The following is a 57,671-nucleotide window of genomic DNA, read 5'->3' on the forward strand; positions in this document are numbered from 1 at the left end:
CCTAAAGTACCAACTGCTTGACCTGGCTGAACGATAACTGGAACATTCTCCAATTTAACTCCATCAACAGTGATAGTAGCATAACTACCATTTAAACCACCGTTTGCAACAATTTCATTTGTTAAACCAAGTTTTTTAGCATCAGCATTAGACACTGTAACATAGTTATCCCAAGAAACTCTTGTAATTGGATCTGGAAACTCTTGCAACCATGGGTTGTTAGCGTGCTGTCCATCTCCTAATCCTGTTTTAGTATATAATACTAATTCAAAATCACCAGCAGATTTTGATTTTGCAACAGCATTTGCAGCAGTAGCAGCATCAATAGCACCTCCAGATAATGCCGCAGCTCCTAGAACAGCAACACCATCATGTAATACTTTATTCCAAGAAGCACCTGCAGTATAAGCTCCAGAATTTGCTTTTAAGTAGTCATAGTAAGTACCAGGAGTACCGTTTACTGACAATAAAACATCTTGAAATTGTTTTGTATTGAAAATAGGACGGATTGTAGGCTGAGTTAAGCTATATGTTCCGCTTGTAAGTTCTAGATCTCCCCAAGATTCTAAGTAGTGAGGAGCTGGTGCAGCAATTGAAACAATAGATGCAGTTTCATCTTCTTTTAATGAAAAAGCAACTGATGTTTTAACTTTTTTTAATCCAGACACAAAAGAAGCTGAATCAGCTAAAGTGTAAACAGGATTAACTCCACTCATAATTAAAGTATGAACACTTCCAGCATTCAAATCTTTAATCAACTGTGCAACTGCAACATTAGAACCTTTTCTAATTTGTCTAGCTCCAGCAGTACTAAAAGCTTCACTAGCCAATACTTGATTGATAGCTAAAACTAATAATTGAGCATTTTTATCTTCAATTCCAGATACTAGAACTCCTTTTGAACCAGCAGCTTTAAGCTGTTGTGCAGCTTTTACTACTTCAGTTTTAAAGTTTCCTTCTAAAGCTACAGGAACAGAAGCACCTACAACAATATTATAAATTTGAACTAAAGCCTGCTTTTGAGCAGCTACAGTCATTGGAACACGCTTATCAGCAGCAGCTCCAGATAATGTCATATTTGATTCAAACTGAAAGTGACGAGACATTTTTCCGTTTTGAGGAATACGTCCTTGTGCATATCCAGTATCATATCCTCCACCTTGCCAATCTCCTAAGAAATCAGCTCCAACAGAAACGATTAAAGAAGCTTTTGAAAAATCGTAATCAACTAAAGCTCTTTGCCCGTAAACAGATTCAAAAGCATCCAAAGCCTCAGATGATGAAACTGCATCATATACAACGTGCTTAGCATTTGGATTTTTTGCAATAAACTCACCAATCAATTTTTCCGTAGATGGACTTGCCAAAGTATTGGTCAACAATACTACTTGACCACCTTTAGCTTTTGCATCTGCTAAACTAGATTTGATTTTCAAATCTACAGCCGACCAAGAAGAATCTTTACCATCTACTTTTGGCTCTTTTAAACGAGTACTATCGTACAAACCTAAGATAGATGCATGAATTCTAGCATTTGCAGAAAATTTAGCTCCTGCAATTGTATTGTTTTCAATTTTAATTGGACGACCCTCACGAGTTTTTACCAAAAGATTAGCAAAATCAAATCCATCAAAAACTGTAGTTGCATAATAATCTGCAACACCAGGAATGATTTGCTCTGGTTGTAATACATAAGGGATAGACTTGTGAACCGGACCTTCGCAAGCAGCTAATGTTACAGCCGCCGTACTAAACCCTACGTACTTTAAAAAGTCACGACGTGAAGTTCCTGATGTAGCTAAAGCTTCCGCATTACCTAAAAACTCATCAGTAGGAATTTCTTCAACAAATTCGTTATTTCTAAGCGCCTCAACAATAGAGCTATTTTCTAGCTCCTCAACACTTTTCCAGTATTTTTTGTTTGATGACATTGTATATATATATTAAAATCTTAATAAATCGATTAATAGTGGCATTTACCACACTCTAAACCTCCCATTTGCGCTGCAGTTAATTTCTCTACACCGTATTTTTTAGAAAGCTCAGCATGAATTTTGTCGTAGTAAGCATTACCTTCCATCTTAACATCAGTTTTTCTATGGCAATCAACACACCATCCCATTGTTAATTTAGAGTATTGCTTCATGATTTCAAATTCTTGCACCGGTCCGTGACAAGTTTGACATTCAATACCAGCAACAGTAACGTGTTGTGAGTGGTTGAAGTAAACAAAGTCAGGCAAGTTATGAATACGAACCCATTTTACAGGCATTGTTTTTCCAGTATAAGCTTGTTTAGTCTTATCCCATCCAACAGCATCATATAATTTTTGAATCTGAGCATCGTAGAAAGCTTTGCTGTACTCTGGAGTAGCAGTAGTCTCAGCAACCTCTGAAATGTTTTTATGACAGTTCATACAAACATTTAAAGAAGGAATACCAGCTGTTTTACTTACACGAGCAGCAGAGTGGCAATATTTACAATTGATTTCGTTATCCCCAGCGTGAATTTTGTGAGAGTAGTGAATTGGCTGAATTGGCTCATAATTCTGATCTACACCTACTTGCATCAAGTATCCATAAACAAAATAACCACTAGCTAAAAGCAAGAAGATTGCAGTTACTAAAACCAAAAATTGGTTTCTAGCGAAAGCTTTCCAGATTGGAAGCCTTTCCTCTTTAGCAGCAACCTCGATACCATTTTTATTTGCAACTTTAGTTAAAACCTTGTTTACCATAAACAACATCACAACTAAAATAGCCATTACAAGAGCCAGTGCCCCTAAAATAATATTATTTGAAATAGCTCCACTTTCCACGTTAGTCCCTGGAGGTGTAGCAGCAGTATTAACTCCAGGACCTGGTTCAGGTTTTTTCTCAGAAGTATAAGCTAAAATATTATCAATATCTCCTTCAGACAATTGAGGAAACGAAGTCATAACAGCTTTGTTATTTTCCTCAAAAAGTTTAACAGCAACAGCATCACCTGACTTAATCATATCAGAACTGTTATGCACCCACTTGTAAATCCAAGCTTTGTCATGCTTATCAGCAACTCCCCTTAAAGCAGGACCAGTTGATTTAGCATCTAATTTGTGACATGCAGCGCAATTTGCATTAAAAAGTTCTTTCCCTTTTACTGGATCACCGCCTCCCGCAGCTGGAGCAGCCTCAGGCGCCGCCGGAGCAGCAGCATCTTGAGCAAATGAAGTTAGGGAGAAAATCAACGTTAGCGATAAGCTAAGCAGCAATTTTCTTGAGATCGAATTATGGTTACCCACCTTTTTCATATAGTATAAATAATTGTCTACTAATTTTTGGTATGATTTTTTCTGTATAAATTCAGCAAAACACATACCGTTTTTTAAAACCTGCACAAAAATACAATTTAAGTACTATTCTCAAAACCTTAAAATAGTCTTAAATATCAATTTATATCAATTCTAAATAGTAAAAACGTTTCACATATAAACCTTAAATACTACTTTTGTATAAAAACCATCACATTATGAGAATTTTAACCCCTTCAAAAAAAATATTACTACCATTAGCAGCGTTTGCCATATCCTATAATATTCATGCCCAAGATCAGAATATTACTCTTTCCCAAGACCCTAAATTTGAGCAATTATTGAGTAACAAGCGAAAAATTAACACGTCTATTAGTACCAATGACACTTACAAAATTCAAATTTTCAGCGGTAAAAGCGAAGATGCAAAAAAGACATTATCAAATTTTAAACGTGAATTCAACACAATTGACGGCACTATTATTTTCAACACACCAAATTATAAGGTCGTTGTTGGCAACTTTAAAACCAGAATTGAAGCCGAAAGAAATCTTGAAGAGATTAAAAAACACTATAAAAATGTTTTTCTCGTTAAACCTAGCAAATAATATTCGCAAAGAATACTTTTAAAACTGCGAACATTAAAAACAAAACAGGCTGTTTCCACATTAAGAAACAGCCTGTTTTTGTTGGTTTAAATAACATCCTGAATATTACTCTAATTCCATCTCAAAAAAAAATCAAAACATTTGATCTAAATAATTATTTATGAAAAATCCTTTAAAATATTTTAATCATTTTCATATCTCTACAGTTGCTTTTTCATGTTACAAAATCAAAAAAATGATTCAAAAAAAAGTCCCAATTTTCATTGGGACATTAAATATAATCAAATTTATTTCAGTTTCTTTTTGATTGCAACTTCGTGATACGCTTCAATAACATCATTTATTTCAATATCATTAAAACCTTTAATCTGAATACCGCAATCATATCCCTTTGTAACCTCTTTAACATCGTCTTTAAAGCGTTTTAAAGCCACAAGTTCACCTGTATGAACAACAACACCTTCCCTGACAACTCTTATCTTAGAAGCTCTTAGAATCTTACCATCAGTCACCATACAACCTGCAATTGAACCTACTTTAGATATCTTGAAGATTTCACGAATTTCAGCATTTCCAAGTACCTCTTCTTTCATTTCAGGAGCCAACATACCTTCCATTGCATCTTTCAAATCATCGATTGCAGCATAAATAATAGAATAGTAACGAATATCGATTTCTTCTTTTTCCGCAAGCTGTCTTGCATTTCCAGCAGGACGAACATTAAATCCTATAATAATTGCATCTGATGCTGAAGCTAAGTTAACATCTGTTTCTGTAATTGCACCAACACCTTTATGTATGATATTAATCTGTACTTCTTCTGTAGAAAGCTTAGAGAACGAGTCAGACAATGCTTCAACAGAACCATCCACATCTCCTTTAAGAATCACGTTTAATTCTTTAAACTGACCAAGAGCAATACGACGTCCAATTTCATCAAGAGTAATATGCCTTTGAGTACGGACAGACTGTTCACGCATTAATTGAGAACGTTTTGAAGCGATTTGTTTTGCTTCTTTTTCATCTTCGAAAACATTGAATTTATCCCCCGCTGTAGCAGCACCATCAAGACCTAAAACAGACACAGGAGTAGATGGGCCAGCCTCTTTAATATTATGTCCTCGTTCATCATGCATTGCTTTAACTTTTCCATGATGTTTTCCTGCCAACATATAATCTCCAATTTTCAAAGTTCCATGCTGAACCAAAATAGTAGAAACATATCCTTTTCCTTTATCTAGGAATGCTTCTACCACAGTCCCTTGAGCCGCTTTATTTGGATTTGCTTTTAAATCTAATATTTCAGCTTCTAATAAAACCTTTTCCAATAATTCTTTTACACCTGTACCTACTTTTGCAGAAATATCATGAGACTGAATTTTTCCACCCCAATCCTCAACAAGTAAATTCATCCCAGCCAAACGCTCTTTAATTTTTTCCACATTAGCATTTGGTTTATCAATTTTATTAATTGCAAATATAATTGGAACTCCAGCCGCCTGAGCGTGAGAAATTGCCTCTTTGGTTTGCGGCATGATATCATCATCAGCAGCTACTACGATAATAGCAATATCTGTAACCTGAGCTCCACGCGCACGCATCGCAGTAAACGCCTCGTGACCCGGAGTATCTAAGAATGCAATTTTTTGCCCATTATCTAAAGTAACTCCATACGCTCCAATGTGCTGTGTAATACCTCCAGACTCACCAGCGATAACATTTTCTTTACGAATATAATCCAATAAAGATGTTTTACCGTGGTCAACGTGACCCATTACCGTCACAATTGGCGCTCTTGTTACTAAATCTTCTTCTTTGTCTTCTACAACTTCTATTGCTTCTTCAATATCTACTGTAATGAATTCAACATCGTAACCAAATTCATCTGCTACAATAGTTAATGTTTCAGCGTCCAGACGCTGGTTCATTGTAACCATGATACCAAGTGACATACAAGTTCCAATTACTTTAGTAATCGGCACGTCCATCATAATTGCAATTTCACCAACTGTAACGAACTCAGTAACTTTAATCGTTTTACTTCCTTCGTCAAGAGCTCTTTGTTCATCATCAGATTTCTGGCGATGCGTCTCTCTTTTATCTCTTCTATATTTAGCCGCTTTAGATTTCCCCCCTTTGCCTTGAAGCTTTTCAAGAGTTTCTCTAATTTGGTTTTTCACTTCTTCCTCTGTAGGCTCAACTTTGGCCACAATAGCAGGACGGTTTCCTTTTACAAATCCAGGTCTCGCACTTCTGTTAGCATTAAAACCTCCACCACCAGTATTTGGCGTAATTTTATTAGGATTTGGCGTTCCCGGCGCATTACCTGTCGCTGGTTTTGGTGCACCAGGCGCACCTGGCTTAGGCCCAATCCTTTTACGCTTATTCTTGTTAGCGTTGTTTACATTATTTCCAGCTCCCGGAACACCCGGTTTATTTTGATTCGCTTTCGGATCTTCCTTCTTTTTCTTCGGCTTATTAAACTGAGACAAATCAATTGTCTGACCAGTTAGAGTAGTTCCGGATAATTTTTGATATTGAGTAGTAATTATTTCCTCTGCCGTAGTAGGATCAGTTGAAATAATTGGCTCCTGCGCAGTTCTTGAACTCTCTGCTTTTATTTCTTTTTTCTCAGTAATAATAGGTTTTTCTATCTTTTTTTCTTCAGAAGAATCTACAGCCGCTGTTTGTTCAGACTGTATTTTTTCTTTTTCAAGAGGTTTTTCAGACAGAGTCGGAGTAACCACCGCTTTAGACTCATCAGTCTTGATTACTTCTTCAGAAGGAGTAGGAACAATAGCTGGTTTTTTAGGATTTAAATCAATTTTCCCTACCTGAACAGGTCCTGACACAACAGCTCTCGCTTTTATGATTTCTTGTTGTTTTTGACGCTCTTCTTCTAACCTGCGTTTATCCTCAATTTCTTTCTCACGCTCTATACGTAATGCTTCTTTTTCTTTTCTTTTTTCTTCACCTACCTCTTTAGAAGCTTCCTTATTCCCCTTATCGCCCGCAAATTGGCTTTGTAGGATATTAAACTCGCTATCAGAAATTTTCGCATTAGGATTTGCATCAATAGCAATTCCCTTATCTTTTAGATAATCAACAGCTCTTTCTAACGAAATATTTAATTCCCTTAAAACCTTGTTTATTCTTATTACTCTCTCTTCAGACATATAACCTTTTTATTATTACCTTTTTCGTTGTGTTGTTAGAGCAGATATTCAGCTATTTTTTAGCTATCAAACTCTTCTTTTAGTATTTTCATAACATCCAGAATCGTCTCCTCTTCCAAATCTGTTCTTCTTACTAAATCTTCTACGTCGTGTTTCAAAATACTTTTAGCAGTATCCAAACCTATTTTTGCAAACTCTTCTATAACCCATTCTTCGATTTCATCTGAAAACTCTGTTAATTCAACATCATCTTCATCTGTAACTGTACCAGCCACATCTCCTTCACGGATAACATCCAATTCATAACCAGTTAATTGACCTGCTAATTTAATATTATGACCTCCTCTACCAATTGCTTTAGAAACCTCTTCTAATTTCAGAAATACTTCAGCTCTTTTATTTTCTTCATCAATTTTAATAGAAGAAACTTTCGCAGGGCTTAATGCTCTTGTAATAAACAACTGAATATTATTTGTGTAGTTGATTACATCTATATTTTCATTTCCTAATTCACGAACAATTCCATGAATACGAGAACCTTTCATACCCACACAAGCTCCAACAGGATCAATTCTATCATCATAAGAATCTACTGCTACTTTTGCTTTTTCGCCTGGAATACGAACTACATTTTTCACTGTAATTAATCCGTCGAAAACTTCTGGAATTTCCTGCTCAAATAATTTCTCTAAGAACTTTTCTGAAGTTCTGGACATAATAATCTGAGGTTTATTACCTTTTAATTCAACATTTTCAATTATCCCACGAACATTATCTCCTTTACGAAAGAAATCTGATGGTATTTGCTTTTCTTTTGGAAGTACAATTTCATTCCCTTCATCATCAACCAAGATTACAACTCTCGGCCTTACATGATGTACTTCTGCTGTATAAATATCTCCGATAATATCTTTAAATTGCTTATAAAGATTAGTATTATCGTGTTCATGAATTTTAGATATCAGATTCTGGCGAAGCGCTAAGATAGCTCTTCGTCCTAAGTCAATCAATTTTACTTCTTCAGAAACTTCTTCACCAATTTCAAAATCCGCTTCAATTTTTCTTGCTTCAGTCAATGTAATTTCTTCATTTTCAAAATCAAGATCCTCATCGGCAACAATCACTCTTCTTCTCCAGATTTCCATATCTCCTTTATCAGGATTTATAATGATATCGAAATTTTCATCAGAACCGTATTTTTTCTTCAATGCATTTCTAAACACGTCCTCTAAAATTGCCATAAGCGTTACACGATCAATAAGTTTATTATCTTTAAACTCTGAAAATGAATCGATTAATGCTAAATTTTCCATGCGAATTCTTTAATTAAAATGTTACTGTAACAACTGCCTCTTTAATTTCTGTATAAGGTATTTGTTGCTCTTTTTGAACTGTTTCCTTTCCTTTTCCTACTTTTTTCGGTTCTCTTGCCTTCCAAGACAAAATTATAAAAACATCGTTAGCTTCTAACAATTCTGCCTCTATTTTTTCATTATTTGTAGTAACAATCAGCGTTCTACCTATATTTTTCCTGTATTGCCTTACCATTTTCAGAGGTGTACCCACTCCAACTGATGCTACTTCAAGCGAGAAATCCTGTTCTTCCCGATCCAGGTTACTCTCGATTGCCCGGCTAACATCGATACAATCCTGCAACATCACTCCGTTATCACCGTCTAAACCAACATTAATTTTAAAAGAATCCGAAACAGCCAGATCAACCAAAAAGATTGATGGCTTTTCCAGAAGAGCTTCCGCAATTAATCCGTTTACTTTTTCTTTAAATGTCATAATTTTATAAAAAGAGGGGACACTTAGTCCCCTCATTATTTAGATTTTAATAAATAACGATGCAAATATAGTGTTTTTTTTATAAATCAAATAAATTGATTGCTCTAAAAATATTTCTTACCTTTATATAAGCACTAACCATGCAGATTATTCAAATAATTTAACCCAAAAAATTATGAAACGAATTTTAGTCCCTACTGACTTTTCTGAACATGCAGAAGACGCCTTAAAAGTTGCCGCCCAAATAGCGCGTAAGCACAATTCTGAAATAATCCTGCTTCACATGCTGGAATTACCCAGCCAGATGAATGATGCTATTACAGGAGGAGCAAGTATTCCTGAAACCATTTTATTCATGAAAAAAGCCAACGAAATGCTGAACAAAACCACAGAAAGACCTTACCTCAAGGACCTTTCAGTGACAGAAATTTTAAAAATAGACAAAACCATTCATGGAATTTCACAAGTCAGCAAAGAAAACGACATTGACTTGATTATAATGGGATCGCACGGTTCCTCAGGAGTTCAGGAATTATTAATTGGCTCAAACACTGAAAAAGTTGTTCGAAATTCTGACATTCCTGTTTTGGTTATTAAAAACGACATCACGGATTTTAACGCCACAAAAATTGTTTTTGCTTCAGATTTTACAGAAGAATCCAAAAAACCTTTTGAAAAACTGTTGAAATTTACCAAACTATTTCATTCAAAAATACACCTCGTTACTATTTGTACCCCAAACAGCTTCAAACCGACTCATGTCATCGAAAAAGCTATGAAGGAATTTGTAAGCGAATTTAACCTGACAAATTATTCAACACATATCTATAACGACACTAATATAGAAAAAGGAATAATCAATTTCTCCAACAGTATCAACGCAGATATCATAGGGATGTGTACACACGGCAGAACCGCTTTTGCACACTTTTTCAACGGCAGTATAAGCGAAGGACTAGTGAATCATGCCACTAAACCTGTGATAACCTTTAAAATTTAAACCTCCATAAAAAACAAATCCATCTTAAAATTTTAAGATGGATTTATTTTTATTTAGATTTTCTGGTTGACTCCCTTTCCTTTAATTTGGTTTTAATAACAATGGTTTCATAATCTGAAGTCTCACCTTCTTCTTCTTCCAGCCTTGAAATCAATCGCTTAGCAGCAACCTCACCTATTTCAATCCCGTGCTGACTTACAGTTGTCAAACTTGGAGACAAACGTCTTGATGCCAAAATTCCATCTGCAAATCCTATTATTGAAATATCTTCAGGAACTTTGTATCCTTTTTTCAAACTCACCCTCAAGGCCGCAACCGAATCATTTTCATCCAAAGCAAAAATCCCGTCAATTTCATGATCAAAAATTGAATCAATTTTACTTTTCATATCATCCTCAGAGTCTGTACGAAGAATAATTTTTTCATTCACAGGGATATTATTATCCTTCAAAGCTTTCAGATAGCCGTCAGCTCTTAGTTTCCCAACACTTAAATTATCTACAGAAGAAATTAACGCAATATTTTTACACCCTAGATCAATCAGATGCTGTGTTGAATTTAAAGCAGAGTCAAAATCATCAACTACCACTTTATCACAATCTACTTCATCAGCAATTCTATCAAACATCACAATTGGAGTCCCATCATTAATTATTTCAGAAAAATGATTATAATCCTGAAGTGTTTGCGCTTCTTTAGAAACAGACAAAATAAACCCGTCAATTGTTCCATTACTTAGCATCTCTAAAGTATGAATTTCTTTCTCAATAGATTCATTTGAAATACAGGTAATTACATTATATCCTTTTTTATCGGCTACTTTTTCTATACCGCTAAAAACCTTCGCGAAAAAGGAGTTTAATATATTAGGTATAATTACACCAATCGTTTTGGTCTTTCTATTCTTTAAATTCAGACCAATAACATTTGGCTTATAGTTTTTGAGTTTTGCATACTCTTTAATCTTCACCTTGGTTTGCTCACTAATTTCAGGACTGTCATTCAATGCCTTAGACACAGTAGAAACAGAAACACCAAGTTCCTTTGCGATTTGTTTTAGAGTTGCTTTAGCTTTCATCCATTTGAATTTTTATGTAATTAATACAAATATAGTAGAATTACCTAAAATAAAACAAAAAACACCTGTCAGTATTTAAATTCGTCAAGTCCTATCAAAATAAAATCACGCAACATTACATTTCTCTCAAATCCTGAATACAACATTTCAGCTTCCACATGTTTTTACATATAAAAAAAGAATCTTATTTCAAAAGTCTTTACCCTTTCAATGAAGCACCTTAATATTTAACCGATTTAATTCTAAAACTGACAGCCTGATTTTCAGTATTTAAAATATTCTTTAAGGTATTTGGTTTTAAAATAATTAATTGTACTTTTGCATCCCCTTTATTGGGGATGGAATGTTTAATTAAAATAATATTATGGACGCATTAAGCTACAAGACAATTTCAGCTAGCAAAGCCACTGTAACGAAAGAGTGGATTGTTGTTGACGCTGAAGGTCATAACTTAGGACGTCTTGCTTCTAAGGTTGCGATGATCTTAAGAGGTAAGTACAAACCAAGTTACACACCGCACGTTGACTGTGGAGATAACGTAATTGTTATCAACTCAGAAAAAATTAACCTTACAGGTACAAAATTGAATGACAAAATTTACATGCGTCATACAGGTTACCCAGGAGGACAAAGAACTTTAACTGCTAAAGTATTGCAAGCAAAAAACCCTGCATTATTGGTAGAAAAAGCTGTAAAAGGAATGTTACCTAAAAACAAATTAGGAGCTGAACTTTTTAGAAATCTAAATGTTGTTGTAGGATCTGAGCACAAACACGGAGCTCAAAAACCTAGAACTGTTAACCTAAATGATCTTAAGTAATGGGAGTTATTCACAAAATCGGTAGAAGAAAAACCGCTGTTGCACGTGTATACGTTTCTGAAGGAACTGGAAACATCACTGTAAACAAAAAAGAATTCGCAACTTACTTTCCAACTGCAACTTTACAATACAAAGTTTTACAACCGCTTTCTATGACAGAAAACGCTAGTAACTTTGATGTAAAAGTAAACGTTTACGGAGGTGGTACAACTGGTCAGGCAGAAGCTGTAAGAATGGCATTAGCACGCGTAATGTGTGAAGTTAACGCTGAAAACAGAGCTATCCTTAAACCAGAAGGTTTATTAACAAGAGACCCTAGAATGGTTGAACGTAAGAAATTCGGTCAGAAGAAAGCTCGTAAGAGATTCCAGTTCTCTAAACGTTAATATTACCTGTCTTGTTCAGATGGGACAAGACATTATCAATTATTTATTGAAATTAAAAAACACAGTTATTGTTGCTCTCCTATCGAGGTAGGATATAGTTTAGCATCTAAATGGGTTAAGCGATTAAAAGATTGAAAGATTGAAAAGATTAAAAGATTGAAAAATCTAAAATCTAAAAATCTAAAATCTAAAATCCAAAAAGACACATTGCTAATCAACAGAACGTAAACTAGTACAAAAATGGCAAACAAAATAGAAGTAAAAGAATTACTAGAAGCAGGTGTTCACTTCGGACACATGACTAGAAAATGGGATCCAAACATGGCTCCTTACATTTATATGGAGCGTAATGGTATTCACATTATCAATCTATATAAAACTGCAGCTAAAATTGAAGAAGCTAACGAAGCTTTGAAAAAAATCGCTGCATCAGGTAGAAAAATTTTATTCGTAGCTACCAAAAAACAAGCTAAAGACATCGTTGCTGATAAAGCAAAAGCTGCAAACATGCCTTACATCACTGAAAGATGGCCAGGTGGAATGCTAACTAACTTCGTAACTATCAGAAAGGCAGTTAAAAAAATGTCTTCTATCGATAAAATGAAGAAAGATGGTACTTTCAACACACTTTCTAAAAAAGAGCGTTTACAAGTTGATCGTCTACGTGCTAAATTAGAGAAAAACTTAGGTTCAATCGCTGACATGTCTAGACTACCAGCTGCATTGTTCGTAGTAGATATCAAAGCTGAACACATCGCAATAAAAGAAGCTCAAAAATTAAACATTCCAGTTTTCGCAATGGTTGATACGAATTCTGACCCAAGAGAGGTTGATTACGTGATTCCTGCAAATGATGACGCTTCTAAATCAATTGACAAAATTTTATCTTTAGTAACTACTGCAGTAATCGAAGGTCTTTCTGACAGAGGTGCTGAAAAAGAAGTTGAAGCTGCTGAAGAAGCTCCTGCTGTTGAGGCTGAAGCTGCTGCTCCTGCAACTGAAGAATAAATCAAATTTTAAATTCCAAATTTTAAATTCCAAAATCCAACCAGAATTAAAAACGTTATGTTGATAATTTATTAAAATTGGAGTTTGGGATTTAAAAGCTGGAATTTTTTACTTTTAAACACATTAAAACTTAAAATATTATGGCAACAATTACTGCTGCAGACGTAAATAAATTAAGACAATCTACAGGTGCCGGAATGATGGACTGTAAAAAAGCTTTAGTTGAAGCTGAAGGAGATTTCGATAAAGCTATCCAAATCCTTAGAGAAAAAGGACAAAAAGTTGCTGCTAACCGTTCTGACCGTGAATCTGCTGAAGGAGCTGCTGTTTCTTTTATCAATGCTGACAACACCAAAGGAGCTATCATCACTTTAAACTGTGAAACTGACTTCGTTGGTAAAAATGAAGCTTTCGTTGCTTTAGCTAAAGATTTAGTAGAAAGAGCTATCAACTTCTCTTCTAAAGAAGAATTATTAGCTTCTGATTTCAACGGAATTACAGTTGCTGAGAAATTAATCGAGCAAACTGGAGTTATCGGTGAGAAAATCGAAATCGGTGGTTTCGAAATTTTAGAAGGTGCTTACGTTGGATCTTATGTTCACGTTAACAAAATTGCTGCTTTAACTGCAATTTCTGCTCCAGTTGCAAACGCTGAAGCTTTAACAAAAGACATCTCTATGCAAGTTGCTTCTATGGGAGCTGATACTTTATCTTACAAAGATTTTGATCCTGCTTTCGTTGAATCTGAACTTGCTGCTCGTATTGCTGTAATCGAAAAAGACAATGAAGAAGCAAAACGTTTAGGAAAAACTTTGAAAAATGTTCCTAAATACATCTCTTTCTCTCAATTAACTGAAGAAGTTATCAAACAAGCCGAAGAAGATGCTAAAGCTGAATTAAAAGCTGAAGGTAAACCAGAGCAAATCTGGGATAAAATTCTTCCAGGAAAAGTTCAACGTTTTATCTCTGACAACACTACTTTAGATCAGGAGAAAGCTCTTTTAGATCAAAACTTCATCAAAGATGACAGTAAAAAAGTGGGTGATTACGTAAAAGGATTCAATGTTGAAATTACAGGTTTCAAAAGAGTTACTTTAGGTTAATATATTATTTTTTCAATATTAAAAAGCCCGAATATTTTTTTATTCGGGCTTTTTATTTATTACTAAATCAACGTTGTAGTTTATTTTTTCTTTTCCACAACCGGAAAGTTTCTGGCACGCATCAAAGCTTCTGACTTAGGAGCTCTTCCTCTAAAGTTTTCGTATGCTTTTTCATTATCAATAGTATTTCCAATACTAAAAACATTATCATAGAGTTTTTTAGCTATTTCTTTATCATAAGGGCCTTTCCCTTCCGTAAAAGCTTCCCAGGCATCTGCATTGATAACATCTGCCCATAAATAACTGTAATATCCTGCCGCATATCCATCACTTGAAAAAATATGCCCAAATTGAGGAATACGGTGACGCATGACAATCTCAGAAGGCATATGAAGGGCTTCTAAAGTTTCTTTTTCAAATTTCTTTGGATCAATTTTAGTTGTCGCCAAATGAAGCTTCATATCTACTAAAGAACTGGATATTGTCTCTACTGTAGCGAAGCCTTCTCCAAAATTAGCTGCCCTTTCAATTCTCTCTACCAATGACTGAGGCAACGGCTGATTTGTTTTATAATGCAAAGCAAATTTATTCAACACTTCAGGAGTTGCAAGCCAGTGTTCTAACAATTGTGAAGGAAACTCCACATAATCTCTTGCAACGGCTGTTCCTGCCAAACTTGGATAAGTAACATCTGAACATAATCCGTGAAGTGCGTGTCCAAACTCATGAAATAAAGTCGAGGCATCATCCCAGGAAATTAAAATTGGCTCGTTATCAGCTCCTTTTATAAAATTACAATTGTTAGAAACAATAGTTAGTACATCTCCGTCTAGTTTTTGCTGATCGCGATAAGCATTCATCCAGGCTCCCGAACGTTTTCCTGCTCGGGCATAAGGATCAAAATACCACAATCCAACAACTTTACCAGTCAATTTATTACTCACTTCCCACACACGTACGTCTGGATGATAAACCGGAACGTTTGTAATTTGTCTAAAACTTAAATTGAATAACTCGCCTGCTACCCAAAACATCCCCTCACGCAGTTTTTCTAACTGAAGATATGGTTTAACTTCATTTTGATCTAGGTCATATTTAGCTTTTCTAACTTTTTCAGCATAAAAACGATAATCCCAAGGCTGGATTTTAAATTTACCTCCTTCTGAATCCACTATTTTTTGCATTTCTGCTACGTCTTCATGTACTTTTTCAACTGCAGGTTCCCATACTGAAAGCATTAAATCTAAAGTTTTCTGTGGATCTTTGGCCATTTTGTTAGACAAACTCCAATCGGCAAATGTTGGGTAGTCTAGTAATTTTGCTTTTTTGGTTCGTAATTCTAAAATTGAAACTAAAGTCGTATTATTATCATTTGCGTTTCCATTATCGCCTCGTTTTACAAAAATATCAAACGCTTTTTCCCGTAAATCCCTGCAAGTTGAAAATGTCAAGAATGGCTCAATTGAAGAACGTGTATTTGCAATGGTTCCTAAAATATTTAGTTTTCGTTCTTTCGCATCAGCCATAGCTGCTTTTTTAACTTCTTCCGGCAAACCATCAAAATCACTATCTGTGGTCAAAGCGACATATTGATTATGTTCCTCTGCCAATAAATTTTGACTGAATTTAGTAAAAAGACCAGCTAATTCTTTATTAATTCTTGCTACCTTTTCTTTGTCCTGGTCATTCAGTTTAGAACCTTCACGCACGAAATTAGTATAATACAACCAAATCAGTCGTTGCTGTTCGCTCTTTAGTTTTTTGCTTTCTTTTGAATTATAAAGCGTTTCTATTCTGGTGAATAATTTTTTATTCTGATTGATTTTATCTTTAAGCTCTGAAAATTTCGGAGACATTTCAGTATCAACAGCATTAAACTCGGGGCTACTTAAATTCGATCTGTAAATTCCATAAACTGTAGAAATTCTTGAAATCGTTTCACCCGAACGTTCCAAAGAGGCAATCGTATTTTCAAAAGTAGGCGCTTCAGGGTTATTGGCAATTACATCAATTTCATTTAGTTTTTCCTGAATTGCAAACTGAATTGCCGGTTTAAAATCCGAAACCTTATATGCATCAAATGCAGGAACACCTCCATAAGGACCTGTCCATTTTTTCAGCAACGGATTTTCAGTATTAGTTTGTGCGTTTGACGCAAAAAAGGTTGTACCCATGAGAAAAATTGTGATTATTTTTTTCATTACATTATAGACTTTGTTTGAATATTAAAAAAACGATTATTGTTTCAAAAATAACTAAAACAAACTATATGGATGAAAATTTAACTTTTTAACACCTTTAAAACAAACTTTCCAATTTAAAAACAAACCATTTTAATTTATAAAGAAATAGCTTAAATTTGAAAGATTATTTACAAACATATATGTTTAAAACCAAAAAAGAAATTGTTTTTATAGTTCTTGCAGGAATTTTTATAACCAATGCTGTTGTAGCAGAACTTATTGGAGGAAAATTAATTCAGGTAGGTCCATTTGTAATGAGTATCGGAATTTTGCCCTGGCCAATTGTTTTTCTTACTACTGATTTAATCAATGAATATTTTGGAGAAAAAGGAGTAAAAAAACTCTCTATGATAACAGCTTGTTTAATTGCATATGCGTTTATAATATTATTTATGGCAATCGCCATTCCTGCTGCGAAAGGCATAAGTCCGGTAAATGACAATCAATTTCAGGCAGTTTTTGGACAAAGTATGTGGATTATTATTGGAAGTATTATAGCATTTATGGTTTCGCAACTTATTGATGTTAGCATATTTTGGTTCTTTAAAAATAGAACCGGAGACAAAAAAATATGGCTTAGAACTACAGGATCAACAATTATTTCACAATTATTTGACTCCTTTATAGTCCTTGGAATTGCTTTTTGGTTGCCGGGAAAAATAGATTTTGATACGTTTCTTTCATCAGCGTTGATTGGATATACATTTAAATTATCAATTGCCATTTTATTAACTCCTTTAATTTATGCCGGGCATCATTTGATTAAAAAATATTTAGAAGAAGAACATCCATACAAAGATTAAAAATTTCATCGCTATGAAAAGAATCTCTATAACCATATTATTTTTAATCGCCTGTCTCTTTACAAGCTGTAATACAAACGAAAAAAAACAGCCTAAAAAAGAAATACTTTCACCTGTAAACAAAATAAAACCTGTATCTCAAAAAGTATCAAAAAAAACTACCTTAGATACAGTCGCTGTATTTATGGATTTGAAAAAAAAAACCAGTAATGACCCAAAAAATATTTTTCCTGTCAAAGAGAACATTCATATCATTCCAAAGACTTATAGCCCTCAGGTTGCTTCAGAAAAAAATGCAGTTGATATACGAAAAAAAGCCAATGAAAATTTAATGACCTTTGTTAATTTACGTAAAATCCTTTCTCTTACCAAAGTAGGGCAAACTTTGACGCAAGAAGAATTAACCCAAAATTTCAAAATTCCTGAAGACGCAGTTAAACTGGTAAAAACTGTAACCAAAACAGCAGAAAACGAACTGGCTGTAAAATGGCAATCAACCTGGTTTGTCGAAAAAGTATCAGATGCCGAACTTGAAGACGGCCGGATGAAAGTAACATTTAAGGCCAACAAAATGTACACTTCGGGCAAAGCCATTGGCATTAAATACAATAAAAAAATCTACAACAATCTGGTGATAATTGGCCGTTCTGCTTATATACCCAGTGTCAAAGGATATAGCTGGCAAATTGGTAAGTAAAAAACTACTGACAACAAGTTAGTTACAAATTTTAACAAAATAAAACGTAATAAAAACTTATCGACACTTGTTTTTGTTTAAAAAACATCTAATTTTGTTAACTAATTTTAACAAACAAAATCAAACAAAAATGAAAAAAATTACAATTCTTTTTTTGTCAGTATTGACATTAGGTTTATCAGTATCATCTTGTAGTAATGATGACGACAATGGAGGTTCTGCCTCTATTGAAGGAAAGTGGGAACTTAGTGAAGAAGGAGCAATTGTCGGTGGTAAGGAAGTGTTAGTAGACGCTGAGAATGGATCTTGTTCTAACGACACATATGAATTCACAAATGATGGCAAATTCAAACTAACTGAGTATTATTCTAACGATGGAAAGTGTGAGCCTGAAGCATATAATGGTACATGGACAAAAAATGGAAACACATTGACAATTAAATTTACTGGAGAGACTCAAGGTGAGACTTATCAAACTGAATTATCTGGGAATAAAATTAAATTGAAAGAAACTTTCACAGAAGAAGGACAAACTTATACTTATGTGTATGTATATGTAAAAAAATAATAAAAAAAGCTTTTTTTGGAAACCTCAAACATTACGTTTGAGGTTTTTTTATACCTTTAAAATAAAAATTTTGGAATTAATTCGATGCAGCTGGTGCACTTCCAGCGATTTATATAAAAAATACCATGATGAAGAATGGGGCGTTCCTGTTTATGATGACCCAACTCTATTCGAATTTTTAATTTTGGAAACTTTTCAGGCCGGTCTTAGCTGGATTACTATTTTAAACAAAAGAGATAACTTCAGAAACGCTTTTGACCATTTTGATTATAAAAAAGTAGCTCAATATTCTGAAGAGAAAATCGAAGAATTAATGCAAAACACCGGAATCATCCGCAATAAACTCAAGATAAAAGCAGCTGTTTCAAACGCTCAGGCTTTTATGAAAGTTAAGGAAGATTTTGGAAGTTTCTCTGATTATATCTGGAAATTCACCAATGGAAAACCAATCATAAACCATCCAAAAACCTCAAAAGATGTTCCGTCCACTACTCCACTTTCTGACGAAATCAGTAAAGATTTAAAAAAAAGAGGGTTTAAATTTGTGGGTTCAACAGTTGTTTACGCACACATGCAAGCCACCGGAATGGTCAATGATCACGCCGAAAATTGCTGGACAAGAGCAAAATAAACAGCCTTTATTTTCAGGTTAACAAAAACCTGAAACCTGAAACTTGAAACTTTTTTTAAACTTTCAAACAAAAAAATTACTACATTTGCTTCACACTTTAGGGGTGTCTGCATCACGCAGGCTGAGATTTTACCCTCTGAACCTGATCTAGTTCATACTAGCGTAGGGAAAAGTAAGATGACTTCTTCACGCATTTTTTGTGCGTAATTGTAGCCATTCCTAATGTGTCACTATACACTAAATCAAAAGGAATGGAACTAAAAATCAACCAACAAATCAAACAATTCAATGCTGAATCGCTAAGCATTCAGTCATTGCTCGATCTGGAAATTCCAAACAAACAAAACGGAATCGCCGTTGCCATTAACAATACTGTTGTTCCAAAAATAAACTGGAGCCAGCACTTTGTATCCGAAACTGACGAAATCCTAATCATTTCTGCCACTCAGGGAGGTTAGGAATTAAATTCCAATTAAAAAAATCCAAATTCCGATTTGGGACTAAAAAAGACGCACTTGAGTGCGTCTCTACCATTAACATTTCACATTTTACAATATACAACTTACAGACTATGACAAACGAAGAACAAATATCCAGAACCCCATTTCCAAATTCTAAAAAAGTATATATCGATGGCGAAATTCATCCCATAAAAGTTGCAATGCGCGAAATTCATTTAAGCGACACCAAACTTTCAAATGGCGGAATCGAAAAGAATCCTCCCGTAACCGTTTACGATACATCAGGAGCTTATACTGATCCAAATATCGAAATCAACATCCGAAAAGGTTTGCCACGCTTAAGAGAACAATGGATTTTAGAACGAAATGATGTTGAAATCTTAAACGAAATAACTTCAGATTACGGGCAAACCCGTTTGAAAGATGAAAGTCTGGATCATCTTCGTTTTGAATATTTACATCAGCCAAAACGTGCAAAAAAAGGCGCAAACGTAACGCAATTGTATTACGCCAAGCAAGGAATCATCACTCCTGAAATGGAATATATTGCGATTCGGGAAAATCAGCGCATCGAACTTTTAAACGAACAAACTAAAGCCATGCAATGTCAGCACAGCGGACATAGTTTTGGTGCAAATACTCCAAAAAGCAAAATTACACCCGAATTTGTTCGTAGCGAAGTTGCCTGTGGAAGAGCCATCATCCCAAATAATATTAATCACCCAGAAAGTGAACCTATGATTGTGGGCCGTAACTTTTTAGTGAAAATTAATGCTAATATTGGAAACAGTGCTGTGACTTCAAGCATCGAAGAAGAAGTTGAAAAAGCAGTCTGGGCTTGTCGATGGGGAGCTGACACGATAATGGATTTGTCAACAGGGAAAAATATTCACGAAACCAGAGAGTGGATTATACGTAATTCGCCGGTTCCAATTGGTACGGTTCCCATTTATCAGGCTTTGGAAAAAGTAAAAGGAATTGCCGAAGATTTAACCTGGGAAATTTTCAGAGACACTCTGATTGAACAGGCAGAACAAGGCGTTTCATACTTTACGATTCACGCCGGAGTTTTGCTTCGTTATATCCATTTGACTGCCAATCGCGTAACGGGAATCGTTTCCCGAGGCGGATCAATTATGGCAAAATGGTGCTTATTTCATCATAAAGAAAACTTTTTATACACCCATTTTGAAGAAATCTGCGAAATCATGAAACAATATGACGTAGCTTTTTCTCTTGGAGACGGGCTTCGACCGGGTTCGATTGCAGATGCGAATGACGCTGCACAGTTTGCCGAATTAGAAACCTTGGGCGAATTGACAAAAATTGCCTGGAAACACGACGTTCAGGTATTTATTGAAGGTCCGGGACACGTTCCGATGCACATGATTAAAGAAAACATGGACAAGCAATTAGAGCATTGTCATGAAGCTCCATTTTACACTTTAGGTCCATTAACCACAGATATTGCACCGGGTTACGATCATATTACATCTGCAATAGGTGCTGCGATGATTGGCTGGTACGGTTGTGCCATGCTGTGTTATGTAACGCCAAAAGAACACCTTGGTTTACCGAATAAAAAAGACGTAAAAGACGGTGTGATCACCTATAAAATTTCAGCCCACGCTGCTGACCTGGCAAAAGGCCATCCGGGAGCACAGTATCGTGACAATGCGTTGAGTAAAGCACGTTTCGAATTTCGTTGGGAAGATCAGTTCAATTTGGCATTAGATCCTGATACAGCTAGGGAATTCCACGATGAAACACTTCCTGCGGACGGTGCAAAAGTCGCCCATTTCTGTTCGATGTGCGGACCGAAATTCTGTTCCATGAAAATATCCCAGGAAATCAGGGATGTCGCCGCTGCCGAAAAAGGGATGCAGGAGAAATCAGAAGAATTTATTGAACAGGGTAAAGAGATTTATATATAATGTGAGATGATATTTGTAAAATGTGAAAGGTCTTGATTTTCACATTTTACATCTCACAGATAACATTTTACGAAATATGATTGTAATTACAAATCCTTCGCCAATTGCAAATGAAATCAGCATAATTGATTCTTTATTTGAGGAAGGATTGTCTTTGCTTCATATTCGGAAACCGGATTTTTCAGAAGTAGAAACAGCAAAATTCATTCATCAGATAAAACATGAATATCGGGGAAATTTGGTTTTGCATAACCATCATGAAATTGCAGCTGACTTTGGAATCAACAGAATTCATTTTTCAGAAACAGCAAGAAAAATAATTGGTTCCCGTGTAATTTCAAATATGGTTTTATCAACTTCAACGCATTCAATTGAAGATTTCAATGCTTTGGAAAACATTTTTGAATATGCTTTTTTGAGTCCTTTATTTCCTAGTATTTCAAAGGAAAATTACAGTTCACAAACCAATCTTTTTGAAGCAATAAAACAGAGAGAAAATTTTAATACCAAAATGGTTGCTTTAGGCGGAATTTATTCGGGTAATGTTGAAAAGCCTTTACAAAGTGGTTTTGATGATGTTGCGCTTTTAGGTACAATCTGGAATAGTCCCAATCCAATTAAAAATTTTAAACTATGTCAAAAAATCGTCCTTTCGCTCTCAGCCTAGCAGGTTTAGATCCTTCGGGAGGAGCCGGAATTTTAGCCGATACGAAAACTTTTGAACAGCATCAGGTACAAGGATTAGCTATAAGTACTGCAAATACAATTCAAACCGATTGTAAATTCTACGATATAGAATGGACATCGCTAGACTTTGTGTTGCGTTCCATAAAAAAGCTATTCAAAAACTATTCTATAAAATCGGTTAAAATTGGCATTGTTCCCTCCTTTTTTTATTTAAATGAAGTTGTTTTCCTAATTAGAAAATTAAACCCAAACACCATAATAGTTTGGGATACCGTATTGAAATCCTCGACTGAATTTGAGTTTTTAACCATTGAAAACCAAACAGATTTACAAAAAACATTATCCAAAATTGATTTAATAACCCCAAATTATGAGGAAATACTACAGCTTTATCCCAATTTTATTTCTGAAAAACTTTGGGTTAAAAATGAGCTTCCAACCGCTGTTTTATTGAAAGGCGGTCATAACCATACCGCTTTGGGCACTGATTATTTATTTCTAAAAAGCAATCTTATAGAACTCTTGCCTACTAAAATTAATTTCCGCCCAAAACATGGATCAGGCTGTGTTTTGTCGTCAGCTATTGCTGCAAATTTAGCTTTGGGATATGACTTAAAAACCGCTTGTTTAGAAGCTAAAGTATATATCGAAAAGTATTTAAACTCCACCTCATCACTAATTGGCCATCATTATGTTTAACAAATTACAATATATCTCACAAGGCGAAACAGTCGAAAAACAATTGCAAAACATTCATCAGGCTTTGGATGCCGGTTGTAATTGGATACAAATGCGATTCAAGAATCAAACACCTGAAAAAAGATTTGTCCTCGCCGAAGCCGTAAAAACTTTATGCGAAGAATACCTGGCAAATTTCATTGTTAATGATGATGTTTCGCTCGCACAGGAAATTGCTGCTGATGGTGTTCATCTAGGTTTAACCGATATGAGTATATCTGAAGCCCGTGCCATATTAGGAGACAGAAAAATTATTGGCGCAACCGCAAATACTTTTGAAGATATTCTTCTTCAGACAAAAAATGGCTGTGATTATATTGGTTTGGGGCCTTTTCAATTTACTGAAACCAAAGAAAAATTAAGTCCCATTTTAGCAACAGAAGGTTATGTTTCTATACTGAATAAAATGAAATCAGAAAATATTACAACCCCGGTTTATGCCATTGGCGGAATCACTTTAGAAAACATAGAAAGCCTTGTAAAAACCGGTATTCATGGCATTGCAGTTTCCGGAATGATTACAAAAAGCCTTCAAAAAGAACAACTGGTTCAACAACTTAACGACAACTTATATGCAAACGTCATTATTTAATATAGGAGATAAAACCTTTAATTCCCGCTTATTTTTGGGAACAGGTAAATTTGGTTCTAATCTCCAGATGGAAGAAGCCATTTTAGCTTCGGGAAGTGAATTGGTAACGGTTGCCTTAAAACGCATAGATCTCGAAACAGATACTGATGCTATTTTATCACATTTACAGCATCCCAATATTAATTTATTACCCAATACATCAGGCGCCAGAAATGCAAAGGAAGCTGTTTTTGCTTCGCAATTGGCACGTGAAGCCCTCGAAACCAATTGGGTAAAACTGGAGATCCATCCGGATCCAAAATACCTGATGCCTGACCCGATTGAAACTTTAAAAGCTACTGAAGAATTGGCAAAACTTGGTTTTTTTGTTCTGCCGTATATTCATGCTGACCCGGTTTTATGCAAACATCTGGAAAATGCAGGAACTACAGCAATTATGCCTTTGGGTTCACCAATTGGAAGTAATAAAGGCCTAAAAACAATTGATTTTCTAGAAATTATTATTGAACAAAGCACTGTTCCTGTGATTATTGATGCCGGAATTGGTGCTCCTTCCGACGCCGCAAAAGCCATGGAAATTGGTGCTGATGCCGTTTTGGTCAATACTGCAATTGCTGTTGCAGGAAATCCTAAGTTAATGGCTGAAGCTTTTAAGGAAGCTGTAATTGCCGGAAGAAAAGCGTTTGAAGCCAAAGTCGCCAATCAGCAAAATCATGCTATGGCTTCCAGTCCTTTGACTTCTTTTTTATATGAATAAATTGATTTTCTCTCGCAGATCTCGCAGATTTAGCAGATAATTTTCATGTTGGGAACTGTTAAAATTTATCTACTACAACTTTTTTAAAAGAAAGAATTTTCCTTAATTTTGAATTAAAAAAATTATGTCCGAAAATGAAATTTCATATAAAGTTAGAGGCTCAATTTTTAAAGTTTATAATACTCTCGGGCCTGGATTATTAGAGTCTGTTTATGAGAGTGCTCTTTATTATCAATTGAAAAAGGATGGATTAAAAGTGATTAAACAAATTGATCTTCCAGTTAAATATGATGATGTTTATTTAGACATAACTTTCAGACTGGATATTTTAGTGGAAGATAAAGTAATTATAGAATTAAAATCAGTAGAGGAAATAAAGTCTATTCACTTTAAACAATTAAATACTTATTTAAAATTGACAAACAAAAAATTAGGGTTGTTAGTCAATTTTAATTGTGGAAATATTCTCGATAATATTCATCGAGTAGTAAATAAAATATAATCTGCGCGATCTGCAAAATCTGCGAGAGAAACCAAAATAAAATGAAAACATTCAAATCCATTTTTGAGCAATATGATTGGGATTCCATTCAATCAAAAATATACCAAACCACATCAAAAGATGTTGAATATTCTTTGTCCAAAACAAAACGAAATCTCGATGACTTTCTGGTTTTGATTTCACCGGCTGCTCAGCCTTATTTAGAGCAAATGGCACAAAAATGCCATGAAATTACCAAAAAACGTTTTGGTAAAACCATTCAAATGTATGCGCCACTTTATTTAAGTAATGAATGTCAAAATATCTGTACCTATTGCGGTTTTAGTCTGGACAATAAAATCAAAAGAAAAACACTTTCGGACTCAGAGATAAAACTGGAAGTTGAAGCACTGAAAAAAACCGGTTTAGATCATGTTTTATTGGTCACCGGCGAGGCTAATTACACCGTAAATATTAATTATTTTCTAAATGCAATTGATTTAATCAGAGAACAATTTTCAATTATTTCTGTTGAAGTTCAGCCACTTTCAACCGAAGATTACCAACGTTTGCACGAAGCCGGCGTATATTCGGTTTTGGTTTATCAGGAAACCTATCATCAGGAAGTGTACAAAAAATACCATACTAAAGGCAAAAAATCAAATTTTGATTTCAGACTTGAAACTCCAGACCGAATTGGAACTGCCGGAATACATAAAATAGGTTTGGGTGTTTTATTGGGTTTGGAAGACTGGCGCACTGATAGCTTTTTTAATGCTTTGCATTTAGATTATCTTCAAAAGAAATACTGGCAGACCAAATATTCAGTTTCTTTTCCCAGATTACGTCCGGCAGAAGGCATTATTGAGCCCAATTTTATTATGGATGATAAAGACCTTACACAGCTAATCTGTGCTTATCGTTTGTGGAATGAAGATCTGGAAATCTCTATTTCGACCCGTGAAAGCGAAAAATTCCGAAATCATATTATTCCGATTGGGATTACAAGTATGAGTGCGGGTTCTAAAACAAATCCGGGTGGCTATGTCGTTGATCCGCAATCTCTGGAACAATTCGAAATCAGTGATGAACGTTCTGCAGAAGAAATCAAACAAATTATAAAAAAATCAGGCTACGAACCGGTTTTGAAGGACTGGGACAGGAGTTTTAGTCTTAAAGTTGGAAAGTCGAAAGTCATAAAGTCCATTACTTTAGACAATTAGTTTTTTTCACTTTTGACTTTTGACTTTAAAAACTTTAAGACTTACAATTAATGAGCATTATAAAAGAATTTTTACGTTACAGCAGACAAACCATCTTACCGGAAATTGGCGACGAAGGGCAGGAAAAACTCAAAAAGGCAAGAGTTCTGGTTATTGGAGCTGGCGGGTTGGGATGCCCTGTTTTACAATATATTGCTACAGCCGGAGTCGGTTTTATTGGAATAATGGATTTTGATACCATCGAAATCCACAATCTTCACAGGCAGATTTTGTATACTGAAAATGAAATTGGTCAGCAGAAAGCCATTGTCGCCCAAAATATTGTTTCGAAACTAAATCCCTTAATTCAGGCTGAAGCTATTTCTGAAAAATTAACGATTGAAAATGCAGCGCAGATAATTCAGCAATATGATGTTATTGTAGACGGCTCAGATAATTTCACAACCCGTTATCTGGTAAATGACACTTGTGTTATTTTAAACAAACCTCTTGTTTATGGAAGCATTTTAAAATTCGAAGGACAGGTAGCTGTTTTTAACCATAACGGAAGTAAAAATCTGCGTGATTTGTTTCCGGAAATACCTGATCCTAAACACGTTCCAAATTGTAGTATAAACGGAGTTCTTGGGACTTTACCCGGAATTATTGGCACGATGATGGCACATGAAACACTAAAATTAATCCTGGAATTACCTTCTTTAAAAAATGAACTGATTCTTTTTAATACTCTGAATTATAGTTTTACAAAATTGAATTTTTAGAAAACAACGGCATCACCAACCTTAATTATTCCGGGATTCAAACCGACTATATTGGTTCCGAATAAAACAGAATTATTGAAATTCCTGTATTCGCTTAATGTTTTCAGAGGTTCTTTTTTTACAATTCCATTCTGCGGATCATTGTTAACCATAATACATCTTCCGCAGGGTTTTACGTTTTTAAACTGAACTTCTCCGATTTTAAAATGCTCAAAATCATCCTCTTCATGGGGATTTTTGCTACTGATAACAATATTGGGACGAAATCTTCTTATGGTAATTTTTTCTTCTAATTTATCATTCAAAAAATCTAAGCTTTTTGTTCCGATTAATAAATAGGGATACGCATCGGCAAAACTTACATTATAGGTTTCTTTGGATCTTGAACTTTCGTGTTTTCGGTCTCCTGTCTTAATGATTTTTACCAATTTACATTCAAATCCTAAACGATCGCTAAACCATTTAGAAGTTACTTTATTTACTTCGAAAACAAAACTTTTATCATCCCACACTTTAGTATAAATCTGATCCTCTAAGTGCTCACTGATTGAAAATTCATGTTTTTGATTCTGAAAAGTAACCGTGATTTTTCCTTCGGAGATTTGAGGATAAAACTGACTCATTATTGGAAATTCACGCTGTGTGATATGTTGATTATCTGAATCCAGTAACATCCATCGGCGGTCGTTTTCAAAGCCCATTTCTTCAGCAAAAGCCTGCTGACAGCTAATTCCGGCAAGACTTTTTATCGGATAAATATAAATTTCTTTTACAATGTAAACAGCACTCATTTATTTACTTTTTAAAATAGACATAAAATCGTCACGATCAATTTCGCGGCAGCCTAAACTCTCTAAATGCGGATTATAAACCTGGCAATCTAATAGTTTGTAATTTTCTTTTTTCAAATATAACGCTAATGCAATAAAGGCTGTTTTTGAAGCATTAGAAACTTTAGAAAACATGCTTTCTCCACAAAAAACATGTCCTAAATCAATTCCGTACAGCCCTCCGACTAAAGTATCATCCTGCCAGACCTCGACCGATTTAGCAAATCCTTCATCATTTAATTTACAGTAGGCTTCAATCATTTCATCAGATATCCAGGTTCCGTTTTGCCCATCACGCTTAATCTGCTGGCAATTAGAAATCACTTCTCTGAAATTTTTGTTATAAGTGACCTTAAATATTTTCTTGTTCAGAATTTTTCGCATGCTTTTGGATATGACTAATTCATCAAAAAACAATACCATTCTTGGATCTGGTGCCCACCAAAGAATCGGATCTCCCTCATTAAACCATGGAAAAATACCGCTTTTATAAGCCAATTGTAAACGTTCAGAACTCAAATCGCCTCCAATTGCCAAAACACCTTCTTCATCGGCTTCTGTAACTGGCGGAAAAAATAAATCTTTGAATAAATAATACATTTTAAAAAATCAATTTCTATAGCGATTTCAAATTTCTATAATCCTTTTTTGGGAGTTATTTTTGTGATTTCTCCTTTCATTAGAAATGACAAAACTAACCTAAAACTAAAATTCCAAATCCCAAATACACATTAATGATTTGGAATTTGGAATTTCTAATTTTTGGAATTTAAACTTTATTAGAATGGTAAATCGTCCGGTTCGTCTTCGTTTAAATTTGTTGCAGGAGCAAAAGCCTCTGCAGCTGGTACAGGTGGCGTTTGTGCAGGCCCTTCAGGAGCTAATCTCTCGATTCTCCATCCCTGAATACTATTAAAATATCTGGTTTCTCCTTGTGGATTAACCCATTCTCTTCCTCTTAAATTGATAGAAACTTTTACAGCCTCACCTTGTTTGTAGCTACTTAATAAATCGCATTTGTCTTGTGTAAATTCGATTAAAATATGTTGTGGATACTGCTCATCAGTAGTAACAACTAATTCTCTTTTTTTGAATGAAGCACTAACTTGCTGCTCTGGGTTAACTACTTTTACTTTTCCTGTAACTTCCATCTTCTGTCTATATTAATTATTGTTTCTTTCTTATTTCTTCGCCAAAAGTACTTTCCATGCTGATAAAACATCCCCTTCATCAAGGTATTTCTTGGCTTCTAAATGTATTTTCTGCTGATCGTCAGAGCTCAAAACCCCTTTTACCGAAAAATTTTCTTTCACAAATATACTAACTTCTTCTGTTGTGGGCAAGGTTTCTATATTCCCTAATTTCCCAAAATCATTACCGTCAAAAACAGGGCTTTCTTTGATAAAATTTGGAATTGCATCTACTCCAACCCCCAAAGTTGTCAATGGTTTTTCTACTTCAAAAAGTCCCTGATTGGATCTTGAATACCAGTTACTTCCCAATCTTGAAACCAAATCAATTTTATACTGGTCGATTGCTCCGTTTTCATCCAGAATTGAGTCATGAATGTGGATTTTTACCACTTCACAAAGGATCAGATTTCCTGCACCTCCTTCTTCTCCTAAAGGAATAATCTGCGTTACTTTGCACTCAAACTGCACCGGAGATTCTTTTACACGATAAGGTTTTACCAAATCTGAAGGAATCTGTGTTAAACCTGCTTTAATAAATTCGTTTACACCTTCTCCATATTCTGTACTTGCCAGTGAAGTCTGCTGTACCAAATCATAATTCACAACATTAATTACAACTTCACGTGTAGCTTCAGCATTAATCAATGTATGTTTCACAGTATTATCACGCACACGTCTTGAAGGAGAAAAAATCAAGATCGGCGGATTGGCACTAAACACATTAAAGAAACTAAAAGGTGACAAATTAGGAATTCCTTTTGCACTAATTGTACTGGCAAAAGCAATCGGCCTAGGTCCGACAGCGCTTTGCAGATAGCCTTGTAATTTTACCGTTGGTATTTCTTTTGGGTTAATGCTAATCATATCTTTTCTTTTAAACCGGGTATCGTTTCAGCAAATACAAAAGTATAGAAATGCTTTAAGCCAAAGAAATAGTTTCTCGCTTAAAAACAAAAATCTTTGAACACCTGCAAAATATTAAATGTGTATATTTCGTTATATTTATACCTCAAAAATTTAACTTATGTTTTTTTCCGAAAGAAGAAATACAACCCGCTGGATTATCATTTTTATATCCTTTTTAATTATTTCTCTGATACTATGGAATACCTATACTTTTTTTCAAATATTTAAAAACGAGGAAAGGCTAAAGATGAATATTTGGGCCAGTGCACAAAAAGCACTTGTGAATGCTGACGAAAACACCGATCTGGACTTGCCTCTCGAAATTACAAACAATAACACGACAGTACCGGTAATGCTGGTCATGTATGATAAAATTATCAGTACCAAAAATGTCCCTGAACATATCATGAATGACAAAAAAGAATCGATAGCTTTTTTGAATAAGCTGAAAAGTGAAAATGATCCAATTGTCATTGAATATGCACCCGGAAAATATCACCGTATATATTATGGAAACTCGGCTCTGTTAAACAAACTGAAATATTATCCTGTCGCTTTATTACTGATTATCTTTTTGTTTGGTGCTTTGATTTATAATTTTTACAAAAGCACTAAAATGGCCACCCAGAATAAACTTTGGGCAGGGATGGCAAAAGAAACAGCGCATCAAATCGGCACTCCTCTTTCTTCCTTAATAGGCTGGATCGAAATACTCAAAACAGAAAATATTGACCAGACAATCACAACAGAAATAGAAAAAGATGTGGAACGTCTTCAGACAATTACAGATCGTTTTTCTAAAATTGGTTCCATTCCCGTTTTAGAAGAACATGATATCGTTGCCGAAACCTTAAAAACTTATGACTATTTGCAATCCCGCTTTTCTAAACAGGTAACTTTTTCTTATTCAGGCTCAAAAGAACCCATTATTGCATTATTTAATCCAACATTACACAGCTGGACCATCGAAAATCTAGTTAAAAATGCTATTGATGCCATGAGAGGAAAAGGAACCCTGGATCTGCAAATAGAAAAGGATTTGCATCATGTGAAAATAAATGTGAGAGATTCCGGTACCGGAATTCCGAAAAACCAGTTCAAAACTATTTTCGAACCCGGTTTTACCACCAAAAAAAGAGGTTGGGGTCTTGGACTTTCTTTAACCAAAAGAATTGTAGAAGAATACCATAGCGGAAAAATCAGGGTTTTACATTCTGAAATGGGCAAAGGAACTACATTTCAGATCAGGTACAACAAAACTCAACATTCATAAAAACATAAAAAAATCGTTTAAGAAAATAATTCCTTAAACGATTTTTTATCTTTTTTTCTAATCTTAAAGATTTGACTGAATATCTTTTACCAAATTTTCAAATTCGTCTTTAGAAAGCGAAACCTTATTTAAAAAACGCATTTCATCCATTTCATTTAACGGGATTAGATGTACGTGTGCATGAGGAACTTCTAAACCTACAACTGCTATACCTACTCTCTTGCATGTAACGGTTTTTTCTAAAGCAATTGCAATCTTTTTAGAAAATTTCATTAGCCCCAGATACAGTTCATCCTCCAAATCAAAAATCTTATCGGTTTCCTGTTTCGGGATACAAAGTGTATGTCCCTTTGCATTTGGATTTATATCTAAAAAAGCTAAAAAATTATCGTCTTCGGCAATTTTATAGGCCGGAATATCTCCGTTGATTATTTTAGTAAATATTGAACTCATTGTTTATTTGTTTAACTGGTTAGCCAATTAACCGATTAACTACAATATTATTCTCTTGTAATTTCAAGGATTTCGAACTTCAAAACACCGTTTGGCACTGTAATTTCGGCAACTTCGCCAACAGATTTACCAAGCAGCCCTTTTCCGATAGGAGATGTTACCGAGATTTTTCCGGTTTTTAAATCTGCTTCACTTTCAGCTACTAATGTATATTTCATTTCCATTCCGTTGCTTTGGTTTTTGATTTTCACGTTCGAAAGAACCAAAACTTTAGAAACATCCAATTGAGATTCGTCAATTAATCTTGCATTTGCATAAACCTCTTCAAGTTTTGCAATTCTCATTTCTAATAAACCCTGCGCTTCTTTTGCAGCATCATATTCGGCATTTTCAGATAAATCCCCCTTGTCTCTTGCCTCTGCTATATCCTGAGATGCTTTTGGACGCATTACACTCTTTAAATGCTCCAATTCATCTTTTAATTTTTTTAGACCGTCTGCGGTATAATAAGATACTTTACTCATAACTTCATCGTTTATATAAATACAAAAAATCCCATCGGGACGGGATTTTTCGTATTACAAATATAGTATTATTTTTAATAGTACATAATTATATGTTAATCATATAGAATTGAAATGCAAATAAATTATTTTTGTCCTACTAATTCCCTTTGAAACAATGAAAAAAATCTGGCTTTTAATCCTTTTCATTTCGGTACTTTTTTCGTGCAGCGATAATGAGCTAAACAACAAAAATCCTTATATTCCTAATTATACTATGAATTTTACCATAGATATGAATCTTCCGGCTTACTCTAATCTAAAATATGTTAGTAATGGGATTATTATTTCCGGATATGGTGCAAAAGGTGTTATTATTTTTAATGCTGGAAGTGGTTACAATGCGTTTGATGCCGCTTGTCCCAATCAGGCTTTGACTTCCTGTACTGCTATGACTATCCATGGCATTAATGCTGTTTGTTCCTGCGATGATGCCGAATATAGTTTATTTACAGGTTTAGGAGGAAAAGAATATCCCCTAAAACAATATCGTGTTGAAGTAAGCGGAACTGTAATTCATGTTTATAATTAAAAACAAAAGCCTGAAAATTTAAAACTTTCAGGCTCTGCTTTTTTTAATAATCTCGAAATTAGAATTTCAATGTCAGTCCGGCTAAGAAATTTATTCCTGCCTGTGGATAATAATAAGGATAAATATCCCACATGTATCCGTTTGAAACGTATTTTTTATCTAAAATATTATTAACCAATCCTGTAATCATAATTGATTTGAAAATAGATTTTGGCTTAATCTCAAAAGAAACATTCAGATCATTTACAAAATAATCTGCCAGTTTTGCAGACGGCAATTCAATATTGTTCATATACTGCTCTCCTACATATTTTTGCAGTAACGAAATATGCAAATCCTGAATCGGACTATAAACAATTATGTTCCCGGCAATAACAGAAGGCGAATAAGCAATATCAGTTGTGCCGTAGTTTTGACCTTCAACATCCAAATCGACATTTTTATTACTACTTAAGGTGAAGTTTGGTCTAATAATAAATTTATCAGAAAGTTTAATTGTTGCATCGGCTTCAAAACCTAAACGATAACTTTTATCTGTATTTGAGCGAATTGGATTTCCAACATCGTCTAACGTTCCCGTTAAAATCAATTGGTCTTTATACCCCATATAATACAAATTCGTAGTCAGTTGAAATTTCTCCGAATTGAATCTCCAGCCTAATTCAAAGTCATTCAATTTTTCAGGTTTTACATTTCCGCCTTCATAATCGGTTCTGTTTGGTTCACGATTGGCACGGGCGTATGAAAAATACAACGTGCTCTTTTGATCGATTTCAAAGTTTAAACCCGCTTTTGGATTAAAGAAATTAAAAGTATCATCTACCAAACCGGTTTCCCAGCTGTTAGCTTTATATCTTACATTTCGGTATTGCAAATCGCCATAAAAACTTAATTTATCAAATAACTGATAATTGGCTTTTGCAAAAATATTTCCATCCGTTTTTGTCGAAAAATCATCGTAATAATGATCTTCCAATTCTGTCTGATCAGAATATCTTGCCCAGATTATTTTTCCGAAATGATCACCCTCGTATTTATTCCAGCCTCCGCCAAGGATTACATTCAGTTTTTCTGCTGTATATTTTAAAGAAAAAGTAGTTCCGTAAAAATCATTATCCAGCCATTTTTGACGAATTAAATCCGTCCCCGGAACTAAATCACCGTTATCATCTTCGACCATTTTTGTGGACTGAATTCCTTCATAACCTGCAACAGGTTCGTCGTATTTATAATTTTCATAGTAACCAAGCCCTTTAGTATAATGAAAAGCAAGATTTGTACTCCATTTATCAGAAAACGATTCACTCCAGTGCAGCTGATAATGATCCTGATTGTAGTTATCGGTTTCATTGTCATAAAAATGAATATTTCCCTGCGCATCTTTATATTTTCCAGACGAGTTATATCTACGATTCTCGTTTAAAGTTTCGGCATCAATCCCATTCCAGGACTGATATGTTTTTTGAGTCCCTCCAAAAACCAATGCTTTAATCAAAGTGGTTTTGCCAACATAAGTTCCTTGCAAAAAATACGATTTTAAATCAGAACTTCCTCGATCTACATAACCATCAGACTTTATTGTAGACAAACGTCCGGCAAGCTCGAAATGATCGTTTAACAAACCTGTACTGAATTTTACCGTATTTTTATTCGAATTAAAAGTTCCGTAAGAACTTGAGATCTCACCACTCGCTTTTGTAGCATAATTATCTGTCAGCATGTTCAGACTGGCTCCAAAAGCACCAGAACCATTGGTTGATGTTCCAACACCGCGCTGCAATTGCAGACTTTCTACCGAAGAAGCAAAATCAGGCATATTTACCCAAAAAGTTCCCTGACTTTCGGCATCATTATACGGAATTCCGTTTATGGTAACATTTACCCTTGTCGCATCGCTTCCACGTACACGGATTCCTGTATAGCCCATTCCGTTTCCCGCATCAGAAGTAGTTACGACTGATGGCAGATAATTCATTAAAATTGGAATATCCTGACCAAGATTTCTGTACTTGATTTCTTTTTTATCCATATTACTAAAACTCACTGGAGTTTTTGCCGTAACACGAACGGCTGAAACTAATACATTATCCAGCTGATTAACTTTGGTTGAATCCTGCTCTTGTGCAGTAGAGAATAGAGAATAGAATAAAAAAAATAGAATAAAAAAAATAGAATTTTGGTTCCTCTTAGAACCTTTGTAACTTAGCACCTCAGTACCTTTTAAAAAAGTTTTCATCCGTAAAGAATTACGAATAAAAGGGGGAATTATTCTTGGTTAAATTAATAAATGTGTTCCCGACAAAATATAGTTTTAGACTAAAATAGTTGTCGTTTTTTCCCTTAGCAACATTACTCGCTCAGGTTCTTTGGGTATGATCTCAGCTCGTTATTTAGAGCACCCCTTTGAGACAGTGCAAAAGTAGTGCTAAAATATTTAAAACTCCAAAAAGAAATTCCTTTTAAAATTCCAATTTGTGAAATTCCAAATTTTCAAAGGCTTATTGCGATTGTTTTGGAATTTGGAATTTGGAATTTTTAGTTTTAAAATTTATTCTAAATTGGGTTTTCTACGAGATTGTTTCAAATCAGAAATATTCTTTTTGTCCTTAATTCGCCTTTTAATTACTGATTTTGGAATCTTAGTAGCTTTTCGAATCTTCGGAACAAACAATCCTTTTTTAATAATTTCCAAAAAACGTTTTACAACAACCTCCTTATTCTTAATCTGACTTCGGTCTTCGTCACAATTTAAAATCAGAATATTTTCAGAAGTCAAGCGTGATGCAAGATTGGTTTCTAAAAGTAATTTTTCTTCAACAGATAATGCCTGAGAAGCATTCAAATCAAAAGTCAGTACAACTTTTGAGGATACTTTGTTTACATTTTGCCCTCCTGCCCCACTGCTTCGTACTGCTTTGAAATTTAATTCTGATATGATTTTTTCAACATCCATTATTGGGGCTGATGCGCAGGTTTTAGTAAATCGTTTACTGTTTTTACCGGATTAAATGTTATCAAAGGAACCGCAACAAAAATGGTAAGCCAGTTTGACATTCCACCATTCCATAATCCTGGTAATTCGTAGTTTTTTACCACTTTTCCTTCAGCACTTTTTTCTACAATAAAACCTGTATTGTGATCTACAAATTCCGGTAAGTCAAATTTTTCTCCTTTATAATTTTTAGTCCCGCAAACCAAATCTACCGGATTAAAGTGAGTCGAATCTTCTAAGATTGATTTTTGCTTTTTATTGGTTAAATCAACCTGTGAGCTTTCTACAATCTGCAATGAAATATCCCCTTTATCATTTCTGATCCAAAAAGGACCTCCACCAGCTTCACCTTCATTTTTAACCATTCCGCAAACACGGATTGGTCTGTCAAGAAGTTCTTTTATTTTGCTTATTTTATTTTCGAAAGTAAATTTATTAAAGTTACTTGTCATTTCAATATTAAGCTTTTGCATTAAAAACTTAACGATTTCCTCAACGTCCTGTTCTTTAATTTGCTCTTTTTCAATAGCATTTAAATAACCGAAAACTTTTTGTTGAGCTTCTATTAAAATTCCTCCTAAGGCTTTTTTGTATAAAGTAATCTTATCAATATTGTTTTGAATCACATTATCGATATTCTTTATAAAAATAATATCTGCATCAATATTATTTAAATTTTCAATTAAAGCACCGTGGCCACCAGGTCTGAAAATAAACGATCCTTTCTGGCTTCTGAAAACATTGTCTTTTACATCGACTGCAATAGAATCTGTTTGCTTATTTTGATATGAAAAACTAATATTTATTTGTGTTCCCGATGCAGCTTCCACTTTTTCTTTTACTTCTGCAATCGCTTTTTCAAACAATCCCTGATGAGCTTCTGAAACTGTAAAATGCAGATTCGAAGTTTTATTTGTAGCGACATAATGCACACACTCATTCAGGTGCTCCTCTATTGGATTTGCAATATGGGTTTTATACTTGTGAAAAGGCAAAACTGCTTTTGGTTTGTTCGCAAAATCAAAATAATCTGAAGACAGTAAAAATTTTATAAAATAATAATTTTTGTAATCTCTGGGCAGAGTATCAAAGTCAGGATAAACCTCTTTTAGCTTTTCATATACAGCTTCGAAAAAAGGAAATTTATCCATTCCAACAATAAAAATAGACAAGTCATTATCTGTTTTTCTATTGATGTAAGCATTAATCGTTTCTTTTTCGATATCATAACTATTAAAAAAGGCAATTAAAAACTTAAACATTCTGGTGGCTGCACCAGAAGCCGGAATGAATTTACAAATCTTGAAATTTTCTTTATTCTTATCAAAGAAATCGGCTTTTTCTTTAAAATCTTCATCTGAAAGACTTAGAATTCCGTTGTTAATGGTTGCAGGACTTATCAAATTACATTTTGAAATTCCTTTTTTAAAGATTTTAAGTTGTTTCAGTATATTTTCGAAAGGAATACCGTGATTATAAATTTCGACAAAATCTGCTGATGAAAAACCTTTCTTTTTAGCAATCGTCAGATTATCAATAATGGCAATAGCTTTTGCCAAACGGCTTTCTTTGTCTCCTGAAATCGTAATAAACGGTTTTTTATTATCTATTAGAGCTTGTTTAAAACCCGAAAAAACAGTTTCTCTTTTATTCGGACTGTCACGAATATCGTCTTTTTCCCAAGGCACATCGATATCGGTAAGAAAAAACAAATCGTATTCGTGCTGTAAAGCAGCTTCATTTAAAAGCGGATTACAAACCCCGTAATACATTTCAGAAAAAGCCTTGGTCACCATTAAATTGGTGTCACAAAACAAATATTTTTGGGCGTGATACAGTTTTTCGTTTTCTAATGCAACCTGTCCGTATGCAATTGGCATCATGTCCTCTTCAGTACAAACCTGCTGTTTTTCTTCCCATTTTTGCTCCAGGTAATCCCGAGCAAACTCAGGAACCCAATCGGTTTCATAATAATCTGCCAACTGTTTTGCCAATGTGGTTTTCCCTGTACTTTCAGGTCCAAATAAGGCAATTTTTATAATATTTGTTCTTTGCTGTCTAAGATTTTTCTCCATTTTAAATAAGCTGAAATAGCCAAAATTGTAAAAATTAAATACTGAAGTGACAGCATGCCTAAACCACGATATGCGTAAAGCGGTACAACAATAATATCACCTATAATCCAAAGTGTCCAGTTTTCGATTTTTTTCCTTGCCATATACCACATTCCGGAAAAAAATATACCAGATGAAATCATATCAATATAATTGTCTGGATTGATTGTGTAATCAAAATATTTATAAACACCTAAAACTACAAAAATAGTAACAATAAACAATAAAATTCCTGTTATTTTTTCTTTTAAATTTGTTCGTGTAATAGGTAAATTATCTTCTGCCGTTCCTCCTTTTGCCCAAACATACCAACCATAAATACTCATAATCGAAAAATAAGCATTTATTATCATATCTCCTATGTAACCAGCCACATACAAAAGATAAACTGAAATTACTGTTGCAATGAGACCCGTGGGATACACCCATATATTTTCTTTTTTTGCAAACCAGACACTTAATATCCCGCATACAAAAACCAAAAATTCCAAAGCGATGTGCCATAAAGGAGCATTTTTATAACTTTCAAGAAAAAAATCAATCATCTGGTTACGCTTTTTGTTTTTTTAAAGTTCAAAAAAATGGCTGTCATTTTCAAATGCAGTGCCAATAACGACTAAGTCAGCACCTGCTTTGTAAGCTTTTTGAATTCCGTGTAAATCTGTAATTCCACCGCCAACAATTATTGGTATTTCGATATTTTTTGCTATTAACTGAATCATTTTTAGAGGTACTGCATTTTTGGCTCCGCTTCCGGCTTCTAAATACATTAATTTATTTCCTAACATTTCTCCTGCCTGAGCCGTGGCCAGAACCAAATCAAAATTTTCACGATTAAGCGGCTTTGTTTTACTAACACGTGCAACGGCAGTTTCATTACCGCTTTCAATCAAAATATATCCTGTCGAAATCACTTCCAGATTGGTTTTTTTTAAAATTGGCGCAGCCTGAACTTGATATTCAATCAAATAATCCGGATTTCTACCTGACAATAATGACAGAAACAAAATAGCATCGGCATGAGGTGAAATCTGTGACGGATCACCCGGAAATATAACAACGGGCAAGTTTGTTTTTTGTTTTAACTGAGCAATTAATTCTTCCAAAATGGTGGCCTTGACAATGCTTCCTCCCACAAAAATATGGGTTGCAGGAGACTGATTAATTTTTTGGATTAAACTATCCAGATTTCCTAATACGATTTTATCAGGGTCTAAAAGTATAGCCAGCAGCTTCTGTCCTTGCCTTTTGGCTTCTAGAATCTGTTGGTGTATATTAAGTAATTTTTGCTCCATAATGGATGTAAAAGTAAAAGTTTTTTAAAGCCGAAGAACTATTTTGAATAAATTATATTTGTATAACTGCTTTTAACAACCAAAGAAACAACCCTATGATTACCCCTGAATTATTAGAAAAACATGGTGCTTTGAAAAAATCTTTCGACAAAAATCAAGTTATTTTTGAAGAAGGGATTTTTCCTTCAAACTACTTTCAGATTTTTTTGGGTGAAGTAAAAATGAGTAATTATAATGATGACGGACGGGAGTTTATTCAGGGAATATTTTATAAAAACCAGTCGTTTGGTGAACCTCCTTTATTTTTAAATCAAAAATATCCCGCCAATGCTATTGCAGTTGAAGACACTGAAATTTTTGTTCTTCCAAAAGCAAACTTCATGAAACTGCTGGAAGAAAACCCAAAAATCAGCATTAAAATAATCGAAAATTTAGCCCAGAGATTATACTATAAATCAGTTATGGCAGCCGAGATTTCGACACAGGAGCCAGAACATCGCGTTTTAAAATTAATCGATCACGGAATTGTGTATTTTAATTTTAAAAAAGATAAAAATGGCTATCTCATCAATTTCACCAGACAACAAATTGGAGACCTGACTGGATTACGTGTCGAAACGGTAATCAGAACAATAAAAAATTTAGAGAAAAAAGGCGAATTGAAGATTATAAACCGAAAAGTATACCGATAAAAAAGTTCCTGTTTTATGATTTAAGTCATAAAATGGAGCGGTATTGTGCATGTACCTTTGTTGATATAAAAAACTCAATATCATGACACTATATCAAACCACTTTCGAGATTTTCAATAAAAACTATATGGGTTCTGCTGCTATGGCAGTAATTGCTCAAAGCTGTTTAGGAGGTGCTGCAGCAATGTATGTACTTGCAAACGGAACTTCAATACCGCAAATGATTCAGTTGGCTATTATTGTTCTGGCTTGTGTTTTTGCAAACACCTCTATTTTGGCACAAATGAAACACAAAGTTATCTTTAATTTTATTCTTGCGAGCACTTTTATTAGTGTTTTATTTATCTTTTTAAATAGTTTTGTATTGTGAAAAAACGAATAGAAACCAGAGCTGATATTTCTTTATTAGTACATCAGTTCTACACTAAAATAAGAGCCGATAAGGAAATCGGCTTTTATTTTAATGAAATTATTTCTGATTGGAATGCACATCTCGAAAAACTAACTGATTTCTGGGAGATGAACTTATTTGGGGTAAAAAAATACAATGGAAATCCTCTTGTTGTTCATAATGAAATTGATGCTCATTTTGAGGGCAAAATTACTTCAAATGAATTCGGAATCTGGCTAAACCACTGGTTTCAGACTATTGATGAATATTTTGAAGGCGAAAATGCCGATACGCTGAAAAGACGCGCCAGAAAAATGAGTACTTTTTTATATATGAGTATGTTTCAGCATCGTCAAAAAGAAAGTGAAATTTAAAAACTGAAAACTGTCACTGCGACTGCGACCAATAAACTACTTCTCAAAAGCATAAACCAAAGTAAACTTACCCTCAAAATTATCTGACTCAATTTCCTGATAATGCACATTAAAATCTTTTGTCAGATCATCAAAATGAAGACTTGCCTGGGTTTGGGATTCCTTTAGAGAAAAATTGTTTACATTAATATGATCTTTAAAACTGATTCCTTTTTCGTTTCTGATTTTAAAGATGGCTTCTTTGGCTCCCCAGATTACGGTAAGTTTTTTAATATACTCTTCAGTAAATTGAGGTTTTAAATAATTGCATTCAAAATCGGTAAATTTATCTGCAATTCTCTGAATTTTTTCGCGCTGCAATTCCATATCAATCCCTACAGTTTCGTGGCTTATAATTATGGCCGCAAAATGATACGAATGCGTTATTGAAATATAGTTATGACAATCAAAATAAGGTTTTCCGAATTCGTCATAATGTAAATCTTTATCTGTAAAACCCATTTCCTGAATCAGCATTCGAACACTCAAAAAAGCACGCTGATGCATTTCAGACTTCATTCCGTCCAGCCTGGCTTGTGTTTTTTCTTTTAAAACCACTTTACTCCTTAGTTCATCAAAAGATTCTGTTATTTCCCAGATTAAAATTTTGGTAGATTCATTGCATTGTATGGTCTGAAATAAAGGCATTTCTTTTAATTATAAATTATGAATGATAAATTGTAAATTATTTCTTTTTGAAAATAACTTATCCATTGAACTCTGGTCTAGCCCTGATGGGAGCGGCATCCTTTTATGGTGGGGTTCACCATAAAAGATACAGCGGACAGCAGGATTGGCTTCTAACTTCGATTATCCAAATATGACAAATACAGCCCGGAACTAACATTCTAAAGATTAAGAAATTAAACATTTCACAAATCTTACAGAAAGTTGTAAAAAATAAAAAGCTATTATGTAAATTTGCAAAAATTTTACACCCGAGCCCGAAAGGCGAACGGACGAAGTAATACAAATATACTATAAAAAATGAGTACAACGACTACGCCATATGTGGCTTTCAAAGTAAAAGACATTTCTCTGGCTGCCTGGGGAAGAAAAGAAATTGAATTGGCTGAGGCTGAAATGCCAGGTTTAATGGCGCTTCGTGCTGAATATAAAGATGAACAACCTCTTAAAGGTGCTCGTATTGCCGGATGTTTGCACATGACGATCCAAACTGCAGTTTTAATCGAGACTTTAATTGCTCTTGGTGCTGAAGTTACCTGGTCTTCTTGTAACATTTTCTCTACTCAGGATCAGGCTGCTGCTGCAATTGCTGCTGCCGGAATCTCTGTTTATGCATGGAAAGGTCTTAATGAAGAAGAATTTGACTGGTGTATTGAGCAGACTTTATTCTTTGGTGAAGACAGAAAACCATTGAACATGATTCTTGATGATGGTGGAGATTTAACTAACATGGTTATCGATCGTTACCCGGAATTGGTTCCTGGAATTAAAGGTCTTTCTGAAGAAACTACAACTGGTGTTCACAGACTGTACGAAAGAGTAAAAGCAGGAACATTACCAATGCCTGCTATCAACATTAACGACTCTGTTACTAAATCTAAATTTGATAACAAATACGGATGTAAAGAATCTGCTGTAGATGCTGTTCGTCGTGCAACTGACTTAATGTTGGCTGGAAAAAGAGTAATCGTTTGTGGATATGGTGATGTTGGAAAAGGAACTGCTGCTTCTTTTAGAGGTGCGGGATCTATTGTAACTGTTACTGAAATTGATCCAATTTGTGCTTTACAAGCTGCAATGGACGGTTATGAAGTTAAAAAATTAGATACTGTAATTGCTAATGCTGATATCATCATTACTACTACAGGAAATAAAGATATCGTACTTGGACGTCATTTCGAGCAAATGAAAGACAAAACTGTTGTTTGTAACATCGGTCACTTTGATAACGAAATTGATATGGCTTGGTTGAACAAAAACCACGGTGCATCAAAAATCGAAATCAAACCTCAGGTTGACAAATATAACATCAACGGCAAAGATATCATCATCCTGGCTGAAGGTCGTTTAGTAAACCTTGGCTGTGCTACTGGTCACCCAAGTTTTGTAATGAGTAACTCATTTACAAACCAGACTTTGGCTCAAATCGAATTATGGAACAACAGTGCAGCTTACAAAAACGAAGTGTACATGTTACCAAAACATTTAGATGAAAAAGTGGCTGCTTTGCACTTAGCTAAATTAGGCGTTGAACTTGAAGTTCTAAGAGAAGATCAGGCTGCTTATATTGGTGTTGAAGTTCACGGTCCGTTTAAACCAGAATATTACAGATATTAGATTTTAGATATCTTTGATTACATATTTCAAACCCGACAGGTTTTAAAAAATCTGTCGGGTTTTCTGTTTTTATATTTCAGCCAAAACATTTTTATCAAAAAATTGCACTTTTATAAATATCTGCTTACTTTTAATACCCAGAATAAGAATCTATTTATCAAATACTTAAATAGTAAAAACTTGAAAAAAATATCTTGTTTACTCGTCTTCTTATTTTTATTATGTCTTCCGCACATTCTTTTTTCTCAGGAAAAAAAACCTAAGGTCGTTTTGGTATTAAGCGGCGGTGGAGCAAAAGGAATTGCCCATATTCCGCTTTTGCAAAAACTGGATTCTCTGCACATTGTTCCCGATCTTATTGTTGGAAACAGTATGGGTAGCATAATTGGCGGTTTGTACGCCATGGGATATTCAGGTGACAGCATCGAAAAAATTACCAAAAATATTTATTGGGACAAGCTTCTTGGCGGAGGTCAATCGCTGCAATCTGTAAGTGCTGAAGAAAAAAGAGAATTTCAAAAATATTTAGTCGGAATAGGTGTTAAAGATGGAAAACTCAACAGTGTTGGCTCTCTTTTAAATGATCAAAACCTTAGGGAATATCTTTCTGAATTAACTTTTCCGGTCTATAATATTAGGGATTTCGATAGCCTTCCGATCCCTTTTAGAGCTATGGCTACCGACTTGGTAGAAGGTAAAGAAGTTGTTTTAAGTAAAGGCAGTTTAGCGTATGCCATGCGTGCCAGTATGTCTTTGCCTGCTGTATTTAAGCCCATGCCTTACGAAAAAACAGTATTAGTTGACGGAGGAGTGTTAAATAATTTCCCCACTGACATTGCCCAAAAAATGGGTGCCGACATTATTATTGGAAGTGATGTGGGTGGAGGAATGGAACCTATGGACAAATTAAACAATTTGATGACCGTATTAATGCAAACCAGTATGTTTCCGAGCAATATCAAAAATCCTGCAAATCGGGATCTTTGTACAATATTGGTTGACCATTTACCCCATTTACGCTTCTCAACTGCTGATTTTGCGGATAGCAATGAAATCTACAAAGACGGAAAAATTGCAACAAATCAGAATCTTGCGGCGTTGATCGCTTTGTCTGAAAAACTAAAAGGTTTTCCGCAACGAACACACAAATTACCAGATATGCCCAAAGAATTTATTCTGGATACTATAGTTTATAAAAAAATAAGTCCGGAAAATATGCCTTTGGTAGTTGGAAGAGCCAATCTTAAAACACATGTAAAATACACCACAAAAGATTTAATAGCTGGTATTAACAGAGCGATGGGCACCAATCTTTTTGAAGAGATTACATACAGTTATTTTACAACAGATGAAAACAAACTCGGAATTACCTTGTTTGGATTTGAGCGTGCAAAAAATCAGTTAAACACATCAATACATTTTGACACTTACAGAGGTGTTGGGATCATTTTTAATTACACTGCAAGAAACGTTCTCGCAGATGCATCACGTCTTCTTTTGACTTTAGATATTGCAGAACAGCCAAAAGCAAGAATCAATTATCAAAAAAATTTCGGAGGACACAGAGAATGGTGGTGGGGATCTGAAGCTTATGGAGCTTTTTTAAGACAAGAAATTTTCATTAACGGCAATGCCTCAGACAATATATTGTACAACTCCTTTGAATTTAACAATGAAATAAACAGAAATTTAAATTCGTTGAAAAGCTATTTTGGTTTTGGCTTAAACTACCACTACACTCATTTAAAACCAAAATATGACCGCGAATACAATCCTAACACTATTTCAATAAACAATTACAGTTTTAATAATATCGAATTCAATATACATTATTCTTATAATGATATGGATAAAGTTTTCTTTGCCACAAACGGTACCCTTATAAAATCGAATGTAGCACGATCATTCCTGACTTATGTTGACGCCTCTTTTTCGGATCCAGATTTAACACAAGTTTCCGGCAAAACAAATGGTTACACAAAATTTGGGCTAAGTTTCGAAAAAAGAATAGCTTTAAAAAAGAAAATTACAGGAATTGTCGGCTTTGATTCTTATTTTATTTTTCAGGATAAATTAAAAGAAAATCAAATTTCATTTTCAGAATTTGGTTACGCTTCAAAATATTTTTTAGGCGGTATTATTCCAAGCTCGGGCAGTAATCGTCTTCAGTTTCCTGGTCTGCATGAAGACGAACTAAATGTTACACAATATATGGGAATCAAACTTGGTTCTCAAATAAATATAATCGGAAAAATTTATCTTACCCCTCATTTTAATATTGCAAGTGTAGGCTTTGGCACTTTTGATGACTATATCGATCATGCATTTAATCCAAAAGGAAATTGGGATGATAACACCCAACCTAGCATGGTAATATCCGGAGGAGCATCTATTTCCTATCAGTCAATTTTAGGCCCAATCCATTTTGACGCATCCTGGATTAACAATGTCGACAAAGTAAGATTGTTTTTTAGTGTTGGGCTATCATTCAATCCGTAAACTCAACATCCTAAAGCCGGGATATCCGCTTTACTTTTTAGCCTGCTCTTTATCTGTTTCCTTCATGTATTCAGGAAATTAATACCTAAATTGTAGAATATTTCCCTTTCAAAAGCGTTGTATATATTTTATTACAAATAATTTTCATGAAAAAGATTCTCATTCTTTATGCATTCTCGTTTTTCAGCCATTTGACATTTGCTCAAAGTGATGATCCCTGGATCGCATTTTTCAATAAAGACACAACATTAACCGGATTTAAAGACAAAAACGGAGTAATCAAAATAGAACCCAAATTTACTGGTTTTACAACTGCTCGTAAATTCGAAAATATTATAGCAGTCTCTGAAGAAGAAAATGGAAAATGGAAAAATTATTATTTAACGAAACAGGCAAAGGTTATTGGAAGGGATAGTTTATATGTTTTTGATAATGCCCCCGATTGTGAAAACGAAGCTTCTATCAGATTTCATGATTCTAAAACCGATAAAATGGGAATCTTTAATGGGGAAGGAAAGATCATAATTCCTGCAGTATATAGTTCTTTAAGTAAAGTTAGAAACGGAATGGCTTATGCCTTGAAAGATGCTGAAAAGAAAAAAGATGGAGAATATTTTTTCTGGACTGGCGGGGACGACTTCTTAATTGATATTCAGAATAATATCCTAATTGAAAATTTTCCTTATAATGATGATTTGAATTTTTATTCTTTAGAAAAATCAAAACAACCAAGTAAAGACGAAACAAGAGATAGTTTTCTTAGCGTTGATGGATTCTATTATTCGTTTATCAATTATGAGAAAGAATTTAAACATTGGTTAAAAAACATATTGCTTTCTGATTTATCCAAAGCCAATCTGGAAAAACACTCTTTTGATAAAATATCCTATTGGAGAGAATCCGATGGATGGCTAAACGAATCAAAAACGAAATTTATAGATCAAAATCACGCTTACTTAAAATTAAAGCTTCAGGAACTCAAAAATCCCAAAACAGATTATTTTGTTTCAACCAACGGATTAAACCCATTTATTTTTGAATCGAAAGAATATGAAAGGTATTTTAACAATTGTAATGAATCGAAAGACTGGAAATATCCGGTTAAAAACGTCGTAATCAACCCAAAAAACAAAACCTATCTTAAGCAGGATCATTTGGAGTTTTTAAGAACCGAAAATGGATATAAACTGATCAGTGTATCAACTGCTAACGATGTTCTAAAATAATCAATTAAAAAACATAAAAAATTAAAATGATTTTCAGGAGCGCTACAATTTCAGATTTAAATGAAATGCAGAAACTGTATGTCGAAACGATTCAGTCAGTTTGTAAAAACGATTACAATACAGCGCAAATTGAAGTCTGGATTCATGGCGTACAAAATATGGATCGTTGGATAGATGTCATCAATACACAATTTGTTGTATTAGCCCTTATCAAAAATAAAATTGCAGGCTATGGAACTTTGAAAGACGGAAATTATATTGATTTCTTTTACATTCATAAAGATTTTCAGAGACAGGGAATTGCTGATAAAATCCTAAAAAAATTAGAACTCGAAGCCAGAAAACAGAATTCAAAAATTATAACTTCAGATATTAGTATTACAGCAAAACCTTATTTTGAAAAGAAAGGCTTTATTGTAAAAGCTCAACAAAAAAACATCCGACTGAATGTTGAACTCATCAATTATAAAATGGAAAAGGAATTATAAATATTTGTTTCACGTTTCAGGTTTCACGTTCCAATACAACCTGAAACAAAACAAACAAAAAATTGCGCAAGTTTCGGATTTTACACCTTTAAAAACCAATCGATATTTGTATTATAAAATGGAAAGAAGATGAACACACAGGAAACCATCAATTATAACCGTATCGCCGAAGCTATAGAGTATATCAAAGCTAATTTTAAAGAACAACCCAATCTAGACAAAGTTGCCCAAAAAGTACATTTGAGTCCGTTTCACTTTCAGCGTCTTTTTAGTGATTGGGCAGGCACAAGTCCGAAAAAGTTTTTGCAATATATAAGCATTGAACATGCTAAAAAATTGCTTAAAGAAAATCAGGCAACCATTTCTGAAACGGCCTATGAAACCGGACTTTCCGGAACAAGCCGCTTACATGATTTATTCGTAAATATTGAAGGAATGACTCCGGCAGAATATAAAAACGGTGGTAAAAATCTGGAAATAAATTATAGTTTTGCTGAAAGCCCTTTCGGGAATATTATTGTGGCTTCAACTTCTAAAGGAGTTTGTCTTATGGCTTTTGCAGAAGATGAAATGAGCGGATTCATCACTCTAAAAGATAAATTTCCGAATGCACAATTTTCTAAAAAGTTAGATTTTGCACAACAAAATGCTCTTTTTATTTTTCAGAATGACTGGAGTAAACTATCTGAAATAAAACTACATTTGAAAGGAACCGATTTTCAGTTGAAAGTTTGGGAAGCTTTATTAAGAATTCCGTTAGGACAGCTTTCTACTTACGCTTCTATTGCACAACAAATACAAAAACCAAATGCCTCACGTGCGGTTGGAACAGCAATTGGCAGTAATCCGGTAGCCTTTTTAATTCCGTGTCACCGTGTGATTCAGTCTTCAGGAACATTTGGAGGCTATATGTGGGGGAATACCCGAAAAACAGCCATTATCGGTTGGGAAAGCGCACAAACAAATCCTTAAAACAATTTTAGTCATCAATTGATTATTGATTAAAATATTTCTACAGAAATAAGGGTAGAGACGCAATTCATTGCGTCTCTACAAAATTGTCGACAAAGATTCTTTGTGGAAATACAGGATGTTAGACGCAATAAATTGCGTCTCTACGATGAAAATTGGAACACAAATTAATTTAATTTTATGCAAAATATACAACAAAAAATTGCTTCTCAAGATTGGGAAAGGATCACCGAATCTATGCACGAAAATGGCTTTGCTATTATTTCAAATATTCTAACAAATGAAGAGTCGGAAGCTTTAAAAGCTGAGTATATGAATGAAATTTTATATCGAAAAACAGTTGTCATGGAACGTTATCGATTTGGTTTAGGCGAGTACAAATATTTCGATTATCCTTTGCCGGATTTAATTCAGAATATCCGGACTTCAATTTATCCAAAGCTGGTTCCAATTGCCAATTCCTGGATGAAAGCTTTAAGTATCAATACGATTTACCCTCAAACACACGAAGAATTATTACAGCAGTGTCATGATAAAAATCAGTTTAAAGCAACGGTTTTAATCTTAAAATATGGCAAAGGCGGTTTCAACACCTTACATCAGGATTTGTACGGAGACGTGTATTTCCCAATTCAGATTGTTCTTTTTCTTAATGAAGCTGATAAAGATTTTACGGGAGGTGAATTTGTTTTGACACAACAAACTCCTAGAGCACAATCAAAAGCCATTGTTTTAAAACCTAAAAAGGGTGACATTTTGGTTTTCACAACTAATTTCCGACCTGAAAAAGGTACAAAAGGTTATTATCGCGTGAATATGAAACATGGTGTAAGTGAAATTCATTCTGGTGAACGTTACACGCTCGGAATTATATTCCATGATGCGTTGTCTTAGTTTTAATCTTGCAAAGTCACAAAGTCTTTTTCTCATTTTATGTCATTTGAAATGACAAACTGCATGGAAACTTTGTCAAAAAAACTTTACACCTTCACAACTTTGCGAGAGATTCACCATATGATAGACCCACTGCTGTATGTCTCTACGATAAAAATACCCATAAGATAAAATGATAAAGCATATTGAAATATCCGGTTCAGATCTTCGTATTAAAATTAAAAATGCAGAAATTTGTTTTGGTGGAAACCAAAAACTAAAAATCTACGGGAAACTAAAATGTTCGTCGGGAAAAAGAATGAAACGTGAAAACAGGGTTTTCTTTTTATCTGAAAATGATGCTAAAGAAAATGGTTTCAGACCTTGCGGGCATTGTATGAAAAATGAATATCAAAACTGGAAAAATGGACTTATTTAATCCTGAAACAAACGAAAACACTAATTTACTTCCTCAAGATGGAACTGTAAATTATTACGGAAAATTATTTTCAAGAGAAGATGCTGATTTCTACAGAGATATTTTATTGAATACAATTGAATGGAAAAATGACGAAGCAATTATCTTCGGAAAATTAATTTTAACCAAAAGAAAAGTGGCTTGGTATGGCGAAAAAGAATTTGAATATACGTATTCCAATACAACAAAAAAGGCACTTCCCTGGACACCTGAACTATTAAAACTAAAAGCTATTATTGAAGAAAAAACGGGAGAAACTTTCAATTCTTGTCTGCTGAATTTGTATCATTCTGGAGAAGAAGGAATGGCATGGCACAGTGATGCTGAAAAAGATTTAAAAAAGAATGGCGCAATTGGCTCTGTAAGTTTTGGAGCCGAACGTAAGTTTGCTTTTAAACATAAAGAAACGAAAGAAACAGTTTCATTAATCTTAGAACATGGCAGTTTATTGGTTATGAAAGATGAAACTCAAACACATTGGCTACATCGTCTTCCTCCAACAAAAACTACTTCAAAGCCCAGAGTAAATTTGACATTTAGAACTATTGTGAGATAAATTTATTGTTTCTTTTTGGGAACAACGTTTTGATATGAAAGTTTTAAAGCATCTTCAAACATATCTGCCCTGACTTTTGAAAGTTCAACAATTGTCCAGCCTTGTTTTCCCCATTTATTCGGTATCGGATAAAAAATCATTTCGCTTGAAGCACAAAAAACCGATTGCTCAATTTCGCTTAATTTTAAGACAGCCCGATTATTCTTTTCATCAAAAGTTGCGAAAATTTTTTTATTGATGCGAAAAGATGTTTTCTCAAAATGAGGTTCTTCAACTGCATTAGGCAAAGACAACGCTAATTCTCTAAATGTTTCGATTAAGACCATAAAATATACATTTAAATTGTGATTTAAGGCCTTAATCCAAATCATTTAAAGGCCTGTTTAAAGAAAATCCAAAGTTCTTTCCAATGCCATACCGCGTGAGCCTTTAATCAATATACTACTTGGAGAAGTGAATTTATTATTTTTCAAAAATTCGGAAAAATCCTCAAAGGTTTTAAAAAAATGAAGGTTTTCATTAGAAATACGGTTTTCGTAAAACGATTTTCCAATTAGATAACAAACAGATTTATTCTGTTTGTTTAAAGTATCAACAATAATTTTATGCTCTTGCTGACTTTCGGCACCAAGCTCAAACATATCCCCTAAAATCATTACCTTATTTTGATTGTCTAATTGCAAAAAATTAGTTATTGCCACAGCCATACTGCTCGGATTAGCATTATAAGCATCCAGAATAATTTCAAATGATTCTTTTTTTAATAACTGGGATCGATTATTTATTGGAACATAATTTTCAATTGCGGTTTTGATATCGTTGTTATCAACCTTAAAAAGGCTTCCAATTGCGACGGCAGCATTAATATTGTTGGCATTATAAAGTCCGATCAGATTAGATTTTACAAAAAAATCATTAAAATTAATGACAACAAAAGGATTTGCTTCTACAGACTGAACATTAATATCAGCATGACTATTCTGTAATCCAAATGTAAATGATTTTATTTTTTCAGATTTTTCAACCTGAATGGCATCATCTAAATTAACAAAAGCTAATTTATCGTTTTCAAGTAAGTATTTGTACATCTCACTTTTTCCTTCAATCACTCCTTCAACACCACCAAAACCTTCTAAATGAGCTTTCCCAAAATTAGTTATATAACCATAATCCGGCTGCGCTATTGAACATAAAAACTCAATTTCTTTTTTATGATTGGCTCCCATTTCAACTATTCCAATTTCTGTCTCACTGGTAAAAGACAGTAATGTCAACGGAACTCCAATATGGTTATTCAAATTTCCTGTAGTCGCTTTTGTGTTGTATTTTTGCGCCAAAACAACATTTATGAGTTCTTTTGTCGTTGTTTTGCCATTACTACCTGTCAATGCGACAATAGGAATTTTTAAATATTGTCGATGAAATTTTGCTAATTCCTGTAATGTCTGTAACGTATTTTGTACCAAAATAGTCCTTTCATCAATCAGGTAAGAGGGATTATCCATTACAACAAATAAAGCCCCACGTTCCAAGGCTTCGTGCGCAAAGGTATTAGCATCAAAATTTTCTCCCTTAATAGCAAAAAACATGGAGTCTTTTTCAATTTTACGTGTATCAATTGAAAGGGATCTACATTTTAAAAACAAGTCATGAATTTGTTCAATATTCATTTTGTAAACATTTATTTGATTATAAAAATAGAAAAAAACAATAAAAAAATTCCAAATTCCTTACTGAAGTCAGCTTTGGAATTTGGAATTTTTTTATTTGGAATTTTTAAAATTTAATTCCTTGGTGATTTTCTTCTTTCAGTTTTAGCACCTACTCTAGACATTGCACATCTAAATCCGATGTAGTCAGTAGCCATATCCTGAGGGAAGTATCTTCTTTGTGCAGGATCCAACCAGTAAGCTCTGTCTCTCCATGAACCTCCTTTATAAACTCTTGCATTATCGTTTATTAAAGTAGTTCTTTTGCTTGAGTTGTCATATTTTCTTACCATGTTACCTAAACTATCTGTAGTAACATTATGAACCGGAGAGTTGTACATTGCTTCTTTTTTAGCATCTTCAGCTGATTCTGCATCTCCAAAATCATAATATCTTGAAGATTGTTTGTCTCCATCTCTGTAGTTAATATTATCACTTTTACTGAAATTTTGTCTCAGGTATGTTTCATTTTCATCAACAGGAACCTGAGCTATTTCTCCTGGTAAGTTTGTAGCCACTACTTTACCATTACTTAAAGTCGTGTATTTGATATTATCTTTTGTGATAATTTCTAATTTACCGTCTTTTCCAATTTTATTTTTAGCATATTGATTACCTCTGAAATAGTTGAAATCATTTGCTTCATTATCAATTATAGGTCTGTAAACATCGGCTACCCATTCTGCAACGTTTCCGGCCATATCATATAATCCGAAATCATTTGCAGGATAACTTTTTACATTGTTTGTAATATCAGCTCCGTCATCTGACCAGCCTGCAATTCCACCGTAATCACCGTTTCCTTGTTTAAAGTTAGCCAATTGATCACCTCTGTTTTTACGTTTTGCAGAACGAGTATAATCTCCAGACCAAGGATATTTCTTTTGTCCTTTGTAAATATTGTATTCTCTTTGTCCAACATCTGCTGCCGCTGCATATTCCCATTCTGCTTCGGTAGGAAGTCTGTACTCAGGTAAAATAACACCTGAAGAACGCTGAGCATAAACATTTTTCTGTTCTTCTACAGCACCATCTTTTCCTTTTCTTGGTCTTCTTCCGTTAGGACTTTTCTTTAATACTATTTCTTCATTACCTCCATAAGAAGTAGAAGGAGAAGCTACATAACCTTCTGTAGTAAACAAACTTTCTGCACTAACGTCATTTGTTTTAGCTCCTTTTTTGATATATCCGCTTTTTTCTAAAACTGCTTCATTTACACGGTCTGTTCTCCATTTACTGAATTCAACTGCCTGAATCCAGTTAACACCAACTACAGGATAGTTAGCATAAGCAGGGTGTCTTAAATAATTGTTTGTCATCGTTTCGTTATATCCTAAACGATTTCTCCATACTAAGGTATCAGGTGATGCCCCGGCATAAATATTTTTATAACTTTCTTCTGTCGGAGGGAAAACTTTTTTCAGCCATTCCAGATATTCCAGATACATACCATTGGTAACCTCTGTTTCATCCATGTAAAACGACTGAACGTGTTGTTGAGTTGGTGTGTTATTCCAATCGTGCATAACATCATCCTGTACTTTACCCATTGTAAATGTACCTCCTTCAACAAAAACTAAACCAGGTCCTGCCTGTTGTTTTTTTCCTGCATTTCTAGCAGCCGTTCCGTTTTGACTGTCAACATCCCAACCAGTTGCTCTTGAAGCGTGGCTTGAACTTGATTTTTTGCTACAACTAGCCGTGCCTAACATCAAAACTATTGACATCATTACTTGCAAGGCTACAATTTTGTTTACTTTCATACTCATTCTTAGGTGATAAATTTAGGTGCTGCAATATAATAATTAACATTTAATTGGCAACATGTGTTCTAATAATTTTATTTAGCTGTTTTTACCAGAAAATAACCTATAGTTTCGAACGCAAAAATATACTTTTTATTATTACTATTGCATTAAATAATATATTTTTACTTACTAAAATATTTTAAGATTAATTTCGTTTTCTTTAACTATGAAACAAGCCTTATTTTTATATTTCTTTTTACTTCCATTTTTCTTGTTTTCTCAGAAAAAAGGGGTGATCACAATAGACTGGCACAGCAAAAAAGAAATGAATTTTGGCGAATTCAAAACGAATATACCTTACTTTTCAGGTAATTATTTCCGGTACGATATTACTAAAAAAACCATAAGTTTACTTTTCAAAACCGATTATTCGGATTACTCAGGCGCCAGCAACGTAGAAATTTCGAACATAATTTACGAATCTGTTTCTGCATCGGATTTGGGTGATTTATCGCTAACCAACATCCCTAAACAGCCAAACGAAACACTTAAAGTTGCAACTTCAAGAGATCAGAAAGAAGGTTTTATTTCACTATCTCCAATCATCTCAGAAGGAAATGGCTTCAAGAGAATCAAATCTTTTTCTTATTCAATTACAGGCAATGCTTCGGCTAACAACAGTAATGTTTCTACATCAAAATCAAATATTATCTCAAATTCTGTATTATCCTCTGGCGAATGGTATCGTTTTTATGTAGAAAAATCTGGCGTCTACAGGATTTCAAAATCTTTTTTACAAAGCCTTGGTTTTGATGCAGGCAAAAGCGACCCCAGAAAAATTAAAATTTATGGAAATGGAGGGCGAATGCTTCCTTTAGCCAACAATATATATTATCCGGAAGACTTAACTGAAAATGCCATTCAGGTTATCGGCGAAAACGACGGTGTTTTTAATAATGATGATTATATCCTTTTTTATGCTGAAGGAATCAACAACTGGAACTCCGAAAGCCAAACCAATTTGAACTTATATGACACCAAGTCATACTATTATATTACCGCATCGGGAAGTGACGGAAAAAGAATTTCTAATTTAACCCAGCCTTCAGGAAACACTACCTTAGAATTAAACACTTTTGACGATCACCAGTTCCATGAAACCGACCTTATTAATATTGTACACACCGGCCGTCAATGGTTTGGAGAATCTTTTGAAATCAATAACGAGCAGGAATTCGAATTTAACTTTCCAAATCTGGAAGTTGCAACTCCAATAAAAATCGAAACTCTAACTGCATCTGCTGCTTTTACAAATACTTCATTTGCAATTTCTGCTAATGGTCAAAATATTGGAAACATATCCTTCAGTTCGCTAGTGAGCGGTTCCGAAACAAAATTTTACACCGGAAATCTTCCTGCCGGAACAAGTTTTACAGGTTCTGAAACCGTAAAAATAAAACTCACCTATAACAATAACGGAGTACCCGGATCAAAAGGGTATCTGGATTACATTAATCTAATTGCTAAAAGAAAACTAAAAGGAACAGGAAAACAATTTCTATTCCAGTATGATCTTGCCGGTTCTACAAACGGAATTGTAAATTATACTATTTCTGACGCTTCAGCAATTTCCCAAATCTGGGACATTACAGACCTATATAATGTATCCAATATTGAGAATAGCAATCTAAACACTATTAGCTTCAAAGCTTCTTTAGGCGAAATCCGAAAATACATTGCAATAGATCCGAGAGATTATTATACTCCTTTAAAAGAAGGACAATCTAAAATCGCCAATCAAAACCTAAAAGGAACTCTTTTAAGAAATACTCAAAACACCTTTCAGGATATAGATTACTTAATTATATCTCCTAAAAATTTACTTTCTCAGGCAGAAAAACTAGCTGCTTTTCACAGAAATTATTCAAAACTAAATGTAAAAGTTATTACACTTGAAAATATCTATCAGGAATTTTCTTCGGGAAAACAAGATATTGCTGCAATCAGAAACTGTGTAAAATATGTTTATAAAAACGCTTCGTCACCTGACAAAAGAGTAAAATACCTGAATCTCTTTGGTGATGCCTCTTTTGATTATAAAAACCGAATTTCCAACAATACGAACATCGTACCTATTTATCATTCGTTAAATAGCAGCACTACCGGAGAATCTTCCTTTTCATCTGACGATTTCTTTGGCCTGATGGATGACAACGAAGGAAATGTAACCTCTTTTTTTGGCGGAATCGATATTACAACAGGAAGAATGCTGGTTTCCGACAATGTTCAGGCAGAGGAAATGGTAAATAAAGTTTTAGAATATCACAATAGCAAATCTTATGGAAACTGGCGAAATAATTTTGTTTTAATCAGCGATGATTCAGACAAACTTTCCGATGCTACATTACAATCCCGTCAAAATACTTTAGCCGACAAAATCACTACTGAAAAACCATTTCTAAATATCGACAAAATCCTTATGGACTCTTATACACAAGAAGCATCAGCAGGAGGTTCAAGATATCCGAAAGCCAGAACAGACCTATTTAATGCCTTCGAAAAAGGAGCTTTGGTCTTTAACTATTTAGGTCACGGCGGTGAAGATGGTCTAGCAACTGAACGTATTTGGGAAAAAGCTGACGGACAAAACCTAAACAATCAATACAGATATCCATTATTTATAACCATAACCTGTGAGTTTTCACGATTTGACGATCCTACGCATCCAACTGCGGGAGAATACACTTTCTGGAATCCAAAAGGAGGAGCTATTGCAATGCTTAGTACAATTCGTTCTATAGGACAGTATAATGCTGAAAATTTCAATGACATCTTGGCAAAAAATCTTTTGTCTTATGGATCAAACCAATACACAACTATTGCCGAAGCTTTGCGTATTTCAAAAAACGAAAACCCAAGTTCCTCCAGTAATGTTGTTTTTTATTTAGGAGACCCTGCCATAATGCTGGCTATTCCAAAACCCAGAATTAATTTAACAAAAGTAAACGACATACCGGTTTCCCGAACCATTGAAGATTTCAAATCTTTAGCAAAAATTAAGATTTCAGGAGAAATTACAGATGAAAACAACAACCTTTTAAGCACTTACAACGGAGAACTTTCAACCGCTATTTTTGACAAACTAATTACCAGCACAACTCTTAACAATGATGGTTATAGTCCGGCAATGCAGTTTAAAACTTTAGGGGAAACCATTTTTAGAGGAAACGCTTCTGTAACAAATGGTCAGTTCGAGTTTAGTTTTGTTGTTCCAAGAGACATTCGGATCCCTGTAAACAATGGCAGAATTAGCTTTTATTCGAAAAAAAATGACATTTTAGAAAACCAGTCGGGTTATAATGATATCATAAAAATTGGAGGAATTAACGAAAGTGCCCCTCAGGACAATATTAATCCAAAAGTGAAGTTATATATGAACGATGAAACATTCGTTTCGGGAGGAATTACAAACACTTCTCCGTTTCTTTTAGCATTTCTTGAAGATGAAAACGGAATTAATACAGCAAGCGGAATCGGCCATGACATCATTGCTGTTCTAGATGGAGACGTTAGTAACCCTTACATTCTGAATGATTATTATCAGACAAAATTAGATGATTATTCCAATGGAAATCTACGATTCCCATTAAGAAATCTAACCGCCGGAATGCACACTATTACTTTTACAGCCTGGGATGTTTACAACAATCCGGTGACAAGCGAAATACAATTTGTAGTTGTTGGTGATGAATCACTTGAACTGACCCATGTTCTTAATTACCCCAATCCATTTTCTACCTATACCCAGTTTTGGTTTTCCCACAACAAACCTTACGAACCTTTAGATGTTCAGGTACAGGTTATGACGATAACAGGAAAAGTAGTCTGGACAAAAAATCAAATTATTACAACCGAAGGTTTTTTATCAAGAGAAATTACCTGGGACGGCAAAGATGATTTTGGAGACAGAATAGGAAAAGGGGTTTATATTTACAAACTCACCGTAAAATCAAATGTAACAAATAAAAAAGCAGAAAAGTATGAAAAACTTGTTATTCTATAATATATATTTGCACAACTAACACAAAAACTAACACTTACTTAATTATAATGAAAAAAATATCTCTCTTATTGTTTTATTTTATCATATCGTTTGCGAAAGCACAAGACAGACCTATCACAACAGGGGTTCCCTTCCTGCAAGTAGCGGCTGACGCAAGAGCTGCCGGTATGGGTGACCAGGGTGTTGCAACATCGGCAGACGTATTCTCTCAACAATGGAATCCCGCAAAATATGCTTTTTCAATTGACAAACAAGGTTTCTCTGTAAGTTATA

56 protein-coding genes and 1 riboswitch (2 of these 57 running past the window's edge) are annotated in these 57,671 nt (G+C 34.3%); of the genes, 34 read left to right on the forward strand and 22 right to left on the reverse strand.

Annotation, left to right across the window (positions count from 1 at the left end):
* Positions 1-1,931 carry the 5' portion of a TAT-variant-translocated molybdopterin oxidoreductase gene (locus AAEO57_RS06120; RefSeq protein WP_341690588.1) on the reverse strand. It extends 1,120 nt beyond the left edge of the window, so only the first 1,931 of its 3,051 coding nucleotides appear in the window; the start codon lies at positions 1,929-1,931; its stop codon lies off the left edge, out of view.
* 32 nt (positions 1,932-1,963) lie between these two features.
* Positions 1,964-3,289 (reverse strand): c-type cytochrome, encoded by a 1,326-nt coding sequence (locus AAEO57_RS06125; RefSeq protein ID WP_341690727.1) that lies wholly within the window; start codon positions 3,287-3,289, stop codon positions 1,964-1,966.
* Positions 3,290-3,507: 218 nt separating this feature from the next.
* Between AAEO57_RS06125 and AAEO57_RS06130 the strand changes: the two genes are divergently transcribed.
* Positions 3,508-3,897, forward strand: a complete 390-nt coding sequence (locus tag AAEO57_RS06130; protein WP_341690590.1) for an SPOR domain-containing protein — start codon at positions 3,508-3,510, stop codon at positions 3,895-3,897.
* A gap of 287 nt (positions 3,898-4,184) precedes the next feature.
* On the opposite strand, the gene infB is transcribed toward AAEO57_RS06130, so the two are convergent.
* The 3 genes from infB to rimP are packed head-to-tail and all read right to left on the reverse strand — an operon-like array spanning position 4,185 to position 8,864.
* Positions 4,185-7,073 (reverse strand): translation initiation factor IF-2, encoded by a 2,889-nt coding sequence (infB, locus tag AAEO57_RS06135; protein WP_341690592.1) that lies wholly within the window; start codon positions 7,071-7,073, stop codon positions 4,185-4,187.
* 59 nt (positions 7,074-7,132) lie between these two features.
* On the reverse strand, positions 7,133-8,386 hold the full coding sequence (gene nusA / locus AAEO57_RS06140) for a transcription termination factor NusA (protein ID WP_341690594.1): 1,254 nt from the start codon (positions 8,384-8,386) through the stop codon (positions 7,133-7,135).
* Positions 8,387-8,399: 13 nt separating this feature from the next.
* On the reverse strand, positions 8,400-8,864 hold the full coding sequence (rimP, locus tag AAEO57_RS06145) for a ribosome assembly cofactor RimP (RefSeq protein ID WP_341690596.1): 465 nt from the start codon (positions 8,862-8,864) through the stop codon (positions 8,400-8,402).
* 175 nt (positions 8,865-9,039) lie between these two features.
* On the opposite strand from rimP, the gene AAEO57_RS06150 reads away from it, so the two are divergent.
* A complete protein-coding gene (locus tag AAEO57_RS06150; RefSeq protein ID WP_341690598.1) occupies positions 9,040-9,864 on the forward strand; it encodes a universal stress protein in 825 nt (274 codons plus the stop codon).
* A 49-nt stretch (positions 9,865-9,913) separates the two neighbouring features.
* Here AAEO57_RS06150 and AAEO57_RS06155 read toward each other — a convergent pair whose 3' ends face one another.
* Complete coding sequence (locus AAEO57_RS06155; RefSeq protein WP_341690600.1) at positions 9,914-10,942, reverse strand: LacI family DNA-binding transcriptional regulator; 1,029 nt, start codon at positions 10,940-10,942, stop codon at positions 9,914-9,916.
* Between the two features lie 364 nt (positions 10,943-11,306).
* On the opposite strand from AAEO57_RS06155, the gene rplM reads away from it, so the two are divergent.
* From rplM to tsf, 4 genes are all read left to right on the forward strand, one after another.
* On the forward strand, positions 11,307-11,762 hold the full coding sequence (rplM, locus tag AAEO57_RS06160) for a 50S ribosomal protein L13 (RefSeq protein WP_341690602.1): 456 nt from the start codon (positions 11,307-11,309) through the stop codon (positions 11,760-11,762).
* Positions 11,762-12,148 (forward strand): 30S ribosomal protein S9, encoded by a 387-nt coding sequence (gene rpsI / locus AAEO57_RS06165; RefSeq protein WP_008466792.1) that lies wholly within the window; start codon positions 11,762-11,764, stop codon positions 12,146-12,148. The genes rplM and rpsI overlap by 1 nt, the downstream gene beginning before the upstream one ends.
* Positions 12,149-12,388: 240 nt before the next feature.
* A complete protein-coding gene (gene rpsB, locus AAEO57_RS06170; protein ID WP_177210975.1) occupies positions 12,389-13,156 on the forward strand; it encodes a 30S ribosomal protein S2 in 768 nt (255 codons plus the stop codon).
* Between the two features lie 140 nt (positions 13,157-13,296).
* Complete coding sequence (tsf, locus tag AAEO57_RS06175; RefSeq protein WP_341690611.1) at positions 13,297-14,259, forward strand: translation elongation factor Ts; 963 nt, start codon at positions 13,297-13,299, stop codon at positions 14,257-14,259.
* Positions 14,260-14,339: 80 nt separating this feature from the next.
* Here the strand turns inward: tsf and AAEO57_RS06180 are convergent, their stop codons facing one another.
* Complete coding sequence (locus tag AAEO57_RS06180; RefSeq protein WP_341690614.1) at positions 14,340-16,433, reverse strand: M3 family metallopeptidase; 2,094 nt, start codon at positions 16,431-16,433, stop codon at positions 14,340-14,342.
* 209 nt (positions 16,434-16,642) lie between these two features.
* Here AAEO57_RS06180 and AAEO57_RS06185 point away from each other — a divergent pair, with 209 nt between their 5' ends.
* The 13 genes from AAEO57_RS06185 (at position 16,643) to AAEO57_RS06245 (ending at position 26,835) form a co-directional block, all read left to right on the forward strand.
* Positions 16,643-17,305: a queuosine precursor transporter gene (locus tag AAEO57_RS06185; protein ID WP_341690616.1), complete on the forward strand. Its 663-nt coding sequence runs from the start codon at positions 16,643-16,645 to the stop codon at positions 17,303-17,305.
* Between the two features lie 13 nt (positions 17,306-17,318).
* A complete protein-coding gene (locus AAEO57_RS06190; RefSeq protein ID WP_341690618.1) occupies positions 17,319-18,002 on the forward strand; it encodes a hypothetical protein in 684 nt (227 codons plus the stop codon).
* A gap of 130 nt (positions 18,003-18,132) precedes the next feature.
* Positions 18,133-18,570 (forward strand): lipocalin-like domain-containing protein, encoded by a 438-nt coding sequence (locus AAEO57_RS06195; protein WP_341690620.1) that lies wholly within the window; start codon positions 18,133-18,135, stop codon positions 18,568-18,570.
* A gap of 70 nt (positions 18,571-18,640) precedes the next feature.
* Positions 18,641-19,201, forward strand: coding sequence for a DNA-3-methyladenine glycosylase I (locus AAEO57_RS06200; protein WP_341690621.1), 561 nt, complete (start codon positions 18,641-18,643; stop codon positions 19,199-19,201).
* 89 nt (positions 19,202-19,290) lie between these two features.
* A riboswitch (TPP riboswitch) is annotated at positions 19,291-19,387 on the forward strand.
* 65 nt (positions 19,388-19,452) lie between these two features.
* On the forward strand, positions 19,453-19,659 hold the full coding sequence (thiS, locus tag AAEO57_RS06205; protein WP_341690623.1) for a sulfur carrier protein ThiS: 207 nt from the start codon (positions 19,453-19,455) through the stop codon (positions 19,657-19,659).
* 113 nt (positions 19,660-19,772) lie between these two features.
* On the forward strand, positions 19,773-21,596 hold the full coding sequence (gene thiC, locus AAEO57_RS06210; protein WP_341690625.1) for a phosphomethylpyrimidine synthase ThiC: 1,824 nt from the start codon (positions 19,773-19,775) through the stop codon (positions 21,594-21,596).
* Positions 21,597-21,672: 76 nt separating this feature from the next.
* Positions 21,673-22,263, forward strand: a complete 591-nt coding sequence (locus AAEO57_RS06215) for a thiamine phosphate synthase (RefSeq protein WP_341690627.1) — start codon at positions 21,673-21,675, stop codon at positions 22,261-22,263.
* The gene (locus AAEO57_RS06220; RefSeq protein WP_341690629.1) at positions 22,230-22,982 is read left to right on the forward strand and encodes a hydroxymethylpyrimidine/phosphomethylpyrimidine kinase; all 753 of its coding nucleotides are present in this window, start codon (positions 22,230-22,232) and stop codon (positions 22,980-22,982) included. Before AAEO57_RS06215 ends, AAEO57_RS06220 begins: the two co-directional genes overlap by 34 nt.
* Positions 22,975-23,613 (forward strand): thiamine phosphate synthase, encoded by a 639-nt coding sequence (locus tag AAEO57_RS06225; RefSeq protein WP_341690631.1) that lies wholly within the window; start codon positions 22,975-22,977, stop codon positions 23,611-23,613. Before AAEO57_RS06220 ends, AAEO57_RS06225 begins: the two co-directional genes overlap by 8 nt.
* Positions 23,594-24,370: a thiazole synthase gene (locus tag AAEO57_RS06230; RefSeq protein ID WP_341690633.1), complete on the forward strand. Its 777-nt coding sequence runs from the start codon at positions 23,594-23,596 to the stop codon at positions 24,368-24,370. Before AAEO57_RS06225 ends, AAEO57_RS06230 begins: the two co-directional genes overlap by 20 nt.
* A gap of 124 nt (positions 24,371-24,494) precedes the next feature.
* A complete protein-coding gene (locus AAEO57_RS06235; protein ID WP_341690635.1) occupies positions 24,495-24,872 on the forward strand; it encodes a GxxExxY protein in 378 nt (125 codons plus the stop codon).
* A gap of 41 nt (positions 24,873-24,913) precedes the next feature.
* Positions 24,914-26,074, forward strand: a complete 1,161-nt coding sequence (gene thiH, locus AAEO57_RS06240; protein ID WP_341690637.1) for a 2-iminoacetate synthase ThiH — start codon at positions 24,914-24,916, stop codon at positions 26,072-26,074.
* A 50-nt stretch (positions 26,075-26,124) separates the two neighbouring features.
* On the forward strand, positions 26,125-26,835 hold the full coding sequence (locus AAEO57_RS06245) for a HesA/MoeB/ThiF family protein (RefSeq protein WP_341690639.1): 711 nt from the start codon (positions 26,125-26,127) through the stop codon (positions 26,833-26,835).
* Here the strand turns inward: AAEO57_RS06245 and AAEO57_RS06250 are convergent.
* The 4 genes from AAEO57_RS06250 to AAEO57_RS06265 form a co-directional block, all read right to left on the reverse strand.
* Positions 26,832-27,626 carry an MOSC domain-containing protein gene (locus AAEO57_RS06250; protein ID WP_341690641.1) on the reverse strand — a complete coding sequence of 265 codons (795 nt, stop codon included), beginning with the start codon at positions 27,624-27,626 and terminating at the stop codon, positions 26,832-26,834. The two genes, AAEO57_RS06245 and AAEO57_RS06250, sit on opposite strands and share 4 nt — an antisense overlap.
* On the reverse strand, positions 27,627-28,265 hold the full coding sequence (gene aat / locus AAEO57_RS06255) for a leucyl/phenylalanyl-tRNA--protein transferase (RefSeq protein ID WP_341690643.1): 639 nt from the start codon (positions 28,263-28,265) through the stop codon (positions 27,627-27,629).
* Positions 28,266-28,444: 179 nt separating this feature from the next.
* Entirely contained in the window at positions 28,445-28,816 is a 372-nt protein-coding gene (locus AAEO57_RS06260; protein ID WP_341690646.1) for a DUF3127 domain-containing protein, read from the reverse strand.
* A gap of 30 nt (positions 28,817-28,846) precedes the next feature.
* Complete coding sequence (locus tag AAEO57_RS06265; RefSeq protein ID WP_341690648.1) at positions 28,847-29,722, reverse strand: flavin reductase family protein; 876 nt, start codon at positions 29,720-29,722, stop codon at positions 28,847-28,849.
* Between the two features lie 160 nt (positions 29,723-29,882).
* On the opposite strand from AAEO57_RS06265, the gene AAEO57_RS06270 reads away from it, so the two are divergent.
* Positions 29,883-31,037: a sensor histidine kinase gene (locus AAEO57_RS06270; protein WP_341690650.1), complete on the forward strand. Its 1,155-nt coding sequence runs from the start codon at positions 29,883-29,885 to the stop codon at positions 31,035-31,037.
* Between the two features lie 63 nt (positions 31,038-31,100).
* Here AAEO57_RS06270 and AAEO57_RS06275 read toward each other — a convergent pair whose 3' ends face one another.
* Positions 31,101-31,490: an HIT family protein gene (locus tag AAEO57_RS06275; RefSeq protein ID WP_341690652.1), complete on the reverse strand. Its 390-nt coding sequence runs from the start codon at positions 31,488-31,490 to the stop codon at positions 31,101-31,103.
* A 47-nt stretch (positions 31,491-31,537) separates the two neighbouring features.
* A complete protein-coding gene (gene greA, locus AAEO57_RS06280) occupies positions 31,538-32,014 on the reverse strand; it encodes a transcription elongation factor GreA (protein WP_163408817.1) in 477 nt (158 codons plus the stop codon).
* Positions 32,015-32,171: 157 nt separating this feature from the next.
* On the opposite strand from greA, the gene AAEO57_RS06285 reads away from it, so the two are divergent.
* A complete protein-coding gene (locus AAEO57_RS06285; protein ID WP_341690655.1) occupies positions 32,172-32,585 on the forward strand; it encodes a Rieske (2Fe-2S) protein in 414 nt (137 codons plus the stop codon).
* A gap of 58 nt (positions 32,586-32,643) precedes the next feature.
* Here the strand turns inward: AAEO57_RS06285 and AAEO57_RS06290 are convergent, their stop codons facing one another.
* The 5 genes from AAEO57_RS06290 to AAEO57_RS06310 form a co-directional block, all read right to left on the reverse strand.
* Positions 32,644-34,821, reverse strand: a complete 2,178-nt coding sequence (locus AAEO57_RS06290; protein ID WP_341690657.1) for a TonB-dependent receptor — start codon at positions 34,819-34,821, stop codon at positions 32,644-32,646.
* A gap of 312 nt (positions 34,822-35,133) precedes the next feature.
* Positions 35,134-35,538 carry an alternative ribosome rescue aminoacyl-tRNA hydrolase ArfB gene (gene arfB, locus AAEO57_RS06295; RefSeq protein ID WP_341690659.1) on the reverse strand — a complete coding sequence of 135 codons (405 nt, stop codon included), beginning with the start codon at positions 35,536-35,538 and terminating at the stop codon, positions 35,134-35,136.
* Complete coding sequence (locus AAEO57_RS06300; protein ID WP_341690661.1) at positions 35,538-37,652, reverse strand: DUF4301 family protein; 2,115 nt, start codon at positions 37,650-37,652, stop codon at positions 35,538-35,540. Before AAEO57_RS06300 ends, arfB begins: the two co-directional genes overlap by 1 nt.
* Positions 37,613-38,236 carry a nicotinamide riboside transporter PnuC gene (pnuC, locus tag AAEO57_RS06305; RefSeq protein WP_341690663.1) on the reverse strand — a complete coding sequence of 208 codons (624 nt, stop codon included), beginning with the start codon at positions 38,234-38,236 and terminating at the stop codon, positions 37,613-37,615. The genes AAEO57_RS06300 and pnuC overlap by 40 nt, the downstream gene beginning before the upstream one ends.
* Before the next feature lie 21 nt (positions 38,237-38,257).
* Positions 38,258-38,986, reverse strand: a complete 729-nt coding sequence (locus AAEO57_RS06310; RefSeq protein WP_341690665.1) for a phosphoglycerol geranylgeranyltransferase — start codon at positions 38,984-38,986, stop codon at positions 38,258-38,260.
* Positions 38,987-39,081: 95 nt separating this feature from the next.
* Here AAEO57_RS06310 and AAEO57_RS06315 point away from each other — a divergent pair, with 95 nt between their 5' ends.
* The 3 genes from AAEO57_RS06315 to AAEO57_RS06325 all read left to right on the forward strand — a co-directional run bounded on the left by AAEO57_RS06315 (position 39,082) and on the right by AAEO57_RS06325 (position 40,443).
* Positions 39,082-39,678, forward strand: a complete 597-nt coding sequence (locus tag AAEO57_RS06315) for a Crp/Fnr family transcriptional regulator (RefSeq protein ID WP_341690667.1) — start codon at positions 39,082-39,084, stop codon at positions 39,676-39,678.
* Between the two features lie 82 nt (positions 39,679-39,760).
* The gene (locus tag AAEO57_RS06320; RefSeq protein WP_341690670.1) at positions 39,761-40,048 is read left to right on the forward strand and encodes a hypothetical protein; all 288 of its coding nucleotides are present in this window, start codon (positions 39,761-39,763) and stop codon (positions 40,046-40,048) included.
* Positions 40,045-40,443, forward strand: a complete 399-nt coding sequence (locus tag AAEO57_RS06325) for a group III truncated hemoglobin (RefSeq protein WP_341690672.1) — start codon at positions 40,045-40,047, stop codon at positions 40,441-40,443. Before AAEO57_RS06320 ends, AAEO57_RS06325 begins: the two co-directional genes overlap by 4 nt.
* A gap of 36 nt (positions 40,444-40,479) precedes the next feature.
* On the opposite strand, the gene AAEO57_RS06330 is transcribed toward AAEO57_RS06325, so the two are convergent.
* Positions 40,480-41,130, reverse strand: coding sequence for a 4'-phosphopantetheinyl transferase family protein (locus AAEO57_RS06330; RefSeq protein WP_341690675.1), 651 nt, complete (start codon positions 41,128-41,130; stop codon positions 40,480-40,482).
* A 339-nt stretch (positions 41,131-41,469) separates the two neighbouring features.
* Between AAEO57_RS06330 and ahcY the strand changes: the two genes are divergently transcribed.
* The 8 genes from ahcY to AAEO57_RS06370 all read left to right on the forward strand — a co-directional run bounded on the left by ahcY (position 41,470) and on the right by AAEO57_RS06370 (position 49,878).
* Entirely contained in the window at positions 41,470-42,786 is a 1,317-nt protein-coding gene (ahcY, locus tag AAEO57_RS06335; RefSeq protein ID WP_341690677.1) for an adenosylhomocysteinase, read from the forward strand.
* Positions 42,787-42,966: 180 nt separating this feature from the next.
* A complete protein-coding gene (locus AAEO57_RS06340) occupies positions 42,967-45,285 on the forward strand; it encodes a patatin-like phospholipase family protein (RefSeq protein WP_341690679.1) in 2,319 nt (772 codons plus the stop codon).
* Between the two features lie 146 nt (positions 45,286-45,431).
* Positions 45,432-46,511 (forward strand): WG repeat-containing protein, encoded by a 1,080-nt coding sequence (locus tag AAEO57_RS06345; RefSeq protein ID WP_341690682.1) that lies wholly within the window; start codon positions 45,432-45,434, stop codon positions 46,509-46,511.
* 26 nt (positions 46,512-46,537) lie between these two features.
* Positions 46,538-46,999, forward strand: coding sequence for a GNAT family N-acetyltransferase (locus tag AAEO57_RS06350; protein WP_341690684.1), 462 nt, complete (start codon positions 46,538-46,540; stop codon positions 46,997-46,999).
* Positions 47,000-47,128: 129 nt separating this feature from the next.
* Positions 47,129-47,971, forward strand: a complete 843-nt coding sequence (locus AAEO57_RS06355; RefSeq protein ID WP_341690686.1) for a bifunctional helix-turn-helix domain-containing protein/methylated-DNA--[protein]-cysteine S-methyltransferase — start codon at positions 47,129-47,131, stop codon at positions 47,969-47,971.
* Positions 47,972-48,151: 180 nt separating this feature from the next.
* Entirely contained in the window at positions 48,152-48,865 is a 714-nt protein-coding gene (locus AAEO57_RS06360; RefSeq protein WP_341690688.1) for a 2OG-Fe(II) oxygenase, read from the forward strand.
* A gap of 172 nt (positions 48,866-49,037) precedes the next feature.
* Positions 49,038-49,283: an Ada metal-binding domain-containing protein gene (locus AAEO57_RS06365; RefSeq protein ID WP_341690690.1), complete on the forward strand. Its 246-nt coding sequence runs from the start codon at positions 49,038-49,040 to the stop codon at positions 49,281-49,283.
* Positions 49,270-49,878: an alpha-ketoglutarate-dependent dioxygenase AlkB family protein gene (locus tag AAEO57_RS06370; protein WP_341690692.1), complete on the forward strand. Its 609-nt coding sequence runs from the start codon at positions 49,270-49,272 to the stop codon at positions 49,876-49,878. Before AAEO57_RS06365 ends, AAEO57_RS06370 begins: the two co-directional genes overlap by 14 nt.
* Positions 49,879-49,880: 2 nt before the next feature.
* Here the strand turns inward: AAEO57_RS06370 and AAEO57_RS06375 are convergent, their stop codons facing one another.
* From AAEO57_RS06375 to gldJ, 3 genes are all read right to left on the reverse strand, one after another.
* On the reverse strand, positions 49,881-50,249 hold the full coding sequence (locus AAEO57_RS06375; protein WP_341690694.1) for an MmcQ/YjbR family DNA-binding protein: 369 nt from the start codon (positions 50,247-50,249) through the stop codon (positions 49,881-49,883).
* A gap of 12 nt (positions 50,250-50,261) precedes the next feature.
* Positions 50,262-51,548 (reverse strand): UDP-N-acetylmuramoyl-tripeptide--D-alanyl-D-alanine ligase, encoded by a 1,287-nt coding sequence (locus AAEO57_RS06380; protein ID WP_341690697.1) that lies wholly within the window; start codon positions 51,546-51,548, stop codon positions 50,262-50,264.
* Between the two features lie 113 nt (positions 51,549-51,661).
* Positions 51,662-53,350, reverse strand: a complete 1,689-nt coding sequence (gldJ, locus tag AAEO57_RS06385) for a gliding motility lipoprotein GldJ (protein WP_341690729.1) — start codon at positions 53,348-53,350, stop codon at positions 51,662-51,664.
* A 211-nt stretch (positions 53,351-53,561) separates the two neighbouring features.
* On the opposite strand from gldJ, the gene porU reads away from it, so the two are divergent.
* Both porU and porV read left to right on the forward strand, forming a co-directional pair.
* A complete protein-coding gene (porU, locus tag AAEO57_RS06390; RefSeq protein ID WP_341690699.1) occupies positions 53,562-57,398 on the forward strand; it encodes a type IX secretion system sortase PorU in 3,837 nt (1,278 codons plus the stop codon).
* A 47-nt stretch (positions 57,399-57,445) separates the two neighbouring features.
* Positions 57,446-57,671: the 5' end (the start) of a type IX secretion system outer membrane channel protein PorV gene (porV, locus tag AAEO57_RS06395; protein WP_341690701.1), read on the forward strand. It continues 971 nt past the right edge of the window; only the first 226 of its 1,197 coding nucleotides appear in the window; the start codon lies at positions 57,446-57,448; the stop codon falls past the right edge of the window.

This window comes from Flavobacterium calami (assembly GCF_038290035.1).
Classification (GTDB): Bacteria; Bacteroidota; Bacteroidia; order Flavobacteriales; family Flavobacteriaceae; genus Flavobacterium; species Flavobacterium calami.

Bases quoted from the DNA above. Each gene is read 5' to 3' on its own strand.
- AAEO57_RS06125 (WP_341690727.1), bottom strand. From the start codon at position 3,289: ATGAAAAAGGTGGGTAACCATAATTCGATCTCAAGAAAATTGCTGCTT.
- AAEO57_RS06130 (WP_341690590.1), top strand. From the start codon at position 3,508: ATGAGAATTTTAACCCCTTCAAAAAAAATATTACTACCATTAGCAGCG.
- infB (WP_341690592.1), bottom strand. From the start codon at position 7,073: ATGTCTGAAGAGAGAGTAATAAGAATAAACAAGGTTTTAAGGGAATTA.
- nusA (WP_341690594.1), bottom strand. From the start codon at position 8,386: ATGGAAAATTTAGCATTAATCGATTCATTTTCAGAGTTTAAAGATAAT.
- rimP (WP_341690596.1), bottom strand. From the start codon at position 8,864: ATGACATTTAAAGAAAAAGTAAACGGATTAATTGCGGAAGCTCTTCTG.
- AAEO57_RS06150 (WP_341690598.1), top strand. From the start codon at position 9,040: ATGAAACGAATTTTAGTCCCTACTGACTTTTCTGAACATGCAGAAGAC.
- AAEO57_RS06155 (WP_341690600.1), bottom strand. From the start codon at position 10,942: ATGAAAGCTAAAGCAACTCTAAAACAAATCGCAAAGGAACTTGGTGTT.
- rplM (WP_341690602.1), top strand. From the start codon at position 11,307: ATGGACGCATTAAGCTACAAGACAATTTCAGCTAGCAAAGCCACTGTA.
- rpsI (WP_008466792.1), top strand. From the start codon at position 11,762: ATGGGAGTTATTCACAAAATCGGTAGAAGAAAAACCGCTGTTGCACGT.
- rpsB (WP_177210975.1), top strand. From the start codon at position 12,389: ATGGCAAACAAAATAGAAGTAAAAGAATTACTAGAAGCAGGTGTTCAC.
- tsf (WP_341690611.1), top strand. From the start codon at position 13,297: ATGGCAACAATTACTGCTGCAGACGTAAATAAATTAAGACAATCTACA.
- AAEO57_RS06180 (WP_341690614.1), bottom strand. From the start codon at position 16,433: ATGGGTACAACCTTTTTTGCGTCAAACGCACAAACTAATACTGAAAAT.
- AAEO57_RS06185 (WP_341690616.1), top strand. From the start codon at position 16,643: ATGTTTAAAACCAAAAAAGAAATTGTTTTTATAGTTCTTGCAGGAATT.
- AAEO57_RS06190 (WP_341690618.1), top strand. From the start codon at position 17,319: ATGAAAAGAATCTCTATAACCATATTATTTTTAATCGCCTGTCTCTTT.
- AAEO57_RS06195 (WP_341690620.1), top strand. From the start codon at position 18,133: ATGAAAAAAATTACAATTCTTTTTTTGTCAGTATTGACATTAGGTTTA.
- thiS (WP_341690623.1), top strand. From the start codon at position 19,453: ATGGAACTAAAAATCAACCAACAAATCAAACAATTCAATGCTGAATCG.
- thiC (WP_341690625.1), top strand. From the start codon at position 19,773: ATGACAAACGAAGAACAAATATCCAGAACCCCATTTCCAAATTCTAAA.
- AAEO57_RS06215 (WP_341690627.1), top strand. From the start codon at position 21,673: ATGATTGTAATTACAAATCCTTCGCCAATTGCAAATGAAATCAGCATA.
- AAEO57_RS06220 (WP_341690629.1), top strand. From the start codon at position 22,230: ATGTCAAAAAATCGTCCTTTCGCTCTCAGCCTAGCAGGTTTAGATCCT.
- AAEO57_RS06225 (WP_341690631.1), top strand. From the start codon at position 22,975: ATGTTTAACAAATTACAATATATCTCACAAGGCGAAACAGTCGAAAAA.
- AAEO57_RS06230 (WP_341690633.1), top strand. From the start codon at position 23,594: ATGCAAACGTCATTATTTAATATAGGAGATAAAACCTTTAATTCCCGC.
- AAEO57_RS06235 (WP_341690635.1), top strand. From the start codon at position 24,495: ATGTCCGAAAATGAAATTTCATATAAAGTTAGAGGCTCAATTTTTAAA.
- thiH (WP_341690637.1), top strand. From the start codon at position 24,914: ATGAAAACATTCAAATCCATTTTTGAGCAATATGATTGGGATTCCATT.
- AAEO57_RS06245 (WP_341690639.1), top strand. From the start codon at position 26,125: ATGAGCATTATAAAAGAATTTTTACGTTACAGCAGACAAACCATCTTA.
- AAEO57_RS06250 (WP_341690641.1), bottom strand. From the start codon at position 27,626: ATGAGTGCTGTTTACATTGTAAAAGAAATTTATATTTATCCGATAAAA.
- aat (WP_341690643.1), bottom strand. From the start codon at position 28,265: ATGTATTATTTATTCAAAGATTTATTTTTTCCGCCAGTTACAGAAGCC.
- AAEO57_RS06260 (WP_341690646.1), bottom strand. From the start codon at position 28,816: ATGGAAGTTACAGGAAAAGTAAAAGTAGTTAACCCAGAGCAGCAAGTT.
- AAEO57_RS06265 (WP_341690648.1), bottom strand. From the start codon at position 29,722: ATGATTAGCATTAACCCAAAAGAAATACCAACGGTAAAATTACAAGGC.
- AAEO57_RS06270 (WP_341690650.1), top strand. From the start codon at position 29,883: ATGTTTTTTTCCGAAAGAAGAAATACAACCCGCTGGATTATCATTTTT.
- AAEO57_RS06275 (WP_341690652.1), bottom strand. From the start codon at position 31,490: ATGAGTTCAATATTTACTAAAATAATCAACGGAGATATTCCGGCCTAT.
- greA (WP_163408817.1), bottom strand. From the start codon at position 32,014: ATGAGTAAAGTATCTTATTATACCGCAGACGGTCTAAAAAAATTAAAA.
- AAEO57_RS06285 (WP_341690655.1), top strand. From the start codon at position 32,172: ATGAAAAAAATCTGGCTTTTAATCCTTTTCATTTCGGTACTTTTTTCG.
- AAEO57_RS06290 (WP_341690657.1), bottom strand. From the start codon at position 34,821: ATGAAAACTTTTTTAAAAGGTACTGAGGTGCTAAGTTACAAAGGTTCT.
- arfB (WP_341690659.1), bottom strand. From the start codon at position 35,538: ATGGATGTTGAAAAAATCATATCAGAATTAAATTTCAAAGCAGTACGA.
- AAEO57_RS06300 (WP_341690661.1), bottom strand. From the start codon at position 37,652: ATGGAGAAAAATCTTAGACAGCAAAGAACAAATATTATAAAAATTGCC.
- pnuC (WP_341690663.1), bottom strand. From the start codon at position 38,236: ATGATTGATTTTTTTCTTGAAAGTTATAAAAATGCTCCTTTATGGCAC.
- AAEO57_RS06310 (WP_341690665.1), bottom strand. From the start codon at position 38,986: ATGGAGCAAAAATTACTTAATATACACCAACAGATTCTAGAAGCCAAA.
- AAEO57_RS06315 (WP_341690667.1), top strand. From the start codon at position 39,082: ATGATTACCCCTGAATTATTAGAAAAACATGGTGCTTTGAAAAAATCT.
- AAEO57_RS06320 (WP_341690670.1), top strand. From the start codon at position 39,761: ATGACACTATATCAAACCACTTTCGAGATTTTCAATAAAAACTATATG.
- AAEO57_RS06330 (WP_341690675.1), bottom strand. From the start codon at position 41,130: ATGCCTTTATTTCAGACCATACAATGCAATGAATCTACCAAAATTTTA.
- ahcY (WP_341690677.1), top strand. From the start codon at position 41,470: ATGAGTACAACGACTACGCCATATGTGGCTTTCAAAGTAAAAGACATT.
- AAEO57_RS06345 (WP_341690682.1), top strand. From the start codon at position 45,432: ATGAAAAAGATTCTCATTCTTTATGCATTCTCGTTTTTCAGCCATTTG.
- AAEO57_RS06350 (WP_341690684.1), top strand. From the start codon at position 46,538: ATGATTTTCAGGAGCGCTACAATTTCAGATTTAAATGAAATGCAGAAA.
- AAEO57_RS06355 (WP_341690686.1), top strand. From the start codon at position 47,129: ATGAACACACAGGAAACCATCAATTATAACCGTATCGCCGAAGCTATA.
- AAEO57_RS06360 (WP_341690688.1), top strand. From the start codon at position 48,152: ATGCAAAATATACAACAAAAAATTGCTTCTCAAGATTGGGAAAGGATC.
- AAEO57_RS06365 (WP_341690690.1), top strand. From the start codon at position 49,038: ATGATAAAGCATATTGAAATATCCGGTTCAGATCTTCGTATTAAAATT.
- AAEO57_RS06370 (WP_341690692.1), top strand. From the start codon at position 49,270: ATGGACTTATTTAATCCTGAAACAAACGAAAACACTAATTTACTTCCT.
- AAEO57_RS06375 (WP_341690694.1), bottom strand. From the start codon at position 50,249: ATGATTTGGATTAAGGCCTTAAATCACAATTTAAATGTATATTTTATG.
- AAEO57_RS06380 (WP_341690697.1), bottom strand. From the start codon at position 51,548: ATGAATATTGAACAAATTCATGACTTGTTTTTAAAATGTAGATCCCTT.
- gldJ (WP_341690729.1), bottom strand. From the start codon at position 53,350: ATGAAAGTAAACAAAATTGTAGCCTTGCAAGTAATGATGTCAATAGTT.
- porU (WP_341690699.1), top strand. From the start codon at position 53,562: ATGAAACAAGCCTTATTTTTATATTTCTTTTTACTTCCATTTTTCTTG.